54 protein-coding genes (2 of these 54 running past the window's edge) are annotated in these 57,671 nt (G+C 60.7%); 30 read left to right on the top strand and 24 right to left on the bottom strand.

Features of this window, described 5'->3' with window-relative positions; genetic code table 11:
- A protein-coding gene (gene mutS, locus DBR46_RS10400; RefSeq protein WP_124526108.1) for a DNA mismatch repair protein MutS crosses the window boundary here: on the top strand, nt 1–1,711 show its 3' portion. Its footprint begins 881 nt before the window's first position; 1,711 of the gene's 2,592 nt are visible here — the last part of the coding sequence; its start codon lies off the left edge, out of view; it ends in the stop codon at nt 1,709–1,711.
- Nucleotides 1,712–1,854: 143 nt separating this feature from the next.
- Nucleotides 1,855–2,178 carry a ferredoxin FdxA gene (fdxA, locus tag DBR46_RS10405; RefSeq protein ID WP_017738276.1) on the top strand — a complete coding sequence of 108 codons (324 nt, stop codon included), beginning with the start codon at nt 1,855–1,857 and terminating at the stop codon, nt 2,176–2,178.
- 487 nt (nt 2,179–2,665) lie between these two features.
- Here the strand turns inward: fdxA and apbC are convergent, their stop codons facing one another.
- Nucleotides 2,666–3,760, bottom strand: a complete 1,095-nt coding sequence (gene apbC / locus DBR46_RS10410; RefSeq protein ID WP_124526109.1) for an iron-sulfur cluster carrier protein ApbC — start codon at nt 3,758–3,760, stop codon at nt 2,666–2,668.
- Nucleotides 3,761–3,932: 172 nt separating this feature from the next.
- Between apbC and metG the strand changes: the two genes are divergently transcribed.
- The 4 genes from metG (at nt 3,933) to DBR46_RS10430 (ending at nt 8,283) form a co-directional block, all read left to right on the top strand.
- The gene (gene metG / locus DBR46_RS10415) at nt 3,933–5,984 is read left to right on the top strand and encodes a methionine--tRNA ligase (protein ID WP_124526110.1); all 2,052 of its coding nucleotides are present in this window, start codon (nt 3,933–3,935) and stop codon (nt 5,982–5,984) included.
- 71 nt (nt 5,985–6,055) lie between these two features.
- Nucleotides 6,056–7,261, top strand: a complete 1,206-nt coding sequence (rsxB, locus tag DBR46_RS10420) for an electron transport complex subunit RsxB (protein ID WP_256659266.1) — start codon at nt 6,056–6,058, stop codon at nt 7,259–7,261.
- Nucleotides 7,262–7,354: 93 nt separating this feature from the next.
- Nucleotides 7,355–7,993 carry an endonuclease III gene (gene nth, locus DBR46_RS10425; RefSeq protein WP_124526112.1) on the top strand — a complete coding sequence of 213 codons (639 nt, stop codon included), beginning with the start codon at nt 7,355–7,357 and terminating at the stop codon, nt 7,991–7,993.
- Between the two features lie 107 nt (nt 7,994–8,100).
- The gene (locus tag DBR46_RS10430) at nt 8,101–8,283 is read left to right on the top strand and encodes a PA3496 family putative envelope integrity protein (protein ID WP_124526113.1); all 183 of its coding nucleotides are present in this window, start codon (nt 8,101–8,103) and stop codon (nt 8,281–8,283) included.
- Between the two features lie 91 nt (nt 8,284–8,374).
- On the opposite strand, the gene DBR46_RS10435 is transcribed toward DBR46_RS10430, so the two are convergent.
- From DBR46_RS10435 to DBR46_RS10445, 3 genes are all read right to left on the bottom strand, one after another.
- Nucleotides 8,375–9,007, bottom strand: coding sequence for a response regulator transcription factor (locus DBR46_RS10435; protein ID WP_122719714.1), 633 nt, complete (start codon nt 9,005–9,007; stop codon nt 8,375–8,377).
- A gap of 636 nt (nt 9,008–9,643) precedes the next feature.
- Nucleotides 9,644–10,861, bottom strand: coding sequence for an argininosuccinate synthase (locus tag DBR46_RS10440; RefSeq protein ID WP_017738284.1), 1,218 nt, complete (start codon nt 10,859–10,861; stop codon nt 9,644–9,646).
- A 129-nt stretch (nt 10,862–10,990) separates the two neighbouring features.
- Nucleotides 10,991–11,899 (bottom strand): OmpA family protein, encoded by a 909-nt coding sequence (locus DBR46_RS10445; protein ID WP_124526114.1) that lies wholly within the window; start codon nt 11,897–11,899, stop codon nt 10,991–10,993.
- A gap of 156 nt (nt 11,900–12,055) precedes the next feature.
- On the opposite strand from DBR46_RS10445, the gene pyrC reads away from it, so the two are divergent.
- Nucleotides 12,056–13,102, top strand: coding sequence for a dihydroorotase (gene pyrC / locus DBR46_RS10450; RefSeq protein WP_032891786.1), 1,047 nt, complete (start codon nt 12,056–12,058; stop codon nt 13,100–13,102).
- Nucleotides 13,099–13,770, top strand: a complete 672-nt coding sequence (gene rnt / locus DBR46_RS10455; protein WP_017738287.1) for a ribonuclease T — start codon at nt 13,099–13,101, stop codon at nt 13,768–13,770. Before pyrC ends, rnt begins: the two co-directional genes overlap by 4 nt.
- A gap of 64 nt (nt 13,771–13,834) precedes the next feature.
- On the opposite strand, the gene DBR46_RS10460 is transcribed toward rnt, so the two are convergent.
- Nucleotides 13,835–14,437, bottom strand: coding sequence for a peroxiredoxin (locus tag DBR46_RS10460; protein ID WP_003172097.1), 603 nt, complete (start codon nt 14,435–14,437; stop codon nt 13,835–13,837).
- Between the two features lie 241 nt (nt 14,438–14,678).
- Between DBR46_RS10460 and DBR46_RS10465 the strand changes: the two genes are divergently transcribed.
- The gene (locus DBR46_RS10465; RefSeq protein WP_003208706.1) at nt 14,679–14,897 is read left to right on the top strand and encodes a bacterioferritin-associated ferredoxin; all 219 of its coding nucleotides are present in this window, start codon (nt 14,679–14,681) and stop codon (nt 14,895–14,897) included.
- Between the two features lie 201 nt (nt 14,898–15,098).
- Nucleotides 15,099–15,569: a bacterioferritin gene (bfr, locus tag DBR46_RS10470; RefSeq protein WP_017738288.1), complete on the top strand. Its 471-nt coding sequence runs from the start codon at nt 15,099–15,101 to the stop codon at nt 15,567–15,569.
- A 69-nt stretch (nt 15,570–15,638) separates the two neighbouring features.
- On the opposite strand, the gene grxD is transcribed toward bfr, so the two are convergent.
- Together grxD and DBR46_RS10480 are read right to left on the bottom strand one after the other, a co-directional pair.
- Complete coding sequence (gene grxD, locus DBR46_RS10475; protein ID WP_017738289.1) at nt 15,639–15,977, bottom strand: Grx4 family monothiol glutaredoxin; 339 nt, start codon at nt 15,975–15,977, stop codon at nt 15,639–15,641.
- 77 nt (nt 15,978–16,054) lie between these two features.
- On the bottom strand, nt 16,055–18,163 hold the full coding sequence (locus DBR46_RS10480; protein WP_124526115.1) for a molybdopterin oxidoreductase family protein: 2,109 nt from the start codon (nt 18,161–18,163) through the stop codon (nt 16,055–16,057).
- 435 nt (nt 18,164–18,598) lie between these two features.
- Between DBR46_RS10480 and argF the strand changes: the two genes are divergently transcribed.
- Both argF and DBR46_RS10490 read left to right on the top strand, forming a co-directional pair.
- A complete protein-coding gene (gene argF / locus DBR46_RS10485; RefSeq protein ID WP_124526116.1) occupies nt 18,599–19,519 on the top strand; it encodes an ornithine carbamoyltransferase in 921 nt (306 codons plus the stop codon).
- Nucleotides 19,516–20,625 carry an ABC transporter ATP-binding protein gene (locus DBR46_RS10490; protein ID WP_124526117.1) on the top strand — a complete coding sequence of 370 codons (1,110 nt, stop codon included), beginning with the start codon at nt 19,516–19,518 and terminating at the stop codon, nt 20,623–20,625. The genes argF and DBR46_RS10490 overlap by 4 nt, the downstream gene beginning before the upstream one ends.
- Before the next feature lie 83 nt (nt 20,626–20,708).
- On the opposite strand, the gene ybaK is transcribed toward DBR46_RS10490, so the two are convergent.
- Complete coding sequence (gene ybaK / locus DBR46_RS10495; protein ID WP_124526118.1) at nt 20,709–21,179, bottom strand: Cys-tRNA(Pro) deacylase; 471 nt, start codon at nt 21,177–21,179, stop codon at nt 20,709–20,711.
- 326 nt (nt 21,180–21,505) lie between these two features.
- On the opposite strand from ybaK, the gene DBR46_RS10500 reads away from it, so the two are divergent.
- From DBR46_RS10500 to DBR46_RS10550, 11 genes are all read left to right on the top strand, one after another.
- Complete coding sequence (locus DBR46_RS10500; RefSeq protein ID WP_124526119.1) at nt 21,506–22,363, top strand: MIP/aquaporin family protein; 858 nt, start codon at nt 21,506–21,508, stop codon at nt 22,361–22,363.
- A 78-nt stretch (nt 22,364–22,441) separates the two neighbouring features.
- Nucleotides 22,442–23,947: a glycerol kinase GlpK gene (glpK, locus tag DBR46_RS10505; protein WP_017738296.1), complete on the top strand. Its 1,506-nt coding sequence runs from the start codon at nt 22,442–22,444 to the stop codon at nt 23,945–23,947.
- Nucleotides 23,948–24,030: 83 nt separating this feature from the next.
- Nucleotides 24,031–24,786 carry a DeoR/GlpR family transcriptional regulator gene (locus DBR46_RS10510; protein ID WP_034118315.1) on the top strand — a complete coding sequence of 252 codons (756 nt, stop codon included), beginning with the start codon at nt 24,031–24,033 and terminating at the stop codon, nt 24,784–24,786.
- A 286-nt stretch (nt 24,787–25,072) separates the two neighbouring features.
- Complete coding sequence (gene glpD, locus DBR46_RS10515) at nt 25,073–26,611, top strand: glycerol-3-phosphate dehydrogenase (RefSeq protein WP_124526120.1); 1,539 nt, start codon at nt 25,073–25,075, stop codon at nt 26,609–26,611.
- 312 nt (nt 26,612–26,923) lie between these two features.
- A complete protein-coding gene (locus tag DBR46_RS10520; protein ID WP_124526121.1) occupies nt 26,924–27,850 on the top strand; it encodes a glutamate/aspartate ABC transporter substrate-binding protein in 927 nt (308 codons plus the stop codon).
- A gap of 194 nt (nt 27,851–28,044) precedes the next feature.
- The gene (locus DBR46_RS10525) at nt 28,045–28,791 is read left to right on the top strand and encodes an amino acid ABC transporter permease (RefSeq protein ID WP_017738299.1); all 747 of its coding nucleotides are present in this window, start codon (nt 28,045–28,047) and stop codon (nt 28,789–28,791) included.
- Nucleotides 28,791–29,462 (top strand): amino acid ABC transporter permease, encoded by a 672-nt coding sequence (locus tag DBR46_RS10530; RefSeq protein WP_124526122.1) that lies wholly within the window; start codon nt 28,791–28,793, stop codon nt 29,460–29,462. The genes DBR46_RS10525 and DBR46_RS10530 overlap by 1 nt, the downstream gene beginning before the upstream one ends.
- Entirely contained in the window at nt 29,459–30,193 is a 735-nt protein-coding gene (locus tag DBR46_RS10535; RefSeq protein WP_017738301.1) for an amino acid ABC transporter ATP-binding protein, read from the top strand. The genes DBR46_RS10530 and DBR46_RS10535 overlap by 4 nt, the downstream gene beginning before the upstream one ends.
- Nucleotides 30,194–30,396: 203 nt before the next feature.
- The gene (locus DBR46_RS10540) at nt 30,397–32,298 is read left to right on the top strand and encodes a sensor histidine kinase (RefSeq protein ID WP_124526123.1); all 1,902 of its coding nucleotides are present in this window, start codon (nt 30,397–30,399) and stop codon (nt 32,296–32,298) included.
- Entirely contained in the window at nt 32,295–33,632 is a 1,338-nt protein-coding gene (locus DBR46_RS10545) for a sigma-54 dependent transcriptional regulator (RefSeq protein ID WP_124526124.1), read from the top strand. Before DBR46_RS10540 ends, DBR46_RS10545 begins: the two co-directional genes overlap by 4 nt.
- The gene (locus DBR46_RS10550) at nt 33,632–33,970 is read left to right on the top strand and encodes a GlpM family protein (protein ID WP_124526125.1); all 339 of its coding nucleotides are present in this window, start codon (nt 33,632–33,634) and stop codon (nt 33,968–33,970) included. Before DBR46_RS10545 ends, DBR46_RS10550 begins: the two co-directional genes overlap by 1 nt.
- Before the next feature lie 147 nt (nt 33,971–34,117).
- Here DBR46_RS10550 and DBR46_RS10555 read toward each other — a convergent pair whose 3' ends face one another.
- From DBR46_RS10555 to DBR46_RS10580, 6 genes are read right to left on the bottom strand one after another with little or no spacing between them, the layout of a single operon-like run.
- Nucleotides 34,118–35,515 (bottom strand): sigma-54 dependent transcriptional regulator, encoded by a 1,398-nt coding sequence (locus DBR46_RS10555; protein ID WP_017736167.1) that lies wholly within the window; start codon nt 35,513–35,515, stop codon nt 34,118–34,120.
- A complete protein-coding gene (locus DBR46_RS10560) occupies nt 35,505–37,274 on the bottom strand; it encodes a HAMP domain-containing sensor histidine kinase (protein ID WP_124526126.1) in 1,770 nt (589 codons plus the stop codon). The genes DBR46_RS10555 and DBR46_RS10560 overlap by 11 nt, the downstream gene beginning before the upstream one ends.
- On the bottom strand, nt 37,274–38,398 hold the full coding sequence (locus DBR46_RS10565; protein WP_124526127.1) for a GNAT family N-acetyltransferase: 1,125 nt from the start codon (nt 38,396–38,398) through the stop codon (nt 37,274–37,276). Before DBR46_RS10565 ends, DBR46_RS10560 begins: the two co-directional genes overlap by 1 nt.
- Before the next feature lie 31 nt (nt 38,399–38,429).
- Complete coding sequence (locus DBR46_RS10570) at nt 38,430–39,368, bottom strand: carboxylesterase (RefSeq protein WP_124526128.1); 939 nt, start codon at nt 39,366–39,368, stop codon at nt 38,430–38,432.
- Nucleotides 39,365–40,759 (bottom strand): aspartate aminotransferase family protein, encoded by a 1,395-nt coding sequence (locus tag DBR46_RS10575; RefSeq protein WP_124526129.1) that lies wholly within the window; start codon nt 40,757–40,759, stop codon nt 39,365–39,367. The genes DBR46_RS10570 and DBR46_RS10575 overlap by 4 nt, the downstream gene beginning before the upstream one ends.
- Nucleotides 40,752–41,453, bottom strand: a complete 702-nt coding sequence (locus DBR46_RS10580; RefSeq protein WP_124526130.1) for an MtnX-like HAD-IB family phosphatase — start codon at nt 41,451–41,453, stop codon at nt 40,752–40,754. Before DBR46_RS10580 ends, DBR46_RS10575 begins: the two co-directional genes overlap by 8 nt.
- 217 nt (nt 41,454–41,670) lie before the next feature.
- Between DBR46_RS10580 and DBR46_RS10585 the strand changes: the two genes are divergently transcribed.
- Complete coding sequence (locus DBR46_RS10585; protein ID WP_124526131.1) at nt 41,671–42,441, top strand: MipA/OmpV family protein; 771 nt, start codon at nt 41,671–41,673, stop codon at nt 42,439–42,441.
- Nucleotides 42,442–42,586: 145 nt separating this feature from the next.
- On the opposite strand, the gene DBR46_RS10590 is transcribed toward DBR46_RS10585, so the two are convergent.
- The 5 genes from DBR46_RS10590 to DBR46_RS10610 form a co-directional block, all read right to left on the bottom strand.
- Nucleotides 42,587–42,979, bottom strand: a complete 393-nt coding sequence (locus DBR46_RS10590; protein WP_124526132.1) for an EamA family transporter — start codon at nt 42,977–42,979, stop codon at nt 42,587–42,589.
- Nucleotides 42,976–43,356: a transporter gene (locus tag DBR46_RS10595; protein WP_017736270.1), complete on the bottom strand. Its 381-nt coding sequence runs from the start codon at nt 43,354–43,356 to the stop codon at nt 42,976–42,978. The genes DBR46_RS10590 and DBR46_RS10595 overlap by 4 nt, the downstream gene beginning before the upstream one ends.
- Nucleotides 43,353–44,273 (bottom strand): arginase, encoded by a 921-nt coding sequence (locus DBR46_RS10600; RefSeq protein ID WP_124526133.1) that lies wholly within the window; start codon nt 44,271–44,273, stop codon nt 43,353–43,355. The genes DBR46_RS10595 and DBR46_RS10600 overlap by 4 nt, the downstream gene beginning before the upstream one ends.
- A gap of 190 nt (nt 44,274–44,463) precedes the next feature.
- Nucleotides 44,464–45,117, bottom strand: a complete 654-nt coding sequence (locus DBR46_RS10605; protein WP_124526134.1) for a DsbA family oxidoreductase — start codon at nt 45,115–45,117, stop codon at nt 44,464–44,466.
- Between the two features lie 55 nt (nt 45,118–45,172).
- On the bottom strand, nt 45,173–46,192 hold the full coding sequence (locus tag DBR46_RS10610) for an alpha/beta fold hydrolase (protein WP_124526135.1): 1,020 nt from the start codon (nt 46,190–46,192) through the stop codon (nt 45,173–45,175).
- A gap of 182 nt (nt 46,193–46,374) precedes the next feature.
- Here DBR46_RS10610 and metR point away from each other — a divergent pair, with 182 nt between their 5' ends.
- Nucleotides 46,375–47,292 carry a transcriptional regulator MetR gene (metR, locus tag DBR46_RS10615; protein ID WP_017736266.1) on the top strand — a complete coding sequence of 306 codons (918 nt, stop codon included), beginning with the start codon at nt 46,375–46,377 and terminating at the stop codon, nt 47,290–47,292.
- 137 nt (nt 47,293–47,429) lie between these two features.
- Here metR and DBR46_RS10625 read toward each other — a convergent pair whose 3' ends face one another.
- From DBR46_RS10625 to DBR46_RS10645, 5 genes are all read right to left on the bottom strand, one after another.
- A complete protein-coding gene (locus DBR46_RS10625; protein WP_124526137.1) occupies nt 47,430–47,936 on the bottom strand; it encodes a GNAT family N-acetyltransferase in 507 nt (168 codons plus the stop codon).
- Nucleotides 47,933–48,571: a LysE family translocator gene (locus DBR46_RS10630; RefSeq protein WP_124526138.1), complete on the bottom strand. Its 639-nt coding sequence runs from the start codon at nt 48,569–48,571 to the stop codon at nt 47,933–47,935. The genes DBR46_RS10625 and DBR46_RS10630 overlap by 4 nt, the downstream gene beginning before the upstream one ends.
- 24 nt (nt 48,572–48,595) lie before the next feature.
- A complete protein-coding gene (locus DBR46_RS10635) occupies nt 48,596–49,009 on the bottom strand; it encodes an NUDIX domain-containing protein (RefSeq protein ID WP_124526139.1) in 414 nt (137 codons plus the stop codon).
- Between the two features lie 185 nt (nt 49,010–49,194).
- Nucleotides 49,195–50,535: an HD domain-containing phosphohydrolase gene (locus DBR46_RS10640; protein ID WP_124526140.1), complete on the bottom strand. Its 1,341-nt coding sequence runs from the start codon at nt 50,533–50,535 to the stop codon at nt 49,195–49,197.
- Nucleotides 50,536–50,702: 167 nt separating this feature from the next.
- Nucleotides 50,703–50,975: a type B 50S ribosomal protein L31 gene (locus DBR46_RS10645; protein WP_124526141.1), complete on the bottom strand. Its 273-nt coding sequence runs from the start codon at nt 50,973–50,975 to the stop codon at nt 50,703–50,705.
- Nucleotides 50,976–51,156: 181 nt separating this feature from the next.
- On the opposite strand from DBR46_RS10645, the gene DBR46_RS10650 reads away from it, so the two are divergent.
- The 5 genes from DBR46_RS10650 to DBR46_RS10670 all read left to right on the top strand — a co-directional run.
- The gene (locus tag DBR46_RS10650; RefSeq protein WP_124526142.1) at nt 51,157–52,776 is read left to right on the top strand and encodes an FMN-binding glutamate synthase family protein; all 1,620 of its coding nucleotides are present in this window, start codon (nt 51,157–51,159) and stop codon (nt 52,774–52,776) included.
- Between the two features lie 11 nt (nt 52,777–52,787).
- Nucleotides 52,788–53,072 (top strand): putative quinol monooxygenase, encoded by a 285-nt coding sequence (locus DBR46_RS10655; protein WP_124526143.1) that lies wholly within the window; start codon nt 52,788–52,790, stop codon nt 53,070–53,072.
- A 63-nt stretch (nt 53,073–53,135) separates the two neighbouring features.
- The gene (locus DBR46_RS10660) at nt 53,136–53,432 is read left to right on the top strand and encodes a cupin domain-containing protein (protein WP_124526144.1); all 297 of its coding nucleotides are present in this window, start codon (nt 53,136–53,138) and stop codon (nt 53,430–53,432) included.
- Between the two features lie 125 nt (nt 53,433–53,557).
- Nucleotides 53,558–54,673 carry an OpgC family protein gene (locus DBR46_RS10665; RefSeq protein ID WP_124526145.1) on the top strand — a complete coding sequence of 372 codons (1,116 nt, stop codon included), beginning with the start codon at nt 53,558–53,560 and terminating at the stop codon, nt 54,671–54,673.
- Nucleotides 54,674–54,742: 69 nt separating this feature from the next.
- Nucleotides 54,743–57,671, top strand: partial view of an NEL-type E3 ubiquitin ligase domain-containing protein gene (locus tag DBR46_RS10670; RefSeq protein ID WP_124526146.1) — the start only. It continues 3,590 nt past the right edge of the window; the window shows 2,929 of its 6,519 coding nt (coding positions 1–2,929); it begins with the start codon at nt 54,743–54,745; the stop codon falls past the right edge of the window.

Below are 57,671 nucleotides of genomic sequence, written 5' to 3' on the forward strand. Positions count from 1 at the left end.
GGTCGTCGACCGGTGCCAGACCGCCATGGGCAGCCGCCTGCTGACCCGTTGGCTGAACCGTCCGCTGCGGGATTTGAGCGTGTTGCAAGCACGTCAGTCTTCTATTACCTGCCTGCTGGACGGTTACCGCTTTGAGAAGCTGCAACCGCAGTTGAAGGAAATCGGTGATATCGAGCGCATCCTCGCGCGGATTGGCCTGCGCAATGCGCGCCCCCGCGATCTGGCGCGCCTGCGCGATGCCCTCGGCGCCCTGCCCCAACTGCAAGCGGCGATGACCGAACTGGACACACCGCACCTGCAACAGTTGGCCGTGACCACCAGCACCTACCCGGAACTGGCGGCACTCCTGGAAAAAGCCATCATCGACAACCCGCCAGCGATTATCCGTGACGGCGGCGTGTTGAAGACCGGTTACGACAGCGAGCTGGACGAGTTGCAATCCCTCAGCGAAAACGCCGGGCAGTTCCTGATTGACCTGGAAGCCCGCGAAAAAGCCCGTACCGGCCTGGCCAACCTGAAAGTCGGCTACAACCGCGTGCACGGCTACTTCATCGAGTTGCCGAGCAAGCAGGCCGAGTCGGCGCCTATCGACTATCAACGTCGCCAGACCCTCAAAGGTGCCGAGCGCTTTATCACCCCGGAGCTCAAGGAGTTCGAAGACAAGGCGCTGTCGGCCAAAAGCCGTGCGCTGGCGCGGGAAAAGATGCTGTATGAAGCCCTGCTCGAAGACCTCATCGGCCAACTGGCGCCGTTGCAAGACACCGCTGCCGCCCTGGCCGAACTGGATGTGCTGAGCAACCTCGCCGAACGCGCACTGAACCTTGACCTGAACTGCCCGCGTTTTGTCAGCGAGCCGTGCATGCGCATCGTGCAGGGGCGCCACCCGGTGGTGGAGCAAGTGCTGACGACGCCGTTCGTCGCCAACGACCTTTCGCTGGACGACGACACTCGCATGCTGGTGATCACCGGTCCGAACATGGGTGGTAAATCCACCTACATGCGTCAGACCGCATTGATCGTGCTGTTGGCGCATATCGGCAGCTTTGTGCCGGCGGCCAGTTGCGAGTTGTCCCTGGTGGACCGGATTTTCACCCGGATCGGTTCCAGCGATGACCTGGCCGGTGGCCGTTCGACCTTTATGGTGGAAATGAGCGAAACTGCCAACATCCTGCACAACGCCACCGAGCGCAGCCTGGTGCTGATGGACGAAGTCGGTCGCGGCACGAGCACCTTCGATGGCCTGTCCCTGGCGTGGGCCGCAGCCGAGCGTTTGGCGCACCTGCGGGCCTACACGCTGTTTGCCACCCACTATTTCGAACTGACCGTATTGCCAGAAAGCGAACCGCTGGTGGCCAACGTGCATCTCAATGCCACCGAGCACAACGAGCGCATCGTGTTCCTGCACCACGTGTTGCCCGGGCCGGCCAGCCAGAGCTACGGCCTGGCGGTGGCGCAGTTGGCCGGCGTGCCAAACATCGTGATCAGCCGCGCCCGCGAGCACCTCAGCCGCCTGGAAACCACGGCATTGCCCCATGAAACCGTGGTCGCCAGCCCTGCCAAGGCAGCGAGCAAAAACGCTGCACCGCACCAGAGCGATATGTTCGCCACCCTGCCCCATCCGGTGCTGGAAGAGTTGGCAAAGCTTGACCTGGATGACTTGACGCCGCGTAAAGCGCTCGAAATGTTATATGCACTGAAGGTTCGGATATAACGCTGACGCTTGCAAGCTGGTAGACTCTCGCGCGGTTTGGGATGCTGCGGGCTTTTTAGCCTGGCCTGCAGACTATCGCTCCCGAACCTCGCGAGCCCTGCCACAAAGGGTTTCGCTGCCGCCGCCTGAGGAGAGAATTAGAAATGACCTTCGTCGTCACCGACAACTGCATCAAGTGCAAGTACACCGACTGCGTGGAAGTATGTCCGGTGGACTGCTTCTACGAAGGCCCGAACTTCCTGGTCATCCACCCGGATGAGTGCATCGACTGCGCCCTGTGTGAACCAGAATGCCCGGCCGTCGCTATTTTCTCCGAGGACGAAGTCCCGGCAGAGATGCAGGAATTTATTCAGTTGAACGTCGAGCTGGCGGAAATCTGGCCAAACATCACTGAGAAGAAAGACTCGCTGCCGGATGCAGCTGAGTGGGATGGCGTCAAAGGCAAGATCAAAGACCTCGAGCGCTAACAGCGCCGCCGCCAAACAAAAAAAGGCCCTACGGGGCCTTTTTTGCGTCCGGGGACTTTTCTACGGGCAAAAAAAAGGGGCGGTATGACCCGCCCACATTTTTTCCCTAGTCCCTGTATTCCTTTTCATCATCCTGATGAATCGCATCCTGCGACGTTCCTTCAAACCATCGTTCCTTGATGGCTGTGCCAATCCGTGGACACAGGGCTGATCTTAGAGACTTCCAAGGGAAGTTCAACGGGATCCAACCCGTGGCGTGACACGCCTGCGCGCTCTACGAAATACATTTAATTGTTAATTTTCAACAAGTTAGAAAACTCCCTCAAGAATTCGGGACATACGTGTCTGGTAAAAAAACCAAACACTTACGAAAAAGTAAGCAAATGCTTACACGAGCAATTGGGCAAAAGCGTAACGGCCACGTCCGGGCCATCTTCCGGGCATGAAAAAGCCCCGACACTGTCGGGGCTTTTTCCTTTCACGCCTCTTAGTCGTCGCTGACAGTAATCGTCGGCATTGCCGGCGCCGCCGCTTCCTGCAAGACGATCCGTGCGCCCACATGACGGGCCAGCTCCTGATAGATCATGGCGATCTGGCTGTCAGGCTCGGCTACAACAGTGGGCTTGCCACCGTCAGCCTGCTCGCGAATCAGCATCGACAGCGGCAGCGACGCCAGCAGTTCAACACCGTATTGCGTGGCCAGTTTCTCACCGCCGCCCTCACCGAACAGATGCTCGGCGTGGCCGCAGTTGGAGCAGATGTGCACCGCCATGTTCTCGACAACACCCAGCACCGGGATATTGACCTTGCGGAACATCTCCACGCCTTTCTTGGCATCGAGCAGGGCCAGGTCCTGCGGCGTCGTGACGATCACCGAACCGGCCACCGGGACTTTCTGTGCCAGGGTCAACTGGATATCACCGGTGCCTGGCGGCATGTCGATCACCAGGTAGTCCAAATCGCCCCAGGCCGTCTGGGTAACCAGCTGCAGCAGTGCCCCGGAGACCATCGGCCCGCGCCAGACCATCGGCGTGTTGTCGTCGGTGAGGAAGGCCATGGACATGACTTCCACCCCGTGGGACTCAATCGGTACAAACCACTTCTGATCCTTGACCTTGGGCCGCGTGCCCTCGGCGATGCCGAACATCACGCCCTGGCTCGGGCCGTAGATGTCGGCGTCGAGGATGCCCACGCGTGCGCCTTCACGGGCCAGAGCCAGGGCCAGGTTGGCGGCGGTGGTGGATTTGCCCACGCCACCCTTGCCGGAGGCGACGGCGACGACGTTCTTGACATTGGCCAGACCCGGGATCTGGGCCTGGGCCTTGTGCGGCGCAATCACGCACTGGATATCGACCTTGGCAGAGCGCACGCCGTCCAGGCCTTCGATGGCCATTTGCAGCATCTGCGCCCAGCCGTTCTTGAACAGGCCTGCGGCATAGCCCAACTCCAGCTGGACCGACACGTGGTCGCCCTGCACCTCGATGGCACGTACACAGCCGGCACTGACCGGGTCCTGGTTCAAATAAGGGTCGGTGTACTGGCGAAGAACGGCTTCCACCGCTGCGCGATTGACGGCGCTCATGGGCTACTCCCGAAAAAAGACTGACTGAAACAGGCGGCTATCCTAACCGTTCCCGCCCGTCAGCGGCATGCTTTCGCAGGTAAGGAAGATGCTGAAACAGCTCCACGGGGTGAAATATATTTCCCGGCGCTTTATAGTGGCCGACCTCCGTTTCATCAAGTAGCCGAGCCCCATGTCCGAGCCACGCAAGATCCTCGTCACCAGCGCCCTGCCCTATGCCAATGGTTCCATCCATCTTGGCCATATGCTTGAGTACATCCAGACCGATATGTGGGTGCGCTTCCAGAAGCATCGCGGCAACCAATGCATTTATGTCTGCGCGGACGACGCCCACGGTTCGGCCATCATGTTGCGCGCCGAAAAGGAAGGCATCACCCCGGAACAACTGATCGCCAACGTGCAGGCTGAACACAGCGCCGACTTTGCCGAGTTCCTGGTGGACTTCGACAACTTCCACTCGACCCACTCCGAAGAAAACCGCGAGCTGTCGAGCCAGATCTACCTGCGGTTGAAAGAAGCAGGGCATATCGACCAGCGGTCGGTCACCCAGTACTTCGACCCGGAAAAGAAAATGTTCCTGGCCGACCGCTTCATCAAGGGCACCTGCCCGAAATGCGGCACCGAAGACCAGTACGGCGACAACTGCGAAAAATGCGGTGCAACCTACGCGCCGACTGAATTGAAGGATCCGAAGTCGGCTATCTCCGGTGCCACCCCGGTGCTCAAGGATTCCCAGCACTTCTTCTTCAAACTCCCGGATTTCCAGCAAATGCTGCAAACCTGGACCCGCAGCGGCACCCTGCAAGACGCCGTGGCCAACAAACTCGCCGAATGGCTCGACAGCGGCCTGCAACAGTGGGACATCTCCCGCGATGCGCCGTACTTCGGCTTCGAGATCCCAGGCGAGCCGGGCAAGTACTTCTATGTGTGGCTGGATGCGCCAATCGGCTACATGGCCAGCTTCAAGAACCTGTGCGATCGCACACCGGAGCTGGACTTCGACGCGTTCTGGAACAAAGACTCCACGGCCGAGTTGTACCACTTCATCGGCAAGGACATCGTCAACTTCCACGCCCTGTTCTGGCCAGCCATGCTTGAAGGCTCGGGCTACCGCAAGCCGACCGCCATTGCCGTGCACGGCTACCTGACGGTCAACGGCCAGAAGATGTCCAAGTCCCGTGGCACCTTTATCAAGGCGCGCACCTATCTGGACCACCTGTCACCAGAATACCTGCGCTACTACTACGCCTCCAAGCTGGGCCGTGGCGTCGATGACCTGGACCTGAACCTGGAAGACTTCGTACAGAAGGTCAACTCGGACCTCGTGGGCAAGGTCGTCAACATCGCCAGCCGTTGCGCCGGGTTTATCCACAAGGGCAACGCCGGTGTGCTGGTGGCCGAGAACGCTGCGCCAGAGCTGACCGACGCGTTCCTGGCCGCCGCGCCAAGCATCGCCGACGCCTATGAAGCCCGCGACTTTGCCCGCGCCATGCGCGAGATCATGGGCCTGGCCGACCGCGCCAACGCCTGGATCGCCGACAAGGCACCGTGGTCGTTGAATAAACAGGAAGGCAAGCAGGCTGAAGTCCAGGCGATCTGCGCCACGGGCGTCAACCTGTTCCGCCAGTTGGTGATCTTCCTCAAGCCGGTGCTGCCACTGCTGGCCGCCGACGCCGAGGCGTTCCTCAACGTCGCGCCGCTGACCTGGAACGACCACGCCAGCCTGCTCGGTAACCATCAGTTGAACGAGTTCAAGCCGCTGATGACCCGCATCGACCCGGTAAAAGTCCAGGCCATGACCGACGCGTCGAAAGAAGACCTGGTCGCCAGCCAGACCGACACCGGTTCGGCTGCACCCGCTGGCAATGGTGAATTGGCCAAAGACCCGATCTCTGCGGAAATCGACTTTGACGCTTTCGCCGCCGTGGACCTGCGTGTGGCGCTGATCATCAAGGCCGAAGCCGTGGAAGGTGCCGACAAGCTGCTGCGCCTGACATTGGATATCGGTGACGAGCAACGCAACGTGTTCTCCGGGATCAAGAGCGCCTACCCGGACCCGTCCAAGCTGGATGGTCGCCTGACCATGATGATTGCCAACCTCAAGCCACGGAAGATGAAGTTCGGTATCTCCGAAGGCATGGTGATGGCGGCGGGCCCTGGCGGTGAAGAAATCTACCTGCTGAGCCCTGACAGCGGCGCCAAGCCAGGCCAACGCATCAAGTAAGCCTGCAAAACAGCCCTGTCGTTTCGGCGACAGGGCTTTTGCGCTAGTCCCCTCTTCTCGCTTGCCGGATAATCAGGCTCTGTTCGTCTAACCGGCATGCCAATGATCCCAGCATGAACCTCATTCAACGTATCGACGCGCTGCTGCCGCAGACCCAATGCGGCAAATGCGGGCACCCAGGCTGCAAGCCATACGCCGAAGGCATCGCTAAAGGCGAGGCGATCAACAAGTGCCCGCCGGGTGGGCAGGAAACGATCATCGGCCTCGCACACCTGCTGAGCGTCCCCGTGCTGATGCTGGACACCAGCCGTGGCGAAGCTCCAGCGCAGGTTGCGTACATCCGCGAAGCCGAGTGCATCGGCTGCACCAAATGCATCCAGGCGTGCCCGGTGGACGCCATCGTGGGTGCCGCCAAACTGATGCACACGGTGATCAGCGACGAGTGCACGGGCTGCGACCTCTGCGTGGCACCTTGCCCGGTTGACTGCATCGATATGCGGCCGCTGGTTAACCTGGTGCCAATGGTGGGTGGATTGGCGGCCAACGAACACGAGCAGCATGAACGCGGCCTCAAGCGTGACCGTGCGCGGCGGCGTTATGAACAGCGCAACGCGCGCTTGCAGCTGGAGGAACAACGCCAGCTAGCAGAACGCCTGGCACGGGCCAAGCGCACGGTGCCGACGCACACTGCACCCGCAGATACAGGGCAAGCTGCCTCGGATGCAGCGATCAAGAAAGCCAAGATCGGCGTCGCCATGAGCCGTGCGCAGTTGCATAAATCCTTGAAAGCCTTCGGCCATCCGCCAACGTTTGAGCAACAATCGCAACTGATCATCCTGCAACAACAGTTCGAAGCCGCGGAGCAAGCATTGGCGGCGCTAGAAGCGAGCAGCCCGCCTCCGCTCCCTGCCAACAAAGACCCCGAGCTCAAGCGCGCGAAAATCCAGTTGGCCATGCGGCGCGCTGAGTTGAAAAAGGCTCAAGAGCAGTGCGCCGACGAGCAACAGCTGGCAACGCTCAGCGCGGCATTGACCGCTGCCGAGCACGCCCTGCATGACGTCGAGGCGATCTCCGAGCAACCCCGCCCAGACTTACAGCGCGTGGAAAAACGCCCCATTGATGCCCAACTGCGCCAGCTGAAAACCGCCCTGGCCTACGCCCGCGCGGATGTCAGCAAATTACAGCGCCAACCGGGCATCGACGCAGAAGCGCTGGCTGCGGCGCAACACAAACTGGAAGAGGTGCAGCGCCAGGTCGATACCCATGTCGGCGCCTGACCTCTATCCTATTGAGGTTGTTGCTTATAGGGCTCCGTGCCTGGAACCGCTTTTCACCATTACGCCGACCGTCTGCAAGGAATTGCCTGCCCCATGAACGCCGTAAAACGCCTGGAAATTTTCCGCAGGTTTCACGAAGACAATCCAGAACCGAAAACCGAACTGGCCTACTCTTCGCCATTCGAATTGTTGATTGCGGTGATTCTGTCGGCACAATCCACTGATGTGGGCGTGAATAAGGCCACGGCCAAACTGTACCCGGTGGCGAATACACCAGAGGCGATCCATGCCTTGGGCGTCGATGGCTTATCCGAATACATCAAGACGATTGGCCTTTACAACAGCAAGGCCAAAAATGTCATCGAGACCTGTCGGATGCTGGTGGAGTTGCACGGCGGTGAAGTGCCGCAAACACGCGAAGCCCTGGAGGCGCTGCCGGGTGTAGGCCGCAAAACCGCGAACGTTGTGCTCAATACGGCATTCCGACAGTTGACCATGGCGGTGGACACCCACATTTTCCGGGTCAGTAACCGGACGGGGATCGCTCGCGGCAAGAATGTGGTGGAGGTGGAAACCCAGCTGATGAAGTTCGTGCCCAAGCCCTATCTGCTCGACTCCCACCACTGGTTGATCCTGCACGGACGCTATGTTTGCCAGGCACGCAAGCCCCGCTGCGGCAGCTGTCGCATCGAAGACCTGTGTGAATACAAGGACAAGACGTCCGACGATTGAGTAATCATTGTTTTTTTCGATCAGTCGATTGAAAAAATCTTTTTTACCCATTCATGGATTATCGTTATAAGGAGCGCCAACGGCAGTCTTAGCCCGGAGTGAACCTTATGAGCACTGGCAAAGAACAACTGGATGTAGAAGACGACCTCGTCGCAGAATCGGATGACGATGGCGAAGCCCCCGTTGCGGAGGTAGCCAAGACCAATCTAAGCAAACGTCGCACTATCGACAATCTTCTGGAAGAGCGACGCTTGCAAAAACAACTGGCCGATTACGACTTCGACCTCTGACCTGCCCGTTTACGACCAGAAGCCTCCCTGACGGAGGCTTTTTGCTAGCTGGCTCACTGGCCGGATATCACGTGAGTTGTTGCACCCTCCCCTATACGAGCCCGTTGCGTTGGGCCAACTCAATCAGGTCTACCAGCGAGCGTGCATTGAGCTTGAGCAGCAAACGCGTCTTGTAGGTACTGACAGTCTTGTTGCTCAGGAACATGCCGTCGGCGATCTCCTTGTTGGTTTTACCGCGCGCCAACTGCTGCAGCACCATCATCTCCCGGCCCGAAAGGCGCTCGACCATATCGGCCTCACTCGCGTTGCCCATGGTTGAGCGCACCGAGTTCAACGCCTGGTTCGGGAAATAGCTGTAGCCGGAGAGCACCGCCTTGATGGCGCTCAACAACTCAGTCAAATCCTGCTGCTTGCAGACGTAACCCGCAGCGCCAGCCTGCATGCAACGCATGGAGAAATGACCAGGCGCCTGGGACGTCAGCACCAGCACCTTGAATGGAGCTGGCTGTTTGACGGAGGAAAGCCGGCAAATAACTTCCAGCCCATCGAGCTTGGGAATTCCAATATCCAGTATGACGATGTCCGGCATATGCTCCCGTGCAAGTTGCAACGCATCGACACCGTTATCGGTCTCGGCAACGACCTCATAACCATGACGCTCCATTAGCATACGCACAGCAAGACGAATGACGGGATGATCATCCACGATCAGCACTTTATTCATAAGGAAAGTCCAATTTCGCTGTTCGAATTATTCAGAGCAAGCACAATAGCCTAGTCGTTTCCTAGTTGGCATAGCGCTCCCCCCTGAGTAACAGCAAGCAGAGACCCAAGCCACAACGATATAGGAATAAGCCTACAAAAAAACACTGATTCAGATGTATCGAGTTTTACGGGGGCTTTCAGACTTTTCTGGGCCCACACATAATTTGAATGAAATATCCAACGGGTACGAGGCAAGCGGTAAAGGTAGCGCACATGACTTTCAGCAAATGCCCCTTGCTTGTTGCCTTCGCGCAGATAAGTCGACAAGAAAAACCCTATCATTTCAGTTCCCTTAAAAATATTCACTTACACCATTATTTCCTACAGACATTTCCCCAAGAAACACCCTTATCACACTTATATGAGTGAATATTCTGTAAGACATGGTTCCTATTTCGGTGTAAATAATTCATTTTCCTTTTAATACGCCACCCCAGAACATTTTCCTACACCCACAACACTTCAGAAGCGCTAACTACTCAACACTCTTTAAACATTGATAAACATTCCCCAACACACGGTATCGCCTTGCTTTTTTAACAGGCAAAAAAAAGGCCCCTTTAACAAGGGGCCTTTCTTAAAGCGTCACGGGCACTCAGAACAACTTGCGACCTTTGTTGGCCGCAATGCGCATGCGCAATGCGTTCAACTTGATAAAGCCCGCTGCGTCCGCCTGGTTGTAGGCACCGCCGTCTTCTTCGAAGGTGGCGATGTTGGCATCGAACAGCGACTCATCGGACTTGCGACCGGTGACGATCACGTTGCCCTTGTACAGCTTCAGGCGCACAACGCCGTTCACGTGGGCCTGGGAGGCATCGATCATCTGTTGCAGCATCAGGCGCTCAGGGCTCCACCAGTAGCCGGTGTAGATCAGGCTGGCGTACTTGGGCATCAACTCGTCTTTGAGGTGAGCCACTTCGCGGTCCAGGGTGATGGACTCGATAGCACGGTGAGCGCGCAGCATGATGGTGCCGCCTGGGGTTTCGTAGCAGCCACGGGACTTCATGCCCACGTAACGGTTCTCGACGATGTCGAGGCGGCCGATGCCGTGTTCGCCACCGATACGGTTCAGGGTCGCCAGCACGGTGGCCGGGGTCATTTCGACGCCGTCCAGCGCGACGATGTCGCCGTTGCGGTAGGTCAGCTCCAGGTACTGCGGCTTGTCTGGAGCGTTCTCCGGGGAGACGGTCCATTTCCACATGTCTTCTTCGTGCTCGGTCCAGGTGTCTTCCAGCACGCCACCTTCATAGGAGATGTGCAGCAAGTTGGCATCCATCGAGTACGGGGACTTCTTCTTGCCATGACGCTCGATCGGGATTGCGTGCTTTTCAGCGTAATCCATCAGCTTTTCACGGGACAGCAGGTCCCATTCACGCCAAGGGGCAATCACTTTCACGCCTGGCTTGAGGGCGTAGGCGCCCAGCTCGAAACGCACCTGGTCGTTGCCCTTGCCGGTGGCGCCATGGGAAATGGCGTCAGCGCCGGTTTCGTTGGCGATTTCGATCAGGCGCTTGGCGATCAGCGGACGTGCGATGGAGGTACCCAGCAGGTACTCGCCTTCGTAGACGGTATTGGCGCGAAACATCGGGAAAACGAAATCGCGGACGAATTCTTCGCGCAGGTCGTCAATGTAGATCTCTTTCACGCCCATGGCTTGCGCCTTGGCACGTGCAGGTTCGACCTCTTCGCCCTGACCCAGGTCAGCGGTGAAGGTCACCACTTCACAGTTATAAGTATCCTGCAGCCACTTGAGGATCACCGAAGTGTCCAGGCCGCCGGAATACGCGAGAACGACCTTGTTTACGTCGGCCATGCCATCACTCCACGGGGTTGTACGGAAAGGCGACGATTCTACCGATCAAAACCGTGAAATTACAGGGGCGCGACAGCAAATGAAGATAAAGCGACAGATTATGTCGAACGAGCGACCGATGGTCGCACGTCAGGAGGTAGCGGCTGGGTTGCTCGGCCCGGTGGCCGTGGGCGCCGGTTTCTCGGGGGCTGCCACCCGCTCCAGTTGAATATTGACGCGGCGGTTGCGCGCGCGGTTGGCGGCATTGGTGTTGGGCGCCAGGGGGTAGCTTTCGCCGTGGAACCGCAGGGTGACCTGCGACTCCTCAATGCCGTTGGCCTTGAAGTACTCCATGACTGCCAAGGCGCGCCGGCGCGAAACATCGCGATTGGTCAACCGATTGCCGCTGTTGTCCGAATGGCCATTGAGCTCGATGTGGTTGACGGTGGGGTCAGCCTTCATGAATTCAACAATCACCGCCAGCTTCTGCTTGGCTGCGGCGTCCAATTCGATGCCGCCACCTGGAAAGCCGACTTCCGTCTGCTTGACCTGGTCGTAGTTCATCGGCAGCAATTTGGCGGTACACAGTTGGTAGTCGCTGTAGGCCTTGTTGAAGCGCACCGGCAACAGGCGGATTTCCGAGTAGCCACCTTCGCGCCCGTAATGCCGAACCGTCGGCGAGCGCCCCTCAAGCAAGCCGTTGAAAAGCCGCCCCGCCTGGGCCTGGGAACTGTTGAACAACACATCGCCACTGCCGGCACGCACTGCACCCAGGTTGATATCACCCCGGCCAGGCTGCCAGGGTGCCGCAGCGGCCAACAAGGTCGCAGAACCTGCCCCCAGCGATCCGCCATAGGCTTTCAGACGAAACGTCGCCTGCTCGCCCGCCCGGCGCACGAACTCACCCGAACCGAAGTCGGTGATCGGCTGGGTCAGACGGCACTCAAACTTGTCGCCCTCCACCTTCCACTCAATATTCTCCAGACGTGTCTGGAACGTGAGGGCCATCGCAGGCAGGCTGGCGAACACACTGAGCAGGGCTAGATATTGCTGGCGCACGGGAGGCTCCACTGGTTTCTACAACACTTCAAAGCGTCATACATCGATAAGGCATACGAAAGGCTATCGGATGCATCCTGCAAAACTTGATAGCGAGTGCCTGCAAGAGTCTTTTCCGGTAGCATTCCCACCAGATTGACCCGCCTGGAATCCCCAATGTCCGACCGCCTGACCCTGCTGCGTCCCGACGACTGGCATATTCATCTTCGCGATGGTGCTGCGTTGCCCCAAACCGTGGCCGATGTTGCGCGCACGTTTGGCCGCGCCATCATCATGCCTAACCTGGTACCTCCGGTGCGTAATGCCGCTGAAGCCGACGCCTATCGCCAGCGTATCCTCGCTGCGCGGCCGGCCGGCAGCCGCTTCGAACCGCTGATGGTGCTCTACCTCACCGACCGCACCCAGCCCGAAGAGATTCGTGAAGCCAAGGCCAGCGGTTACGTGCACGCCGCCAAGCTGTACCCGGCTGGCGCGACCACCAACTCCGATTCCGGCGTGACCAGTATCGACAAGATCCTGCCGGCCATCGAAGCCATGGCCGAAGTCGGCATGCCGCTGCTGATTCACGGTGAAGTCACCCGTGGCGATGTAGACGTGTTCGACCGCGAGAAGATCTTCATCGACGAGCATATGCGCCGTGTGGTCGAGCTGTTCCCGACCCTCAAGGTGGTGTTCGAACACATCACCACCGCCGATGCCGTGCAGTTCGTCACCGAGGCTTCGGCCAACGTGGGCGCAACCATTACTGCCCATCACCTGCTGTACAACCGCAACCACATGCTGGTGGGCGGGATTCGGCCGCATTTCTATTGCCTGCCGATCCTCAAGCGCAACACCCACCAGGTGGCGTTGCTGGATGCCGCGACCAGCGGTAACCCGAAGTTCTTCCTCGGTACCGACTCGGCGCCCCACGCCCAGCATGCCAAGGAAGCCGCGTGCGGCTGTGCCGGTTGCTACACCGCTTATGCGGCGATCGAGCTGTACGCCGAAGCGTTCGAACAGCGCAACGCCCTGGACAAGCTTGAAGGTTTTGCCAGCCTCAACGGCCCGCGTTTCTACGGCCTGCCGGCAAATACCGACCGTATCACCCTGGTCCGTGAAGACTGGACCGCCCCTGCCAGCCTGCCGTTTGGCGAGCTGACCGTTATCCCGCTGCGCGCCGGTGAAACACTGCGCTGGCGCCTGCTGGAGGAAAGCAAGTGAGTGAAGACCATTACGACGACGAACACGAGCACAGTGGTGGCGGCTCCCGTCACCCGATGGCCGAGCGGTTTCGCGGCTATCTGCCGGTTGTCATCGACGTAGAAACCGGTGGTTTCAACTGCGCCACCGACGCGTTGCTGGAAATCGCCGCAACGACCATTGGCATGGATGAACAGGGTTTTGTGTTCCCGGAACACACCCACTTCTTCCGCGTCGAGCCGTTTGAAGGCGCGAATATCGAAGCAGCCGCTTTGGAGTTCACCGGCATCAAGCTCGATCACCCACTGCGCATGGCCGTGAGTGAAGAAGCCGCGCTGACCGATATCTTCCGTGGCGTGCGCAAAGCGTTGAAGGCCAATGGCTGCAAACGCGCGATCCTGGTCGGGCACAACAGCAGCTTCGACCTCGGCTTCCTGAACGCCGCCGTGGCGCGGTTGGACATGAAGCGCAACCCGTTCCACCCGTTCTCCAGCTTCGACACCGCCACCCTCGCAGGCCTGGCTTACGGCCAGACCGTACTGGCCAAAGCCTGCCAGGCAGCCGGTATCGACTTTGACGGTCGCGAAGCCCACTCGGCGCGCTACGACACCGAGAAGACGGCTGATCTGTTCTGCGGCATCGTCAATCGCTGGAAGCAGATGGGCGGCTGGGAAGATTTCGGCGACTGAGCCATTTCCCGCCCATAAAAAAACCGGCCTTCTCAGGCCGGTTTTTTTGTACCTCGACGCAGGCTTACAGCTTGCCAGCGTTCTCGGTCAGGTAAGCCGCAACGCCTTCTGGCGAAGCGTTCATGCCTTTGTCGCCTTTTTTCCAGTTGGCTGGGCAGACTTCGCCGTGCTCTTCGTGGAATTGCAGAGCGTCGACCAGGCGGATCAGCTCTTCCATGTTACGGCCCAGTGGCAGGTCGTTGATGATCTGGGAGCGTACAACGCCCTTGTCATCGATCAGGAACGCGCCACGGAAAGCTACGCCGCCTTCGGATTCAACGTCGTAAGCCTTGGCAATGTCGTGCTTCATGTCGGCAGCCATGGTGTATTTGACTTTGCCGATGCCGCCATCATTGATGGCGGTGTTGCGCCAGGCGTTGTGGGTGAAATGGGAGTCGATGGAAACGGCTACCACTTCAACGTTGCGCGCCTTGAAATCGTCCATGCGGTGGTCCAGAGCGATCAGCTCCGAAGGGCAGACGAAGGTGAAGTCCAGCGGGTAGAAGAACACCAGGCCGTATTTGCCTTTGATGGCTTCAGACAGCTTGAAGCTGTCAACGATTTCGCCATTGCCGAGGACGGCGGGTACGTCGAAATCCGGGGCTTGTTTGCCGACGAGTACGCTCATTGGGTATCTCCTGATGTGAGGGTGACGATTGAAGTAAAAGGACCGGCCCAGTCTGGCGCGCATAAGCGACAGCCCTGTGACGCAGTCACGCTTCGTGAAGATCGATCATCATACACTGAAAAAACCGTTCGTCAGTGCGGGCACGCTGCCAGCGAAGACCCTACGAATCCACTTTGACAATCATTCTCGTTAACATTAAGATCCACCGCACTTAAGCCTAAACCCGCGACGGTTCTCCCTTATGTATGTCTGCCTCTGTACTGGCGTCACCGACGGACAAATCCGCGAAGCAATCTACGAAGGTTGCTGCAGCTACAAGGAAGTGCGTGAAACCACCGGCGTTGCCAGCCAGTGCGGTAAATGTGCCTGCCTCGCCAAGCAAGTGGTACGGGAAACCCTGACGCAGCTGCAAACAGCCCAGGCCGCGATCCCTTATTCAGCAGAATTTACACACGCTTAAATCGGCGTGTTTTAAAGAACCGGACTCAGTGTCCGGTTTTTTTATGCCCGCAATTCAATTAGTTAGCGCCAAGACGCGGAACAGAAACATTCTTACTCCGATTAATTTTCATTTATTATTCAATAACTTAGGTTTGACACTAAGGTTTTCGCCGCTCAAACTCCGCCTTATACACAGCGATTACAGGGCAGGACCCCAGTCATGAAAGGCGACATCTCAGTCATCCAGCAACTCAACAAAATCCTTGCCAATGAACTGGTCGCGATCAATCAGTACTTCCTGCATGCACGCATGTATGACGATTGGGGCCTGGAAAAGCTCGGCAAGCGTGAATACAAAGAATCCATCAAGGCCATGAAGGACGCCGACGCGCTGATCAAGCGCATCCTGTTCCTGGAAGGCCTGCCGAACGTGCAGGACCTGGGCAAGCTGAACATCGGCGAGCACACCCAGGAAATGATCAGCAGCGACCTCAAGTTCGAGCAGAAGAGCCACAGCGACCTCAAGGCCGCCATCGCGCACTGCGAAACCAAAGGCGACTTCGGCAGCCGCGAACTGCTGGAAGATATCCTGGAAGACCAGGAAGAACACATCGACTGGCTGGAAACCCAACTGGGCCTGATCGACAAAGTCAGCCTGGAAAACTACCTGCAATCGCAGATGGGCGAATAAGCCCTCAGCATGCAGGTATAAAAAAGCCCCGCTCTCTCACGAGAAGCGGGGCTTTTTATTGCAGGCGCATCAAGCGTCGGTCTTGGCCGCCGCGTTTGCCGCTGCTTCTTTGATCAGCGCTTGCAGCGAACCATCAGCCGCCATCTCGACGATGATGTCGCTACCGCCGACCAGCTCACCGGCCACCCACAATTGTGGGAACGTAGGCCAGTTGGCGTACTTCGGCAGGTTGGCGCGGATTTCAGGGTTTTGCAGGATATCCACGTAAGCGAATTTCTCGCCGCACGCCATGATGGCCTGGGACGCCTTCGCGGAGAAACCGCACTGAGGAGCGTTAGGTGCGCCCTTCATGTAAAGCAGAATGGTGTTGGCAGCAATCTGCTCTTTGATCGTTTCGATGATATCCATGGAACACCTCGGCTGGAACTTTGCGACTCACAGGTCGGCACGGTGGCGCATTGTAACGCAAAATTCCAGCCGGGTGCTCAGGCAGCTGCTACCTGCACCGGAACGCCATTAAGCGCAGCGTTGCCCGACAACTCGTCCAATTGCCGTTCGTCCGTCAAGTCGTTCGCACTCGCCCCCGGCTGCCCGCTGGCGATGCTCATCTGCACGCCCGGGCGGCCATGGCCCCAGCCGTGGGGCAGGCTGACCACGCCGGGCATCATGTCCAGGCTGGCCAGTACTTCCACCTCGATCATACCAATGCGTGAACTCACACGCACCCGCTGGCCATCGCTCAACTGCCGGCTGGACAGGTCATCGGGATGCATCAGCAACTGATGCCGCGGCTTGCCCTTCACCAATCGGTGATAGTTATGCATCCAGGAATTATTGCTGCGCACATGCCGGCGCCCGATCAACAACAGCTCGTCAGCCACCGGCAGCGGCTGCGCGGCAAACCGCGCCAGGTCGGCCAGGATCACCGCTGGCGCCGCCTGCACCTTGCCATCTACGGTTTTCAGACGCTGGGCCAGGTTGGCCCTGAGCGGTCCCAGATCCACGCCATGGGGGTGATCGGCCAGCATCGCGACGGACAGCTTATGCTCGGACGCATCTCCGTACGCCCCGGCCCGTAGCCCGAAGTCGATCATCTGCGCCGGCGCCATGGTCGGCTTGAGCGCTGCCCCCGTCTGCGCGGCGAACGCCTGGGCCAAACCGACAAAGATCTCCCAGTCATGCAACGCGCCTTGTGGCTTGGGCAAGATCGCACGATTGAAACGGGTGACATTGCGCACGGCGAACATATTGAAGGTGGTGTCGTAGTGATCGTTTTCCAGGGCCGAGGTGGACGGCAGGATCAAGTCCGCGTAACGCGTGGTCTCGTTGATATAGAGGTCGATGCTGACCATGAACTCCAAGCCATCCAAAGCCTGTTCCAACTGACGACCGTTCGGCGTGGACAACACGGGGTTTCCGGCAACGGTCACCAGCGCGCGGATTTGCCCTTCGCCTTGCGTCAGCATTTCTTCAGCCAAGGCTGACACCGGCAACTCGCCGCCATACTCCGGGCGCCCGGAAACCCGGCTCTGCCAGCGGTTGAAATGCCCGCCGCCGGTGGACGCCACCAGGTCCACCGCCGGCGACGTGCACAACGCACCGCCGACCCGATCCAGGTTGCCGGTGACCAGGTTGATCAACTGCACCAGCCAATGGCACAACGTGCCGAACGCCTGGGTGGAAACTCCCATGCGCCCGTAACACACGGCCTTGTCCGCCGCCGCAAAGTCCCGCGCCAACTGGCGGATCTGCTCGGCCGGCACCGCACACAGGCGGCTCATGGCCTCAGCGGTAAACCCGGCAACGGCGCGTCGCACATCCTCCAGGCCTTCGACGGGCAAGTGACTGGCACGGGTGAGGTTTTCGCTAAACAACGTGTTGAGCACTGCGAACAACAACGCCGCATCCCCACCGGGGCGCACGAACACATGCTGGTCGGCCATCGCCGCCGTCTCACTGCGCCGTGGATCGACCACCACCACCTTGCCACCCCGTGCCTGGATGGCTTTCAGGCGTTTCTCCACATCGGGCACGGTCATGATGCTGCCGTTGGACGCCAGCGGGTTGCCGCCCAGGATCAGCATGAAGTCGGTGTGGTCGATGTCCGGGATCGGCAATAACAAGCCATGGCCGTACATCAGGTAGCTGGTGAGGTGATGGGGCAACTGGTCCACCGAGGTCGCGGAGAACCGGTTGCGCGTCTTGAGCTGGCCAAGGAAGTAGTTGCTGTGGGTCATCAGCCCATAGTTGTGCACGCTGGGGTTGCCCTGATAAACCGCCACCGCATTCTGCCCATGCCGGGCCTGGATGCCTGCCAGCCGTTCGGCTACCAGCGCAAACGCTTCTTCCCACGGGATGGGCCGCCATTCGCTGCCCACGCGCAACATCGGTTGGTGCAGGCGATCCGGGTCATTCTGGATGTCTTGCAATGCCACGGCCTTGGGGCAGATATGGCCACGGCTGAACGTGTCCAGCGGGTCACCCTTGATCGAGGTGATCGCCAGGCTGCCGTCGTCGGCGCACGTGGTTTCCAGGGTCAGGCCGCAGATGGCTTCACACAGATGGCAGGCACGGTGATGGAGAGTCTTGGTCATGGCCAGTCTCTTTATTAGGGCTTTGATTCAACTATGGGCCGCGACCGGCTGGGGCGCCACCAAGGTTCGTCCTGTGAATCGACGGACATCAGGCCAAGCCATGGGTAAGCATGAGTAAATGTTTCAGAAATTTCCCATATCGCCGCTGAAACCGACACAACCCGGCCCAGGCCCGCCCCAGCGGATTGCAAAAGGTTGCGGGGCCAGTGTACAAATGGCTCGCTGCTGTCAGGAATTCGTCTTCAAAAGCGCTCAGGCGCCCTTCTTGAACACCCCTAAAAACGTAGCCCCTATTGGTAAGACGCGACATTTAATGTCAATATCGCGCCTTCCCCTATTTCGTCGCCCCGTGCGGCTTTCGCCGCAGGTCTCGCCCGTTGTCACAATAAACAAGGCTTTGAGTATCTGCGGTCTGTTGCAAAAAGGTAGTTAATGATGAGCGCAAGGCACTTTCTCTCCCTGATGGATTGCACGCCCGAAGAGCTGGTCAGCGTGATCCGTCGAGGCATTGAGCTTAAAGACCTGCGTAACCGCGGCGTACTGTTCGAGCCTTTGAAAAACCGCGTGCTCGGGATGATTTTCGAGAAATCCTCGACCCGCACCCGCGTGTCTTTTGAAGCCGGCATGATCCAACTGGGTGGCCAAGCGATCTTCCTGTCATCGCGCGACACCCAACTGGGCCGTGGCGAGACCGTTGCCGACAGCGCCATCGTGATGTCGAGCATGCTCGATGCGGTGATGATCCGCACCTTTGCCCACAGTACTGTGACCGAATTTGCCGCCCACTCCCGCGTACCAGTGATCAACGGCCTGTCCGACGACCTGCACCCGTGCCAACTGCTGGCCGATATGCAAACCTTCCTTGAGCATCGCGGTTCGATCCAAGGCAAGACCGTGGCCTGGATCGGCGACGGCAACAACATGTGCAACAGCTATATAGAAGCGGCGATCCAGTTCGACTTCCAATTGCGCGTTGCCTGCCCGGAAGGCTACGAGCCTGACGCACGTTTCCTGGCACAAGCCGGCGACCGCGTCACCGTCGTACGTGACCCGCGCGAAGCGGTACTGGGCGCGCACCTGGTGAGCACCGACGTCTGGACCTCCATGGGCCAGGAAGAAGAAACCGCCAAGCGCCTGGCCCTGTTCGCACCGTTCCAGGTGACCCGCGCCCTGCTCGACCTGGCCGCACCGGATGTGCTGTTTATGCACTGCCTGCCGGCCCACCGCGGCGAAGAAATCAGCCTGGACCTGTTGGACGACACCCGTTCGGTCGCCTGGGACCAAGCCGAAAACCGCCTGCATGCGCAAAAGGCCCTGCTCGAATTCCTTGTGCCGCCGTCGTACCACCACGCATGAGCCAGCCATTCCTGCTGAACCTGCGCAATCTGGCATGCGGCTATCAAGATCAACGGGTGGTGCAGAACCTCAATCTGCACCTCAACGCCGGTGACATCGGCTGTCTGCTGGGCTCTTCGGGCTGCGGCAAGACCACCACCCTGCGGGCAATTGCCGGGTTTGAGCCGGTACACGAAGGGGAAATCAGCCTGGCGGGCGAAGTGATCTCCAGCGCCGGTTTCACCCTGGCACCGGAGAAGCGTCGCATCGGCATGGTGTTCCAGGACTACGCGCTGTTTCCCCACCTCAGCGTGGCGGACAACATCGCCTTCGGCATTCGCAAGCACCCGCAAAAAGACCGCGTGGTCGCCGAGCTGCTGGAACTGGTCAACCTGAAGAACCTGGGCAAGCGCTTCCCCCACGAGCTTTCCGGCGGCCAGCAACAACGCGTTGCCCTCGCCCGCGCCCTGGCGCCGGAACCGCAACTGCTGTTGCTGGATGAGCCGTTCTCCAACCTCGACGGCGAACTGCGGCGCAAGCTCAGCCACGAAGTGCGCGACATCCTCAAGGCGCGCGGCACCAGTGCGATCCTGGTGACCCATGACCAGGAAGAAGCGTTCGCCGTGAGTGATCAGGTCGGCGTCTTCAAGGAAGGCCGCCTGGAGCAATGGGACACGCCCTACAACCTCTATCACGAACCGCAGACAACCTATGTCGCGAGCTTTATCGGCCAGGGCTATTTCATCCGTGGCCAATTGAGTTCGCCGGAGTCGGTCAGCACCGAACTGGGCGACCTGCGCGGGAACCGCGCCTACCCTTGGCCAACCGGTGGTGCCGTGGATGTATTGCTGCGCCCCGACGACATCGTCTACGCGCCAGACAGCGCGTTGAAAGCGCGGATCGTGGGCAAGACCTTCCTCGGCGCATCGACCCTGTACCGCCTGCAACTGCCGACGGGCGCGCAGCTGGAGTCGATTTTTCCAAGCCACGCGGACCATCAGGTGGGGGCGGATGTGGGGATTCGGGTGGCGGCTGAACACTTGGTGTTGTTCCAGGCGTTCGGCAGTGTGGCGGCGCATATTCCTCAATCCGATTCAGGCGTGCGGCGCTACAGCCAAGCCCACTGACAAAACCGGATCAAAAATGTGGGAGCCCGCTCCCACACAAGCCCGCTCCCACATTGGTTTTGCATTGGCTTCAAAAGCAGGTTTCAGGCCCGGCCAATCGGCGCAAATGTGGCCTGGGTATGCTCCGCCAACACCGTCGCCGGCAGCTCAACCTCCAACCCCCTTCTCCCCGCACTCACAAAAATCGTCGCGAACGGCTGCGCCGTCTCATCGATAAATGTACGCAAGCGCTTCTTCTGCCCCAGCGGGCTGATCCCGCCCAGCAAGTAACCGGTAGAACGCTGCGCCGCTGCCGGGTCAGCCATTTCAACTTTTTTGACCCCCGCCGCGTGAGCCAGGGCTTTCAGGTCCAGACTTCCGACGACCGGCACCACCGCCACCAATAATTCGCCCTTCTCACTGCTGGCCAGCAAGGTCTTGAACACCTGCGCCGGATCCAGCGCCAATTTTTCCGCGGCCTCCAGGCCATACGAAGCAGCCTTGGGATCATGTTCATAACTGTGGATACGATGTTCGGCGCGAACTTTTTTCAACAGGTCCAATGCAGGGGTCATGCTGGCTCCAGGCGTGGCAAACAGATGGCCAATTCTAGGCCAACCCCGCGCAAAACGCTCTACTGCGCACGCTTCGACGTACACACACAATGTTACAAGCGTGATCATTCACAAGGTCAATAGTTTGAAAGTGACCAATGGTTCACTTTCGACCTTTGACAGCCGTCATTCTTGTCTATATTTTTTCGTTTCCGAATACTGTAGGAATGCACCTACAGCACTCGAGCAGTAAGCCGTGTCCGGGATGGGGATCCTTGCCACGGTGAAAATCGCGCAACGCTCCGTTGAGAGCGTGCGCCAGACAAGAACAACAACTGAGGTTTTCCATGACAACTGCTCTTCAACAGCCTTCACTTTCGAGCCAATGCATGGCCGAATTCCTGGGGACTGCGCTTCTGATCTTCTTCGGTACAGGATGCGTCGCCGCGCTCAAGGTCGCGGGTGCCAGCTTTGGTTTGTGGGAAATCAGCATTATCTGGGGGGTGGGCGTCAGCATGGCGATCTACCTGAGCGCCGGCATTTCCGGGGCTCACCTCAACCCGGCGGTAAGTATCGCCCTGTGCATTTTCGCCGACTTCGAAAAGCGCAAACTGCCCTTCTACATTCTCGCCCAGGTCGCTGGCGCCTTCTGCTCGGCCGCCCTGGTGTACACCCTCTACAGCAATCTGTTTTTCGATTACGAACAAACCCATCATATGGTGCGCGGCTCCCAGGCCAGCCTGGAATTGGCGTCGGTGTTCTCCACCTACCCCCATGCGCTGCTGAGCACCGCCCAGGCTTTCCTGGTGGAAATGGTCATCACCGCGATCCTGATGGGCGTGATCATGGCCCTCACCGATGACAACAACGGCCTGCCGCGCGGCCCGTTGGCCCCACTGCTGATCGGCCTGCTGATCGCCGTGATCGGTAGCGCCATGGGCCCGCTGACCGGCTTTGCGATGAACCCGGCACGGGATTTCGGGCCCAAGCTGATGACCTTTTTCGCTGGCTGGGGTGAAATAGCCTTTACTGGCGGCCGCGATATTCCTTACTTCCTGATTCCGGTTTTCGCGCCAATTGTCGGCGCATGCCTGGGTGCTGCGGCCTATCGCGGGCTGATCGCCCGTCATCTGCCGAGCGCCGCACCTGCTGCAGCAGAAGAAACACCTGACACGGCTGTCAACGGCAAGACCCGTATTTCCTGATAGCGCCAGCCTGGACGCACCTGCCCTTTTTGCGGCCCAGGCTGATTACCGACTTTCTTATTTCCCAAGGCATTCGACATGACCGACATTCAGAATAAGAACTACATCATCGCCCTCGACCAAGGCACCACCAGCTCGCGAGCGATCATCTTTGATCGTGACGCCAACGTGGTGTGCACCGCCCAGCGCGAGTTCGCCCAGCATTACCCGCAAGCCGGCTGGGTCGAGCATGACCCGATGGAAATCTTCGCCACCCAGAGCGCGGTGATGGTCGAGGCCCTGGCCCAGGCCGGCCTGCACCATGACCAGGTCGCCGCCATCGGTATCACCAACCAGCGTGAAACCACCGTAGTGTGGGACAAAATCACCGGCCGCCCGATCTACAACGCCATCGTCTGGCAGTGCCGCCGCAGCACCGAGATCTGCCAGCAGCTCAAGCGCGACGGCCACGAACAGTACATCAGCGACACCACGGGCCTGGTCACTGATCCGTACTTCTCCGGCACCAAGCTCAAGTGGATCCTCGACAACGTCGAAGGCAGCCGCGAGCGTGCGCGCAACGGCGAACTGCTGTTCGGCACCGTCGACAGCTGGCTGATCTGGAAATTTACCGGCGGCAAGACCCACGTCACCGACTACACCAACGCCTCGCGCACCATGCTCTTCAACATCCACACCCTGGAGTGGGATGCGAAGATGCTGGAGATCCTCGACATTCCGCGCGAGATGCTGCCGGAAGTGAAGTCGTCGTCGGAAATCTACGGCCGCACCAAAAGCGGCATCGCCATCGGCGGTATCGCCGGCGACCAACAGGCCGCACTGTTCGGCCAGATGTGCGTCGAAGCCGGCCAGGCCAAGAACACCTACGGCACCGGCTGCTTCCTGCTGATGAACACCGGCGACAAGGCGGTGAAATCCAAGCATGGCATGCTCACCACCATCGCGTGCGGCCCGCGTGGCGAAGTGGCCTACGCCCTGGAAGGCGCCGTGTTCAACGGCGGCTCCACCGTGCAGTGGCTGCGTGATGAGCTGAAAATCATCAACGACGCCCACGACACCGAATACTTCGCCGGCAAGGTCAAGGACAGCAACGGCGTGTACCTGGTGCCAGCCTTCACCGGACTGGGCGCTCCGTACTGGGACCCGTATGCCCGTGGCGCGCTGTTCGGCCTGACCCGTGGCGTACGTGTGGATCACATTATTCGTGCAGCCCTGGAGTCGATTGCCTACCAGACCCGTGACGTACTCGACGCCATGCAACAGGACTCCGGCGAACGCCTCAAAGCCCTGCGTGTGGACGGCGGCGCCGTGGCCAACAACTTCCTGATGCAATTCCAGGCCGACATCCTCGGCACCCAGGTCGAGCGCCCGCAAATGCGCGAAACCACTGCACTGGGCGCGGCCTACCTGGCTGGCCTGGCGTGCGGTTTCTGGGGCAGCCTGGACGAGTTGCGCGGCAAGGCGGTGATCGAGCGCGAATTCGAACCACAACTGGACGAAGCGGCGAAAGAGAAGCTCTACGCCGGCTGGCAAAAAGCCGTTAGCCGCACCCGTGACTGGGAGCCCCACGAAGGCGCCGAATAAGCCAACGTCAGGTTGTAACTGGCCGGGAGCCGATTCCTGCGTCATCATGGGCCACTTTTGTATGGCAGCCCAAAGGACGCCCAATGAATCTGCCTCCCCGCCAACAACAAATCCTCGAACTGGTCCGCGAACGCGGCTACGTCAGTATCGAGGAAATGGCGCAGCTGTTCGTCGTCACCCCGCAAACCATCCGCCGCGATATCAACCAGCTGGCGGACGCCAATCTGCTGCGCCGCTACCACGGCGGCGCGGCCTATGACTCCAGTGTCGAAAACACCGCGTACGCCATGCGTGCCGACCAGATGCGCGACGAGAAACAGCGCATCGGCGAAGCCATTGCCGCACAGATCCCCGACCACGCCTCGTTGTTCATCAATATCGGCACCACCACCGAATCCATCGCCCGTGCGTTGCTCAACCACAACCACCTGAAAATCATCACCAACAACCTCAACGTCGCCACCATGCTCAGTGCCAAGGACGACTTCGACGTGCTGCTGACCGGCGGCAACGTGCGCCGCGATGGCGGTGTGGTGGGCCAGGCCAGCGTGGATTTCATCAACCAGTTCAAGGTGGATTTTGCCTTGGTCGGGATCAGCGGCATTGATGAAGATGGCAGCCTGCTGGACTTTGATTACCAGGAAGTGCGGGTGTCCCAGGCGATCATCGCCAACGCGCGCCAGGTGATCCTGGCGGCGGACTCGAGCAAATTTGGGCGCAATGCCATGATTCGCCTGGGGCCGATCAGCCTGGTGGATTGTCTGGTTACGGACCAACAGCCGGTGCCGGCGTTGGTGCAGTTGTTGAATGATCATAAGGTGCGGCTGGAAGTCGTTTAGCGCCTGTACCGCCGCCTTCGCGGGCAAGCCCGCTCCCACATTCAACCGCATTCCCATGCTGGAACTCGGTCCACTGTGGGAGCGGGCTTGCTCGCGAAGGCGATCTATCTAGCACCGACCTCCCCAAGCCTGCATCTGGCTCATGTTCACAAATTTTCCTTCTACAGCCCTTCGATGAATTTTTTCAATCAAAGTCGGGTGGCTGCGCGCGCGTTTATCAGCTACCATTTTCGCAAATGAACATTAATGTTCGAATTCCAAGACGAAAAAATCGCGAGGCCAGCCGATGAACCCTTCCACCTTGCCTGCTCCACCGCTTGCCGAAGTCTATGACGTCGCCGTAATCGGCGGTGGGATCAATGGCGTCGGCATTGCAGCAGACGCAGCCGGGCGCGGTTTGTCGGTGTTCCTTTGCGAAAAGGACGACCTGGCCAGCCACACCTCTTCCGCCAGCAGCAAGCTGATCCACGGCGGCCTGCGCTACCTCGAACATTACGAATTCCGCCTGGTGCGCGAAGCCCTCGCCGAACGTGAAGTGCTGCTGGCCAAGGCCCCGCACATCGTCAAGCAGATGCGTTTCGTGTTGCCGCACCGCCCGCACCTGCGCCCGGCGTGGATGATCCGTGCCGGTCTGTTCCTGTACGACCACCTCGGCAAGCGCGAAAAACTCGCGGGTTCGAAAAGCCTCAAGTTTGGCGCCGACAGCCCGCTGAAAAGCGAAATCACCAAAGGCTTCGAATACTCCGACTGCTGGGTCGATGACGCCCGCCTCGTGGTGCTGAACGCCATGGCCGCCCGTGAAAAAGGCGCACATATCCACACCCAGACCCGTTGCATCAGCGCGCACCGCAGCAAGGGCCTGTGGGAAATGAACATGGAACGCGCCGACGGCAGCCTGTTCTCGATCCGCGCCCGCGCACTGGTAAACGCCGCAGGCCCGTGGGTCGCCAAGTTCATCAAGGATGACCTCAAGCTGGATTCGCCCTACGGCATCCGCTTGATCCAGGGCAGCCACCTGATCGTGCCGAAACTCTACGAAGGCGCTCACGCCCACATCCTGCAGAACGAAGACCAGCGCATCGTCTTCACCATTCCGTACCTGAACCACTTGACTATCATCGGCACCACCGACCGCGAATACACCGGTGACCCGGCGAAAGTGGCAATCACCGAGGGTGAAACCGACTACATGCTCAAGGTGGTCAACGCGCACTTCAAGAAGCAACTGAGCCGCGACGACATCGTGCACACCTACTCTGGCGTGCGCCCGCTGTGCAACGACGAGTCGGACAACCCGTCGGCCATCACCCGCGACTACACCCTGGCGCTGTCCGGCGGCACGGGCGAGGCGCCGATCCTGTCGGTGTTCGGCGGCAAGCTGACCACCTACCGCAAGCTCGCCGAGTCGGCGATGGCGCAACTGGCGCCGTACTTCACGCAGATGCGCCCAAGCTGGACCGCCAAGGCCAGCCTGCCCGGCGGCGAAGACATGACCACGCCCGAAGCCCTGGCCGAAGCGATTCGCCAGAAGTTCGACTGGGTGCCGAGCGAAATCGCGCGCCGCTGGTCCACCACCTATGGCAGCCGCACCTGGCGCTTGCTGGAAGGCGTGCAGTCGCTGGCAGACCTGGGCGAGCACCTCGGTGGCGGCCTGTACACCCGCGAAGTCGATTACCTGTGCACCGAAGAATGGGCGACCCAGCCCCAGGACGTACTGTGGCGCCGCACCAAGCTCGGCCTGTTCACCACGCCGGAAGAACGGGACAACGTGCAGCGTTATCTGTCCAAGGTTGAGCGCAATCGCGGCAAGATCGAAGCGGCCTGACAGACCGTTCGTACAAAAGCCCCTGCACCGGAAGGTCCAGGGGCTTTTTTATGACTTCGGCCATTCGGTTTTCCGAACACAACCCCCGCACCCATTCGGTTTGCCGGATCAAATCCAGGAAAATCCGTCGTCACACAAAGTTAATCTCCATATAAATCATAGAGTTAACCTTTTATTTAAGGTCTGGCACGACTCATGCTCTACACTCCATGACGATTGCCTGAGACGCCTCAGGAGCCGTCACGGGCATTCGCTGTACAAGAGAGCCGTCTAGCCGGCTTCATAAAAAAAACAAATGTCGAGGAAGTATTGATGCGCATCGTTCCCCATATCCTGGGCGCAGCTATCGCTGCTGCTCTGATCAGCACTCCAGTTTTCGCCGCCGAACTCACCGGCACACTGAAGAAAATCAACGACTCCGGCACCATCACCCTCGCGCACCGCGACAGCTCCATTCCGTTTTCCTACATCGCGGATGGTTCGGGCAAGCCAGTGGGCTACTCCCACGACATTCAGTTGGCCGTCGTTGAACAACTGAAAAAAGACCTGAACAAACCCGACCTGAAGGCCAAGTACAACCTGGTGACTTCGCAAACCCGTATTCCGCTGATCCAGAACGGCACCGCGGACCTCGAGTGCGGCTCCACCACCAACAACGCCGAACGCGCCCAGCAAGTTGATTTCACCGTCAACATCTTCGAAATCGGCACCCGCCTGCTGGTCAAGAAAGACAAGGATGGCAAGCCGTCCTACGCTGACTTCGCCGACCTCAAAGGCAAGAACGTCGTGACCACCGCTGGCACCACGTCCGAGCGCATCATCAAGGCGATGAACGCCGACAAGCAGATGGGCATGAACGTCATCTCCGCCAAAGACCACGGCGAATCCTTCCAGATGCTGGAAAGCGGCCGCGCCGTAGCCTTCATGATGGACGACGCCCTGCTGGCCGGTGAAGAAGCCAAGGCCAAGAAGCCGGACGACTGGGTCATCACCGGTACTCCACAGTCCTTCGAAGCGTACGCGTGCATGGTGCGTAAAGACGACCCAGCCTTCAAAAAAGCTGTCGATGACGCCATCGTCGCCCTGTACCAATCCGGCGAGATCAACAAGATCTACAGCAAGTGGTTCGAGAGCCCGATCCCACCAAAAGGCCTGAACCTGAACTTCCCGATGAGCGACAAGGTGAAGGAGCTGATCGCCAACCCAAGCGACAAACCAGCGCCTGACGTAAAAATCTGATACCTGACTAAGCTTATCTCCTGAGGGAGCCAACCCTCCCTCAGGCGTCTGTTACTACCTGCTGGCTTTTATTTGGAACACTCGACCTGGCGGTTTTCGAGCCGATCTTGTGTGCCTGGCGTTCACCGCCGGGCGGGAATGGATTTTCCCCAAGCGGGTGCTTGTACATTGATCGACTTCGAGGGGAGACCCTAATGAATTACAACTGGGACTGGGGCGTGTTCTTCAAGTCCACCGGCGTGGGCAGCGAGACTTATCTCGACTGGTACATCGCCGGCTTGGGCTGGACCATCGCCATCGCTGTCGTGGCATGGATTATCGCCTTGCTGCTGGGCTCCATTCTGGGGGTCATGCGCACCGTGCCAAACCGCCTCGTATCGGGCATCGCGACCTGCTACGTGGAACTGTTTCGTAACGTGCCGCTGCTGGTGCAGCTGTTCATCTGGTACTTCCTGATCCCTGACCTGCTGCCGCAAAACCTGCAGGACTGGTACAAACAAGACCTCAACCCGACCACCTCGGCCTACCTGAGCGTTGTCGTGTGCCTGGGCCTGTTCACCGCCGCCCGTGTGTGCGAGCAAGTACGCACCGGCATCCAGGCGCTGCCACGGGGCCAGGAATCCGCCGCGCGGGCCATGGGCTTCAAGCTGCCGCAGATCTACTGGAACGTGCTGCTGCCCCAGGCCTACCGGATCATCATTCCGCCGCTTACCTCGGAATTCCTCAACGTGTTCAAGAACTCCTCCGTGGCGTCCTTGATCGGCCTGATGGAATTGCTGGCGCAAACCAAGCAGACCGCCGAGTTCTCGGCCAACCTGTTTGAAGCCTTCACCCTGGCCACGCTGATCTACTTCACCCTGAACATGAGCCTGATGCTGCTCATGCGCCTGGTCGAGAAGAAAGTCGCAGTGCCCGGCCTGATCTCCGTGGGGGGTAAATAATGGAACTCGATTTCAGCGGTATCATCCCCGCCATCCCGGGCCTGTGGAACGGCATGGTCATGACCCTGCAGTTGATGGTCATGGGCGTAGTCGGCGGCATCGCGTTGGGCACCGTGCTCGCGCTGATGCGCCTGTCATCCAGCAAACTGCTGTCGCGCCTGGCCGGCGCCTACGTGAACTACTTCCGCTCGATCCCATTGCTGCTGGTGATCACCTGGTTCTACCTGGCGGTGCCGTTCGTGTTGCGCTGGATCACTGGCGAAGACACCCCGATCGGCGCGTTCACGTCCTGCGTCGTGGCGTTCATGATGTTCGAAGCCGCGTACTTCTGTGAAATCGTACGGGCCGGCGTGCAGTCGATCCCCAAGGGCCAGATGGGCGCAGCGCAAGCGATGGGCATGACCTATGGCCAGACCATGCGCCTGATCATCCTGCCCCAGGCGTTCCGCAAGATGACCCCGTTGCTGCTGCAACAGTCGATCATCCTGTTCCAGGACACCTCGCTGGTCTACACCGTGGGCCTGGTGGACTTCCTCAACTCCGCCCGCTCCAACGGCGACATCATCGGCCGCTCCAATGAGTTCCTGATCTTTGCCGGTGTCGTCTACTTCATCATCAGCTTTTCCGCCTCGCTGCTGGTCAAGCGTCTGCAAAAAAGGTTTGCCGTATGATCTCTATCAAGAACATCAACAAGTGGTATGGCGACTTCCAGGTGCTGACCGATTGCAGCACTGATGTCAAAAAAGGCGAAGTGATCGTGGTGTGCGGGCCGTCCGGCTCGGGCAAGTCCACCCTGATCAAGTGCGTCAACGCACTGGAACCGTTCCAGAAGGGCGACATCATCGTGGACGGCACCTCCATCGCCGACCCGAAGACCAACCTGCCGAAACTGCGCTCGCGCGTAGGCATGGTGTTCCAGCACTTCGAACTGTTCCCGCACCTGACCATCACCGAAAACCTGACCATCGCGCAGATCAAGGTGCTGGGCCGCAGCAAGGAAGAAGCCACCAAGAAAGGCCTGCAACTGCTTGAGCGCGTGGGCCTGTCGGCGCATGCCCACAAGCACCCCGGCCAACTCTCCGGCGGCCAGCAGCAACGTGTGGCGATTGCCCGCGCGCTGGCCATGGACCCGATCGTCATGCTGTTCGACGAACCGACCTCGGCCCTCGACCCGGAAATGGTCAACGAAGTGCTCGACGTGATGGTGCAACTGGCCCAGGAAGGCATGACCATGATGTGCGTGACCCACGAAATGGGCTTCGCCCGCAAAGTGGCCGACCGCGTGATCTTCATGGACGCCGGCAAGATCATCGAAGACTGCCCGAAAGAAGAGTTCTTCGGCGACATCAGCGCCCGCTCCGAACGCGCGCAGCACTTCCTTGAGAAAATCCTGCAACACTAAGTCCTACACAGCTTCCACTGTAGAAACCGGGCCCATGTGACAGTGGGCTTGTGTGGGAGCGGGCTTGCTCGCGAAGGCGTAGTGTCAGTCGATAGGTTGTTCATTGACCCACCGCATTCGCGAGCAAGCCCGCTCCCACACAAGCCTGCTCCCACATTGGTCCGCGCAGGATGGCTAGCTCTGGTTGACCCAAGGCATCTGTGATGAAATGCGACCCCAACCAATTTCGCGCCGCACCGCCATCACTTGCCGTGAAACCACGCCTGATTCGCCAGCTGTTCCTGCCGCCGTTGATCATCGCCCTGATGATCGGCCTGGGTTATGTCGGCTTCTGGATCAGTGAGTACTATGGCATCCGCACCCTCAGCGACACTGGCGAACGCCAGTTGGAGCTGCATGCCCGCACCGTCGAAAGCGAACTGAGCAAATACACCTACCTGCCGAGCCTGCTGGAGCTGGAAGCCAGCGTCTCCAAGCTACTGGCCGAGCCGAGTCAGGAAACCCGCAAATCGGTCAACGACTACCTTGAAGGCCTGAACCGACGCAGTCGCAGCCGGGCCATCTACGTGATGGACACCACCGGCCGCGTGCTGGCCACCAGTAACTGGCGCGATGCCGACAGTTACCAGGGTGAAGACCTGTCCTTTCGCGCCTATTTCCAGAACGCCGTACGCGGCCAGCCCGGGCGTTTCTACGGCATCGGCAGCACCAATGGCGAGCCCGGCTACTACCTGGCCCACGGCCTGGAAGAACACGGCAAGATCATCGGCGTGGCCGTGGTCAAAGTGCGCCTCGAAGCTCTGGAAGAGCGCTGGCAGCGCGCGCGCCTCGAAGCATTTGTCAGCGACGAGAACGGCATCATCATCCTCTCCAGCGACCCGGCCCGCCGCCTCAAGGCCGTGCGCCCGTTGAGCGACGACACCAAGGACCGCCTGGCCCACAGCCTGCAATATTACTGGGCGACGCTCAACGAGCTGGAACCCCTGGCCCGCGAACGCCTCAACGAGGGCACCGAGAAGCTCACCTTCCCGGCCAACAGCGAAGTGGTCAACGACGAGCACGAAGTCAGCTACCTGGCGCAAACCCGCCCGCTCAACGACACGCCGTGGAACTTCACCCTGCTCACCCCGCTCAACGACCTGCGCCGCGCCGCGATCAATCAGGGCATTCTGGTGGCCGTGGCCTTTGGCCTGGTGGCCTTCCTGCTGATCGCCTGGAACGAGCGGCGCAAGGTCATCGCCACCCGCCTCGCTGCGCGGGAAGCCTTGCAGGAAGCCAACAGCCAGCTGGAGCGTCGTATTGCCGAACGCACCACCGACCTGCGCGCCAGCAACGAACGGCTCAAGGGCCAGATCCGCGAACGGCGCCAGGCCGAAGAAACCCTGCGGCGCGCCCAGGATGAGCTGGTGCAAGCCGGCAAACTGGCGGCCATCGGCCAGATGTCCACCAGCATCGCCCACGAATTGAACCAGCCGCTGGCCGCACTGCGCACCTTGTCCGGCAATACCGTGCGCTTCCTTGAACGCGGCGCCCTGGACACCGCCAGCGCCAACCTCAAGACCATCAACGAACTGATCGACCGCATGGGCCGCATCACCGCCAGCCTGCGCTCGTTTGCCCGACGCGGTGACGACCAGGGCGAAGCCAACCTGGGCAAGGCGGTGGATGCCGCGTTCCAGGTCCTCGGCGCACGCCTGGACAGCCTGCCACTGACCGTACACAGGGACTTTTCCCACGCCCAATTGCAGATTGATCAGACGCGCCTGGAGCAGATCCTGGTTAACCTGATCGGCAACGCCCTTGACGCCATGCAAGCTCAGCCGGCCCCCGAACTGTGGCTGGACGGCAGCAGCGCCGAGGGCAAATACCGCCTGCACGTGCGCGACAATGGCCACGGCATCGACCCCGAGGCGCGCAAGCATTTGTTCGAACCGTTTTTCACCACCAAACCCGGCGAGCAAGGCCTGGGCCTGGGCCTGACCCTGTCCGCCAGCCTCGCCGCGGCCACCGGCGGCAACCTTGCCGTGGAGCATCCGGTCGGTGGTGGTACCGCCTTTGTCCTGTGCCTGCCGTTGGCAGGCGCTCAAAAAGCTGAGCCGACATGACTACTGATCCCAAAGACCTCACCGTCCTGATTGTCGAGGACGACCCCCACGTACTGCTGGGCTGCCAGCAAGCCCTGGCCCTGGAAGATATTCCCAGCGTCGGCGTGGCCAGTGCCGAAGAGGCGCTCAAGCGCATCGGCGAGAACTTCGCGGGCATTGTCATCAGCGATATCCGCCTGCCGGGCATCGACGGCCTGGAGTTGCTGACCCGCCTCAAGGCCCTGGATAAGAGCCTGCCAGTGGTGCTGATCACCGGGCATGGCGATATCTCCATGGCCGTCGGCGCGATGCGCAACGGCGCCTATGACTTCATGGAAAAACCCTTCTCTCCCGAGCGCCTGGTAGACGTCGCCCGCCGCGCCCTGGAACAACGCGGGCTGGCGCGGGAAGTGTGGGCGCTGCGCCGTCAGCTGGCCGAGCGTGATTCCCTGGAAGGCCGCATCATCGGCCGCTCGCCAGCCATGCAGAACCTGCGCGAGCTGATCGCCAACGTCGCCGACACCTCGGCCAACGTGCTGATCGAAGGCGAGACCGGCACCGGCAAGGAACTGGTCGCCCGTTGCCTGCATGATTTCAGCCGCCGCCACGCGCACCAATTCGTCGCCCTGAACTGCGGCGGCCTGCCCGAGAACCTGTTCGAAAGCGAGATTTTCGGCCACGAAGCCAACGCTTTCACCGGCGCAGGCAAACGCCGCATCGGCAAGATCGAACACGCCCACGAAGGCACGCTGTTCCTCGACGAAGTGGAAAGCATGCCGATCAACCTGCAGATCAAATTGCTGCGGGTGTTGCAGGAACGCACCCTCGAACGCCTGGGCTCGAACCAGAGCGTGGCCGTGGATTGCCGGGTGATCGCCGCCACCAAGTCCGACCTCGACGAACTGAGCCGCGCCAGCCAGTTCCGCAGCGACCTGTATTACCGCCTCAACGTGGTGACCCTGGAACTGCCGCCCCTGCGCGAACGCCGCGAAGACATCCTGCAACTGTTCGAACACTTCCTGCAGCAGTCGTCCCTGCGCTTTGACCGCGCCACGCCGGAGCTGGACAATCAGACCGTGTCGAGCCTGATGAGCCACGACTGGCCGGGCAACGTGCGCGAACTGCGCAACGTCGCCGAACGCTTCGCCCTCGGCCTGCCCGCCTTCAAGAAAAGTGGCGCCGCCGGCAGCGGCCAAGGCCTGGCCTTCACCGAAGCGGTGGAAGCCTTCGAACGCAACCTGCTGGGCGACGCCCTGCAACGCAGCGGCGGCAACCTGACCCAGGCCAGCCTGGAGCTGGGCATGGCCAAGACCACCTTGTTCGACAAGGTCAAGAAATACGGGCTGAGCCACTGATGGATCTATTCTTGAAAGCCGCCCTGGGCGCGGCCGTCGTGTTGATCCTGGCCGCACTGGCCAAGACCAAAAACTACTACATTGCGGGGCTGGTGCCGCTGTTTCCGACCTTCGCGCTGATCGCCCACTACATCGTCGGCAAGGGCCGTTCGGTGGAGGATTTGAAGACCACGATCCTGTTCGGGATGTGGTCGATCATTCCGTATTTTGTGTATTTGGCGACGTTGTATGTGGTGGTGGATCGGTTGCGGCTTGAAGCCTCGCTGGCCGTCGCCGCAGTGGCCTGGCTGATGGCCGCGACTGTGCTGGTAAGCATCTGGGTCCGCGTCCACACCTGACCCAACTCGGTCAAAAACTGTGGGAGCTAAAAATGTGGGAGCGGGCTTGCCCGCGAATGCGGTGGTTCAGTTGGAACATCTTTGACTGACACACCGCCATCGCAGGCAAGCCAGCTCCCACATTTAGATCACTGCCTGACAGAAAGATCAGCGGACTATTTTGTCGACCTGGATGCCGAGCTTTTTCAGGCGATACCAGAAGCTCCTCTCCGAAATCCCGATCTTCGCCGCAGCCGCTGCCTGCACCCCATTGCTCTCCTGCAACGCCGCCAGAATATAAGCCTTCTCCACCTCAGCCAGCGCCGCATCCAGATCCTGCGGCACCCCCGGCCCATCACTGAGGATCGCCGCAACACCGCCCTCACTCGGCCGCGACGCAAACAGATACCCCGGCAAATCGATATCTTCGATCACCGGCGTAGCCGCCACAATCGTCGCCCGCTCCACGCAGTTTTGCAGCTCACGGATATTGCCCGGCCAGTGATACGCCGCCATCGCCTGCAACGCCTCGGCGCTGAACCCGGTGATGCGCTTGCCGGCCGTGGCACTCAGGGTGTGGGCGAAATGGCGGGCCAGCGGCGCGATGTCTTCCACGCGCTCGCGCAACGCCGGCAGGGGAATCGGGAACACGTTGAGGCGGTAATACAGGTCTTCACGAAACTCCTTGTTGGCCACCGCCTCCAGCAGGTTCTTGTTGGTGGCCGCAATCACCCGCACATCCACTTTGCGCTCGCGAGGGTCGCCCACCGGTTCGATCACCCGCTCCTGCAACGCCCGCAGGATCTTGGCCTGCAACGCCAGCGGCATGTCGCCCACTTCATCAAGAAACAGCGTGCCCTTGTCGGCCTGCTGAAAACGCCCTACCCGGTCCGACACCGCGCCGGTAAAGGCGCCTTTGCGATGGCCGAACATTTCGCTTTCCAGTAAACCCTCGGGGATCGCCGCACAATTGACCGCCACGAACGGTTTGTCGGCGCGGCTGCCGTGCTTGTGGATGGCCCGCGCGACCATTTCCTTGCCGGTGCCGCTTTCGCCGGTGAGCAGGATGGTGGCGGCGCTGTCACGCACGGCGTCCACCGCCTGCAACACGCTACGGAATGCCGGGCTGTCGCCCACCAGGCTGTCGAACTGGGCGTGCTCATCCAGCTCGGCGCGCAGGCGCGCGTTGTCGCGCAGGATGTCGCGAAACTGCAAGGCCTTGGCCACCGTGATGTCCAACTCGTCGATGTCGAACGGTTTGGCGATGTAGTCATAGGCGCCGTTGCGCATCGATTGCACGGCGTTCTTCACCGTGCTGTAGGCGGTCATCACGATCACCGGCACCTGGGGATAGCGCACCTTGATCTCGGCCAACAGCGCCGGGCCGTCCATGCCGGGCATGCGCCAGTCGCTGATGACCAGGTCGATGTCTTCCTGCTCCAGCACCTTGAGTGCGTGCAAGCCGTTGCCGGCCACAAACACCTGCACCTCGCTCTGGCCCAGGGCCGATGCGAGCAAGTCGCAGAGCTTGGGCTCGTCATCGACTACCAGAATGTTATGCGTCATGACTGTCCTCGTCGTCTTCGCCGATAGCCGGAATGTACAGGCTGAACGTGGCGCCGGCATCTTTCTCGCTGACGCATTCGATGCTGCCGTCGTGACTTTCCATGATCGAATAGACCTTGGCCAGCCCCAGGCCGGTGCCAGAGGCCTTGGTGGTGACGAACGGGGTGAAGATGCGCTCGATCATTTCCACCGCAATGCCCTGGCCGCTGTCGGCGATGCTGATCAGGGTGTTGTCGCCGACGCTGCGAATCCCCAGGGTCAGGCGCCCGCCGTCGGGCATGGCGTCGATGGCATTGAGGATCAGGTTGAGGCACGCCTGCTTGAGTTGCTTGGCGTCCGCGTAGATCGTCGCACCCGGCGCCTGGTCATCAACCTGCACATCGACGTTGTGCGCCGCCAGCTCCGGCGCGCAGAAGCCGAGGATCTCGTCCACCAGCGGCCGTGCTGGCTGCAACACGCGCAACGGCGGGTTGGGCTTGGCGAAGTCGAGAAACTCGGTGATCAGCTCGTTGATGCGGCTGACTTCGCTGACCACATATTCCAGGTGGCGCTTGTCGGTCTCCGCCAGGTCGGCACGCCGGTGCAGCAGTTGGGTGGCGGTCTTGATAATGCCCAGCGGGTTGCGGATTTCGTGGGCCAGGCCCATGGCGACTTCGCCCAGGGCATGCAGGCGATCACGCCGACGCAGTTGGGCTTCGAGGTGATGCAACTCGCCCAGGCGCTCGGTCATGTGGTTGAACGTGCTGCTCAGTTGCGCCAGTTCATCGCCGCCGCTGACCGCCACGCGGTGCTGGTAATTGCCGGAAATCACCGCATCCACGCCTTGGGACAAGTCGCGCAGGGGCCGGGTCAAGCGCCGTGACACCAATACCCCTGCGCCCAGGGACAGCGCCGAGCTGACCAGGAAGATCAGCACAAACAGATTGCTCTGGTTCACCAACCCCACCAGGCTCGAATGGCGCAACAGGCCGCTGAAGATCACGCCCTGCAGATCGCCGGCGTCATTGAAGATCGGCCAGTACAAACCGCTGTAGTTGTTGGTGAACTGCTCGCTCGGCTGCTTGGTATTGCGCATCGCCGCTTCCACGTCCTTGGGGATGCGCGAAGGGTGATCCTGGAAACGCTGGGTGGAGAAAATCTCCGAGAAACCTTTCGGGTTGGCCAGGTACAGGCGCAGGTCGAGTGAATGCACTTCGGCCACGCTGGTGAGGAAACTGCTGTCCAGGTAGGTCGCCACCAGCAGCAGGTAATCCACGCCTTCCTTGCTGGTCTCGAAGGTCGAGACCACGATGCCGGTGTCGACGCCAGACACGCTCACCGTTTGCAGGACCGCGTTGCTGGTCAGGCTGATCTGCTTGACGATGTCATCGGAGGCTGTGCTGAACATGATCTTGTGGTCGCTGACGCGAATCAGCGCGACCACATCGATGTCCGTCGCATCGGCAATGTCGGCGGTCAAGCGGTCGTGCTTGGCGGCCAGGCGGTCCGAGGGCGGGCTGGCGTAGCGCAGGAACAACTTGGCCATGCGTGCGTTGTCGTGAACGATGTCGCCAATCTCGTCCTTGACGATACGGGTGGACTCTTGCAGCCAGATCCGCACGTTGCTGTCGAAGATCTGCGACAGGGTGGTCGCGGCCAGCTCGGCGGCGATCATCGTCGGGATCACGCTGACCAGCCAGAACGCCAGCACCAGCTTGCGCTGGACACTCCAGCGTGAAATCGCAAACGGACGGGCTTTCTGGCGGGTCTTGGTGATCATCAGGTTTCGCTTATCGCAGCAGCCATGGCAGGGTCGGAACGATCCGGTCGAATAAACAGTTTTACAAGCTTGAGCAGGCCGTTGACCAGCCGGTTGCGGTGCCGGAAGAACACGCTGTTGCCCTGGAATTCGCAGCCCAGGCGCAGCTTACTGGCATACCCGGCCTGCCCGCACTCGTACAACGCAATATTGTGTTCAATACAGTAGTCCACATTGGTCAGCCAGCTGCGAAAGTACAGGTTGTAGTCGCGGGTGAATTCGACGTCATGCCCGAAGAACTTGTCCACCAGGCGGTGCGCGTCCACCAGGATCAGGTTGAACGCCACCAGGTTGTCATCCACCCAGTAGAGAACACACACCGCCCGCCCTCCAAGGCGTTCCAGCACACCGGTGAAGTAGCCGGCGGGCAAGCGCTCGAACTGCAAGTCGGCGCGGGTGAGCGTGGCCTCGTACAGGCGCATGATCTCGGGCAGCACATCGTCGATATTGCGCCGCCACTCCACCCGTGGCCCCGGCGCGCGCAGCTTGCGGCGCAGGTCCTTGCGCGTGGATTTACCCAGGGAGCCGAGGTAGGCGTCCACCGAGCCGTAGGGCAGCGGCAACACGCCCGTGGGCAAGCTCGGCATGCTTTGGAAGCCGGCGGCGCGGCAGCTGTCGGACCAGTGTGGATCGTTGCTTGGCGCGTCCTTGACCGCTACGAGGCCGATGCCAAACTCATCGGCGTCCTCGCGTGCGGCGGCGAGCAGGTGCTTGAGCAACAGCGGGCGGCGCGATTCAGGCACGCTGCTGGCGAAGCCGACGTCGCAGCGTTCGGCTACCGGGGAACCGAGGGCGTACAAGCCCAGCTGCAAAAGCCCCGGCCACAGTCGGTCCAGGCGTTCGGTCAAACGCTTGCCGGCGCCCGACACCGTGGTGTCGAGGCGGTAATGGGTGATGAACGCGGCGGCCACGGCCACCAGCGTTCCATTGTCGTACACCGCGAGGTATCGCCATTGGAAATCCGCGATGGCGGCGCTTTCCACGGCGACGTAATAGTCCCAGTCCTCCAGGGCACCGGGGAAGCAGTCATTCCAGGCACTGCGCTGGAGGGCCCGGATGCTGGGGAAGGCTTGGGCGGTAATCACATTTTTCCCTTATCGCTATGGCCAACACCATTCAATTGTGTGCAGCTTTTTGTGGGAGCGGGCTTGCCCGCGATAGCAGTGGATCAGTCAACACCGCCATCGCAGGCAAGCCAGCTCCCACATTGACCGGTGCTGGCTTGAAGGTGGTGTGTTGCTCGACGAATTGCGCACTCAACTCGATCACCCGGCGGTATTGCAGGTCCACGGTGATCATGTGATAGCAGTTGTCCAACAGGATCTTGGTCACCGGCCCGCCCAGGTGGCGCTCGACGTAATCGGCGTTCCAGCGGCTGGTGATGTCGTCCTCGATGGAGTGCAACACCAGCGCTGGCACCTGGACCTCGGGCATGCGCTTCTTGACCACGGCGTTCATCCGATGCAACTCGCGCACGGTGATGCCTTCCATGGTCAACAAGCCCGCCTCGCTGCTCTCGCCCTCCTTCATCTGCCGCTCGACGATGGCCCGCAGGCGTTCGTTCTTGATGCCATACGGCGGTTGCTCTTCGAAGCGGCACAAATGCACGCCGAACGGAATCTTCATCAGCAAGGGCGTGAGGAACGCCAGTTTGTTGATGCTCCAACCGTCGTACTTCAAGGTGGTGGAATACATCAGCAGCCCGGCGACTTGCCCCGGGTGCTCGGCGGCCACGTACATCGACATCACCGCGCCCATGGACAAGCCGCCGACAAACACCTGCGCGTGGCGCTGCTTGACCTGGGCGAAGGTGTTGCGCACACCCGCGTACCAGTCCAGCCAGCCGGTGGCCTGCAAGTCACTGTTATCGCCGCAATGCCCGGCCAGGGTGGGCACGTACACCGTGCAATTGCCCGCCTTGGCCAGGCCCTTGGCGACCTGGCGCAATTCCGTCGGCGTGCCGGTCAGGCCGTGGATCAGCAGGATCCCGACCGGACCTTCACCGAGAACGAAACCGGCATCACCTTCACCGAGGTCGATCTCACACGTGTTCACCGTTTGGTCGCCCGCACCAGCAGTTGCTCCAGGAGTTTCAGACCCAGGTCGATTTCCGGGTAGCTGATTTCCAGGGACGGCGCCAGGGTGATCACGTTCTTGTAGTAACCGCCCACGTCGAGGATCAGGCCGAGTTTCTGGCCGTCCACGATCATGTCGCCTTTCATGCCTTCTTCGACCATGTAGTCCAGGGTCGCCTTGTCCGGGGTGAAGCCGTCCGGGCCGCAGATCTCGCAGCGCAGCGCCAGGCCCAGGCCGTCGACATCGCCGATGATCGGGAAGCGTTTTTGCAGGTCTTGCAGGCCTTCCAGGAAGTATTTGCCCTTGGCCATGACCATCGCGCCGTAGTCGACTTCGCTGGTCATCTTGAACATCTCCAGGCCCACCGCCGTGCCCAATGGGTTGGAGGCGAAGGTGGAGTGGGTCGAACCTGGCGGGAAGATCTTCGGGTTGATCAGCTCTTCACGGGCCCAGATGCCGCCCAGTGGGTTGAGGCCGTTGGTCAGCGCCTTGCCGAACACGATCACGTCTGGTTGCACGTCGAAGTGCTCGATCGACCACAGCTTGCCGGTGCGGTAGAAGCCCATCTGGATTTCATCGCTGACCATCAGGATGCCGTGCTGGTCCAGCACATGCTTGAGCTCGCGGTAGAAGTTCATCGGCGGGATCACGTAGCCGCCGGTGCCCTGGATCGGCTCGACGTAGAACGCGGCGTATTCGCTGGAGCCGACTTTCGGGTCCCACACGCCGTTGTATTCAGTCTCGAACAGTCGGGCGAATTGCTGCACGCAGTGGCTGCCGTATTCTTCCTTGGTCATACCTTTAGGGCCACGGAAGTGGTACGGGAACGGGATGAACTGCGCGCGCTCGCCGAAGTGGCCGTAGCGGCGACGGTAGCGGTAGCTCGAGGTGATCGACGAGGCGCCGAGGGTACGGCCGTGGTAGCCGCCTTCGAAGGCAAACATCAGGCTCTTGCCATTGGTGGCGTTACGCACCACCTTCAAGGAGTCTTCGATGGACTGCGAACCGCCGACGTTGAAGTGCACGCGACCGTCGAGGCCGAACTTGTTCTTCGCGTCGACCGCGATCATTTCCGACAGCTCGATCTTGCCCTTGTGCAGGTACTGGCTGGCGATTTGCGGCAGAGTGTCGATCTGCTGTTTCAGCGCATTGTTCAGGCGCGGGTTGGCGTAGCCGAAGTTGACGGCCGAGTACCACATTTGCAGGTCGAGGTAGGCCTGGTCTTCGGTGTCCCACACGTAGGAGCCTTCGCAACGGCTGAAAATGCGCGGCGGCTCGATGTAGTGGACGGTGTCGCCGTAGGAGCAGTACTTGGCTTCTTTATCCAGAAGGATCTGGTCTTCGGCGGTAGCGATACGGATATCAGACATGGTGGAAGAGTTCCTGGTTGTCGGCAGCAGTAAAGGAGGTGGCGTTGGCGGCGTTGCCCTGTGGGAGCTGCGCCAGCAATGCAGGCACTTCGGCAAAGGTGTCGAAGCGCGCGTGGGGAATCTGGTGGGTGACGCAGTAATCGGCGAGGCTGCCCTTGGCGAACACGAAGTCGGCGGTGGAGGCCACGCACATGTCGGACTTGCCGTCGCCGATCACCAGCACGCGCTTGTTGCGCGGCGTGGATTTGCACTTGCAGTTGCCGGACGCGGCACGGCAGGCATCGCTGGCATACGGGAAGTCGATGCGCCAGCTGTTCTGATCAACCTGGCGCAGGCGGTTGGCGAGGATCGGCAGCAAGGTCACGTAGTTGCGCGACAGGATGCGCGCGATGCCCTGCTCGATGCCGTCACTGACCACTTCGATGGACGCGCCGAGGCCGATGACCTGATCAACGAAATCGGGGAAGTCCGGGTCGATCTCGACGCTGTCGAAGTACGCCAGCAGTTCGGTGGGCGTGGCCTTGATCAGCGCCAGTTGGCGGCTCAGGCATTCGCGCGAACCGATATGCCCATCCAGCCATTGCTGCTCGATGGTTTCCCACTCGGGGCCGGCGAAGCGTTGGAGGACGTTGTCGATGACATCGGTGGGAGTGATGGTCCCGTCGAAGTCGCACACGATATGCCAGTCAATCATTGCGGTTACCTTGAAAAGGAGCGCGCTGTCTGCGCTTTCACAAGGGGTAGAGCAGGGACTGTGCCAACTGGCCAGCACCCAGCGGGGCTGGGCTTGCGGGCGCTAATGTGTCGTGGGAGCTACAATTTTTGTAGCTTGCTACAAACAAGATCAGTGCTTGCGCGAAGACCGCCCTTCGCGCGTTCATGCGCGCATGTTCAGAGAAGGAAGCCGTTCCATGCACAAGGTCAGTTCTGCTGTATTCGCCGGTTTACTGGGGCTGTGGGGCGTTGCCAGCGCGGCCCAGGCCGAAGGCATCAGCGGTGAAGTGGGCGCGGGCCTCAGCTACCAACCCCACGACCCTACCGGCAGCCGCTACGAAACCCGCCCCGTGCCCTATGTGGATCTGGACTGGGGCAACGTCAGCCTGAGCACCGATGACGGCCTGAGCTGGAGCGCGCTGAATACCCAGGGGTTTACCGCCGGGCCCTATATCAATTACTTGCAGGGGCGTACGTCGAACGGCTCGCTGCAAGGCCTGCGCAATGTCTCGGACATGGCTGAAGTGGGCGGTTTCATCCAATACGCACCGGCCGAGTTCTGGCGCGTGTACGCCCAGGTGGGCCAGGCCGTTGGCGGCGGGCGCGACCAAAGCGGCGTGCTCGGCAAGGTCGGCGGCGAGCTGGGCTACCCGCTGGGCGGCGGGATCATCGGCAGCAGCGGCCTGATGGCGCACTTTGCCGACGCGCGCCAGACCCAGACTTATTTTGGGGTGGACGCCAATGAGTCAGCGGCGTCGGGCTTTCGGCCCTATAACGCCAGTGCGGGGTTCCAGAACCTGACGCTGACGCAAAGCTTCGAGTTTCCGATGGCGCCCAATTGGTCGTTGTTGACCAGTGCCAGCTGGGTACACCTGGTGGGTTCGGCGGCCAACAGCAGCATCGTAAAGGACACTGGGGATGTGAACCAAGGCCAGGTGCAGACGGCCATCAGCTACAAATTCAACTGATTCAACTGGATCAAAATGTGGGAGCTGGCTTGCTCGCGAAAGCGGAGTGTCAGTCAATACATCTTTGACTGAACCACCGCATTCGCGAGCAAGCCCGCTCCCACACAAGCCCGCTCCCATATTGGTCCGTATTCCAGGGCCATTATCAGTTTTCTTCGCCTTCGGCCAGCAAGGCAATCCCGCCGATAATCACCGCCACCCCCACCCAGTGCAGCGGGCTGATATGTTCCCCCAGCCCCAGCCACGAACCGAGCAATACCACCACAAACACCAATGAACTCAGGGGAAACGCCAGGGACAGACTGCTGCGCCGCAAGATCAGCATCCACACGAAAAACGCGCCGATATAGCAGGCAATCGCCGCGAGAATCCCCGGGTTGCGTGCCACAGCGGCCAGCCACTGCCAATTGAAATCCATCTGCCCTAATTGATCGCCGGCCACTTTGGTAAACAACTGCCCGGCGCTTTCGGTGCAGATCAACAAGGCCCACAGCACCACCGTGCCAAAGCGCCCATGCAACCACGCGTGCGTATTCATGCCTGCCCTCCTGCAATCGCCACCAACATCACGCCCAAGGTAATCACCCAGGTACCCGCCCAACGGCGGCGGCTGACGGTTTCACCCAGCACCACTTTGCCCACCAGCACCACCCCGCAATACGCCAACGCCGCCGCCGGAAACAACAGGCTCAACGGCGCGCGGGACAAGGCTTCCAGCCAGACAAAAAACTCGATGACGTAAGCCCCGATCCCCGCCCACAACAGCGGCGCATTGAACACCTGGCCCCAGAATGCATTCAGGCGAAAGCCGCCCTCCAGCTCCGGCAAGCGGTCCAGGCCGAGCTTGAAACACAATTGGCCGATCACATCGAGCACGATGGAAAACGCCACCAGCAACACCACGGTCAACGTCACGGGAACAGCTCCTCAAACAGGTCGATCAGGGCTTCATTGGTCGCGGCATTGCGCTGCAAATCCTCCGGGCTCCAGCGCTCGGCCGGCGGCTGATCGGACTTGGCCTCCCAACGTTTGAACGCGTTGCTGAACGCGGGCTTGGCAAACTCGCCGCACACGTCGATACCGATGATCCGCTTGCCCGCCGCCAAGGCGCGCAGGGCTTGCAGCAGATGGCTCAGGCGCATGCCGCCCTGGTCCCAGTTGGTGGCGGCGTCTTCACTGGCCAGCACGTCTTTGTCGATGGTGATCCAGACCGCGTCGGTGGGCAGGCTGGCGATCATCTGCTCGAGAAACACGCCCCAGTCCAACTCCGCGAGGTTGCGCCAATGCAGGTGATTCTCCTGCTGTTGGTGACCGGCGCCGTCCCCTACCCGGCCCCAGACTTTCGACGGCGGATGCTGCCAGGGAAACAGCTGCAAATGCCCGCGCTTGAGCGCCCCCAGATTGCCTCCGCGCAGTTGCGGGTTGTGCAGGTCATCGCTGCACGGGCCGAGGGTGACGATGCGTTTGATCGCCGGCATTTTCAGCGCGCGGTTGACCCACGAGCCACAGTGACGCTTGGGCGCAAAGCGCACCCAGTCAGGGTGGTTGTCGAAGTGGATCAGGCTGACGGGTTCTTTGAGGTCGGCGAGAAACGCCGGCGTGAGGTGGTGATAGTCGCCGGAGCCGACAAACAGGATTTCCGGCCGCGCATCCACCGGCCGAGGGCGCTGGGCCAGGCGCGCGGCGAAGGATTTCCAGGTTTTTTCGGTGGACCACAGGCGCAGCTTCGGGCCCAGGTCCAGCAAGTCGAGGCGTGTGGCCTGACCGCTGGCCAGACGCCGGGCAATCGGTGCCTGGCTGGTAAGGCTATGGTCGAGATCAAGAATATTCAAGGCAGAGGTGCCCCCTTTATGGCTTCAGGGGGTCAATGCAAGGGCCGGGCCAGCCACTATTTTGAGAACAGTGAATAACCAATGTGGGAGCGGGCTTGCTCGCGAATGCGGTGGGTCAGTCAACATTTTCGTCACTGATACACCGCATTCGCGAGCAAGCCCGCTCCCACATTTAAAGCTGTGTTCGGCTTTAGTTTTTGGCGTCGTTGATGATCTGCCGAATCGCCCCCACAAACGCTTCAGCCGGCTGTCCACCGCTCACCGCATACTGGTCGTTGAACACAATGGTCGGCACCGACGTCACACCACGGGACACCCACAGTTCCTCCTGCTCGCGCACCTCGGCAGCGTATTCATCAGACGCGAGAATCTCAGCCGCGCGCTTCAAGTCCAACCCAACGCTTTCGGCGATGATCGCCAGGGTCGCGTGGTCGGAAGGGTCCTGGCCGTCGCTGAAATACGCCTTGAACAGCGCTTCCTTGAGGTTGTACTGCAAGCCTTCCAGCCCGGCCCAATGCAGCAGGCGGTGAGCATCGAAGGTGTTGTAGATGCGGCTCTGGCCGTCGGTACGGAAGGCGAAGCCCAGTGCAGCACCCATGTCGCGGATGCGCTCGCGGTTGGCCTGGGATTGCTCGGCGGTGGAGCCGTATTTTTCGGTGATGTGCTCGACGATGTTCTGCCCTTCGGCGGGCATGTTCGGGTTCAGTTCGAACGGCTGGAAGTGGATCTCGGCCTGCACCTCGGCACCCAGTTGGTCGAGGGCTTCGGTCAGGCCGCGCAGGCCGATGATGCACCACGGGCAGGACACGTCGCTGACGAAATCGATTTTCAGGGGAGTACTCATGGCTAACCACCTCGTAGGCAAAAACGCGCCGCAAAGGTTGCACGATACACCAATGTCACAGCACCTTCGAAGGCTCGCCCAGGTCAATCTGCGCCCAGTGCGCCGCATCTTCGCGATGGGCTTGCAGGTACGGCAACACCGCCGTCAGCAACGGCGCCTTGAACGCTTCCTGGAAACGGTGGGCCATGCCGGGAATCAGCTTCAATTCACTGCCCTGGATATGCGCGGCCAAATGCACGCCGTGCATCACCGGCAACAGCGGGTCGGCGGTGCCATGCACCACCAGGGTCGGCACGCGCAGTTGGTTGAGCAGCGGCACGCGGCTCGGCTCGGCAAGGATCGCCATGATCTGGCGCTTGACGCCGTCCGGGTTGAACGCGCGGTCGTAGGACAGCGCCGCCTGGTGCAGCAGGGCCTGGCGATCATCCTTCACATTCGGGCTGCCCAGCGCCGCCAGCAGATCGGCCTGCTGCTCCAGCGCCACCTCGCGGTTGGGCGCGCTGCGCCGTGACAGCAATTGCACCAGCGCCGCATTCGGTGCCGGCAAGCCTTCGGCGCCGGAGCTGGTCATGATCAACGTGAGGCTTTCCACGCGCTGCGGGGCCATGGCCGCCAGGTGCTGGGCGATCATGCCGCCCATGCTCGCCCCCAGGACGTGGAATTGCCGGACCTGCAACGCGTCCATCAAGCCCAGCGCGTCGTCGGCCATATCGGTCAGGGTATACGGCGCCGACACCGGCAGGCCGAGCTTGTAGCGCAGCACTTCAAAGGTCAGGTTGGCGCTGGCCGGCGCCTGGCGCCAGGTGGATAGGCCGACGTCACGGTTGTCGTAGCGGATCACCCGGAAACCCTGTTGGCATAGGGCGACGACCACTTCATCCGGCCAGTGGATCAACTGCCCGCCCAGGCCCATCACCAGCAGCAACGCCGGATCGGACGCACGGCCGATGCTCTGGTAGGCGATGCTCACCTGAGCCAGATCGACCGTTTGGGTCGGGACATTGACATCACATCGAGAAGCCGCAAAAGACGGCAGGCCGAACAAGAGAGCGGCCAGTAAAAGCAACACGCGCATGAAAAACACCGAAACGCAGAACCCCAGTAGAGCGCGAGTCTGATGAAGTTTGTTCAAGCGCGCTGCCACAGTTCCATGACAGTTTGATGAAGAGTGCCCAGCGGTCAAGGTCGACACAACCTGCAACATGAGACAAACTCACGCGATTCCGATTCGTCACAAATTGCCTTCATGGAGAGCCCGTGCTCGAGATCCGTCACCTCAAGACCCTGCACGCCCTGCGCGAAGCCGACAGCCTGGTGGAAGCCGCCGAGCGTCTGCACCTGACGCAATCGGCGTTGTCCCACCAGTTCAAGGAGCTGGAGGAACGCCTGGGCATGCAGCTGTTCGTGCGCAAGACCAAGCCGCTGCGTTTCACCAGCGCCGGCCTGCGCCTGCTGCAACTGGCCGATGCGGCCCTGCCGCTGCTGCGCGGCGCCGAGCGTGACATCGCGCGGCTGGCCGGCGGCACCGCCGGGCGCCTGCACATGGCCATCGAATGCCACAGCTGCTTCCAGTGGCTGATGCCAACCATCGACCAGTTCCGCGATGCCTGGCCGGAAGTCGAACTCGACCTGGCCTCCGGGTTCGCCTTCGCGCCTCTGCCGGCCCTGGCCCGTGGTGACCTCGACCTGGTGGTGACCTCCGACCCGCTGGAACTGCCGGGCATTACCTATGTGCCGCTGTTCACTTACGAAGCCATGCTTGCGGTGGCCAACCAGCATGCGCTCGCGGGCAAATCCTACATCGTGCCGGAAGATCTGCTGACAGAAACCCTGATCACCTACCCGGTGGAACGCGACCGCCTGGACATCTTCACGCGTTTCCTCGAACCGGCCGACGTGGAACCGGCCCAGGTGCGTACGTCGGAGTTGACGGTGATGATGATGCAACTGGTGGCCAGCGGCCGCGGCGTGTGCGGCATGCCCCATTGGGCGCTGCATGAATACAGCTCGCGCGGGTATGTGAAGGCCAAGCGCCTGGGCGAGAAAGGCTTGTTTGCAACGCTGTATGCGGGGATTCGTGCGGACATGCTGGATGCGCCGTATATGCGCGATTTCTTGCTGACGGCCAAGGACACGTCGTTTTCGACATTGGATGGCGTCAGCGCCGTTCGCTGATCAAAATGTGGGAGCGGGCTTGTGTGGGAGCGGGCTTGCTCGCGAATGCGGTGGATCAGTTAGAACATCTTTTACTGACACACCGCTTTCGCGAGCAAGCCCGCTCCCACATTGGATAGGGTTTCCACAGTTGGATTTCAGTCGGTCTTCAGTTCGCGCCACATGTGGATCTTGTCGAAGTATTCGACGCCCACCCGTACCGCCAGCGGTTCCAGGCCGTATTGGATGAAACCGCAGCGCTGGTACAGCGCAAAGGCGGCGGCGTTGCCGGCGGTGACAGTCAGTTGAATGACCTTGAGGCGCGGCTGTTTGCGCGCCTCGTCCAAAGCTGCCTCAACCAACTGACGGCCCAGGCCTTGTTGCTGATGAGCGGCATTCACATACATGCCAAACAACGTCACCTTGTGCTGGGCCTTCTCCCGAGGCTCGTACGCCAGGCCGACAATGCCCGCCAGTTCATCCCCGTCAAAAGCACCGAGCAAGCAATCCAACGGGCTGTCCAGGCGCTTCTCCCACCAGCTCAACGGCATCCGCGCCCGCTCGGCCACGCTGGAGGTGAACGCCTGGGGATAAACGCCATACGCCTCCAGCATCAACGCTCGATAAGCCTCGGCATCCTGAGGCCCGAGCGTGCGGATGATCATGCGCTGCGGCGCTGCTCAAGCATCAGCCGCACCGCCAGCGCCGCCAAGACAAAGCCCATGAAATAACGCTGCACCGCCAACCAGGTCGGGTTGTTGATAAACCAGCTGGCGATACTCGCGGCGAACATCGCGATCAGCGCGTTGACCATAAAGCTCACGCTGATCTGGGTGAAGCCCAGCAGCACGCTCTGGGTGAACACCGAACCGTGCTCCGGGGTGATGAATTGCGGGAATACCGAGAGGTAGAACACCGCGATCTTCGGGTTCAGCGCGCTGGTGAGAAAGCCCATGGTCACCAGCTTGCGCGTGGAGTCAGGCGGCAGTTGCTGGGCTTCGAAAGGCGAGCGTGCGCCGGGCTTCACCGCCTGCCAGGCCAACCACAGCAGGTACAGCGCACCGGCCCATTTCAGTACCTCGTAGGCCATCGGCACGGCGAGAAAAACCGCCGTCAACCCCGCCGCAGCGGCGAACAGGTGCACAAAGAACCCCGCCACCACGCCCAACAACGACACCAACCCCGCCTTGCGCCCCTGGCAGATCGAACGGGAGATCAGGTAGATCATGTTCGGGCCGGGGGTCAACACCATCAGCAGGCACGCGGCGGCGAAAATCAGCAACTCGTTGAGTGGGATCACGGTTCAGTCCTTTGCGCCTGCACGTCAGGCGGTGGTGGTCAGCAATGCGCGATAAAACGGCAGGATCAGGTCACGTGTCAAGGGCGCCAACACCAGGCCGCCATCGCCGGCCGGGTCGATCCAGCGCACTTCTTCGATTTCAGCAGCGGGGTGAACCGGCACGTCGATATGCACCTGGAACAGTTGCGCGTCCACGGTGAAACCCGGCTCGTTGGCGGCGGGTGCCGAGAAGTGGCCGAGGTAGACGGCGGCGCTCGGGTCGATGTGCAGGTTGAGTTCTTCGTGCAGCTCGCGCGCCAGGGCTTCGGCCGGTTGTTCGCCGGCATCGATCTTGCCGCCCGGTTGCATGAACGCCTGGGTACCGCGCTTGCGCACCAGCAGGGTTTGGCCGTCGCTGCCGATCAGGAGGGCGGCGGCGATGCGGATGGTGGTTGGCATGGGAGGGCTTCCTTGGCTGCGAAAAAGGGCGCAAGGATCACATGATCGTTGGGAACGCCGCAATCCAATGTGGGAGCTGGCTTGTGTGGGAGCTGGCTTGCCTGCGATACAGGCACCTCGGTTCATCAGATAGACCCAGGTGATCCTATCGCAGGCAAGCCAGCTCCCACATTTTTGACTGCGTTTCAACTGGGAGTAACGGTTTGGTCTTTGATGAACACGCTGTAGCGCGCGCCCTCCATGGTTTCAAAGGCAATCAACTTATCCACCAACGGCAAGTTCAACACCTTGCCCGCATTGAGCAGCAACATGCCGTTATCTGCATTCAAACTGCGCGCCAGCACCATGCCCTCCGCAAGCTCCCGGGTGCCGAGCACTTTGACATTGGGGTCCCCCAAGGTCACGTCGTTGAGGTAAGTGGCACACACCTGCACAAAATCCTCGACCATCACCGGGTCGTACAGGCGCCCGGCGTATTTGCGGATGTACAGCAACGCCTCATCGCTGTTCATCTGCCGCTCCAGGATCAGGCCCTTTTGCAGCTCGATAAAATCCACCGCCAGTTTCAGCAGGCGTGAGCCAGCGGGAATCGCCTCGCCCTTGAGGTGATCCGGGAAACCGCTGCCGTCCCAGCGCTCCTGGTGATGGCGGATCAGCCGCGCGGCATCTTTCATCGGGTCCAGGGTCATCAGCAGCGATTCGCTCTGGGTGGCATAGGCGCGATACCGCTCGCGGTCACTGCTGTGCAGCAGGTCCGAGGGCGAGGCCATCATGCTGTCGCTCCAGCTCAACTTGCCGATGTTGTAGAGCGCGGCGGCCATGGTCAGGTCGCGGTTGCTGGCGTCATCCACACCGTGGGCCACGCACCAGGTACGCACCAGTTCAATGATCTGCCGATTGGTCTGCTTGGCGCGTGGCAGGCGCAGGTTGGCCAGCAGCGAGAACACTTCGGTGCCGGTCGCGTAGCTGTGTTTGAGTTCTTCGTAGGCCAGGTCGAGCATGTCGGCAGTTTGCTGCAACTCGCTGGTGCGCGCGGCCACGTGTTTTTCCAGCGACGCGTTGAGCTGCTTGAGCTCCTCGTTCTGTTGCAGGGTCAACCGCTCCAGGCGCAGGCGTTCGCGCTCGGAATGCTGGTGGGCCAGGGATTGGCGCAGGGCCAGCAGCAACTCTTCGTCGTTCCAGGGCTTGCTGAGGTAGCGGTAGATCTCGCCTTCGTTGATGGCTTTGACGATCAGGGTCAGGTCGGTTTCGCCCGTCAGCAGGATGCGCACGGTGTGCGGGTAGTGCTGGTGGATATGCGCCAGCAGCGAAGCTCCGTCCATGTCCGGCAAACGCGCGGCGCTCATCACCAGGTCGATCGGTTGGTCGGCGAGAATCGCCAAGGCATCGGCAGCGCAGGTGGCGCTGTACAGGTCGAACGGCTCCAGCCGCAGCAGTTGGGTGAGGCTGTGGAGGACGTCCGGGTGGGCATCGATCAACAGCACCACGGCACGGTCGGCATCGGTAAAGGTAACTGACTCTCCCATGGGACACCTCGGATCGTCGGTGTGCGTTCCTTAGGGTATGGGCCTGCCTTCCTGGCGATTACTGAGTAGTTTAGTAGGTTTTGCTGAAAATGATGGCCTTACGATATCAATGCACAAAAAAGCCGCTCCAGAAACCAGAACGGCTTTCGAAGTGAAACCTGTGTGCCTCACGCGTCGGCTTTTTTCGGACTCGAGCCAAACGACGCAAAACGTTTGTTGAACCCGGCAATCCGGCCTTCGACCTGGGTCTTGCGCTGTTGGCCGGTGTAGATCGGGTGCGAGGCGCTGGACACGTCCAGCGGGATGTACGGGTAGGTGTTGCCATCACTGTGTTGATGGGTGCGGTCACTGTCGGCGGTGGAGCCGATCAGGAAGAACACATCGGCGGCGGTGTCGTGAAACAGCACGGTGCGGTAGTCGGGATGGATTCCAGCTTTCATAGGGCCTCCGGGGCATAGTTAATGTTATACAGTAACGCAAATAATGCACCCAAACGAGAACCGATTGCAATAAGAATAGACCCGCCGATTCTATGCAGAACAATCCCTTAGGTTGTCTGTGGTTTCCTTACTGGCGCAGAATGGCGGATCGACCTCAAGAGTCCGAACCCAAGGAAACCGTATGAGCCTGTCTTTGCTAAGCCGTTACGCCTTCTTTGCCGTGTGCGTCATTTTCACCCTCGCCAGCCTTCCGTTTATCCAGCATGAATGGCTGTGGCCGATCACCGTGGTCACCGGCATTCTCAGCCTGATCGGCATTTTCGACCTGCTGCAAAGCCCCCACGCGGTGCGCCGCAACTACCCGATCCTGGGCAATATCCGTTATCTGGTGGAAGCCATCCGCCCGGAAATCCGCCAGTACCTGCTGGAGTCCGACAGCGACGCCCTGCCCTTCTCCCGCGCCCAGCGTTCGCTGGTGTATTCGCGCGCCAAGAACGAATCCGCCGACAAGCCGTTCGGCACCCTGATCGACGTGTATCAGTCGGGCTTCGAATTTATCGGCCACTCCATGCGCCCGGCGCCGCTGAGTGACCCCAGCGCATTTCGCGTGATGGTTGGCGGCCCGCAATGCACGCAGCCGTACTCGGCGTCGGTGTTCAATATCTCGGCGATGAGTTTTGGTTCGTTGAGCGCCAACGCAATCCGCGCGCTGAATCAAGGCGCCAAGCTCGGCAACTTCGCCCACGACACCGGCGAAGGCAGCATCAGCCCTTATCACCGTGAACACGGCGGCGACCTGACCTGGGAGCTGGGCAGCGGCTACTTCGGCTGCCGTAGCAGCGACGGCCGCTTCGACCCGGAACGCTTCGCCGCGCAAGCGCAGAACCCGCAAGTGCGCATGATCGAAATCAAGATGAGCCAGGGTGCCAAGCCCGGCCATGGCGGGATCCTGCCCAAGCACAAGGTCACCCAGGAAATCGCCGAGACACGCGGCATCCTGATGGGCGAAGACTGCATCTCGCCGTCGCGCCACAGCGCGTTCTCCACACCGATCGAGCTGATGCAGTTCATCGCCCAGTTGCGCGAGCTGTCCGGCGGCAAACCGGTGGGGTTCAAGTTCTGCCTGGGCCACCCGTGGGAATTCATGGGCATCGCCAAGGCCATGCTCGAAACCGGCATCCTCCCGGACTTTATCGTGGTCGACGGCAAGGAAGGCGGCACCGGCGCCGCACCGGTGGAGTTCACCGACCATATCGGTGTGCCGCTGCGTGAAGGCCTGCTGTTTGTGCACAACACCCTGGTGGGCCTGAACCTGCGCGACAAGATCAAGCTCGGTGCCAGCGGCAAGATTGTCAGCGCATTCGATATCGCCAGCGTCTTGGCCATCGGCGCCGACTGGGCCAACTCGGCGCGCGGCTTTATGTTCGCCATCGGCTGCATTCAGTCGCAGTCATGCCACACCAACAAATGCCCGACCGGTGTCGCCACCCAGGACCCACTGCGCCAGCGCGCCCTGGTGGTGCCGGACAAGGCCCAGCGCGTGTTCAACTTCCACCGCAATACACTCAAGGCCCTCGCCGAAATGCTCGCCGCCGCTGGCCTGGATCATCCGTCACAACTGTCAGCCAAGCACTTGGTACGCCGGATGTCGGCGACCGAGATCAAGTTGTTCTCGCAGTTGCATGTGTTCCTCAAGCCCGGCGAATTGCTGACCGGTGAAGTGAACGGCGAATTTTATTCGCGCATGTGGCAGATGGCGCGGGCCGACAGTTTTGAACCCCACGACGTTGTTGCCGCTTAAGGAGCCGCACCGTGTTGAAAGTTATCGCCGAAGATTTCATCAAGCCCGAACACGTGGAAACCGTGCGCGGGTGGTACGCCGAGTTGGTGGAAAAAACCCGCCAGGAACCGCTGTGCATCGCCTACGATCTGTTCATCGATCAAAAAGACCCCGGGCACTTTATCTTCATCGAGTTATGGCCCGACCAGGCAGCCCTCGACACCCATTGCCAAACCGAACACTTCACCCGCCTGGTGCCGCAGATCAACGCGTATCAAGCCAAGCCGTGCCGAGTGCTGCTGATGAATGCGTTCTGAGCCAACCACCTAATCCCTGCTGAACCGGACCACCGACGGCATCGTTGAAACAAGGAGATTCACATGCCGTTGCTGGACTTCGCTGCCATTGCCGAACAGTTGCCCGGCACCTGGAAATCCACGCGCCTGGGCCAGGTCGGCCCGGCGCACATCAAGGTGTTGCGCATGGATGCGCAGGCCTATGAGGAAGAGACCCACGACTACAACGAGGGGCTGCTGGTAATTAGCGGCCATCTGCTGTTGAGCATCGCCGATCAGGCCATCCGCGTGGAGGCCGGCCAGATGTACCTCGTCGAAGCCGGCATTGCCCATGGGGTCCTCGCCGGCAGCCAAGGTACCCTGGTGATCATTGATGTCTAGAGACATTCAGTAATACCCAACCTTTGCATTTGCTTACAAATACCGCCAACCTGCGCCCGCCCGACGTGAGGCGCACTCGCGCCTGCCCGTCATTACTCACATTTTTTGTACAAGAGCCCGCTGCCATGCTGAACGGACGCGACCCACGCATCGACTTTTTTCGGGGCTTGGCGTTGATCTTCATTTTCTGGGATCACGTCCCCCACAACCCTCTCGGCCAGATCACCCTGCGTAACCTCGGTTTCAGCGACGCGGCGGAAGTCTTTGTGTTCCTCGCCGGCTTCGCCTCGGTGATGGCCTACGGCAAGGTCCTGCAACGCGAAGGCTACTGGATGGCCTGCCTGAAAATCCTGCGGCGCACCTGGGTGCTCTACGTGGTGCACATCTTTTTGCTGGCGATGCTGATGGGCATCGTGTTTTTCGCCAACAGCCATGTGGAAACCCGCGACCTCGTACAAGAGATGGGCATGACCCATTTCATCACCCACCCGCAGCAGGCGTTGCTGGATGAGTTGCTGCTGCGCTTCAAGCCCAACCTGATGGACCCACTGCCGCTGTACATCGTATTGCTGGCTAGCCTGGCGCTGGTGTTGCCGCTGATGTTGCGCTGGCCGCTGGTCGTGGTGGCGGTGTCGCTGACGGTGTACCTGCTGGCGCCCTGGATGGGTTGGAACCTGCGGGCCATCGAGGATGGCGTGTGGTATTTCAACCCTGTGACCTGGCAGTTGCTGTTTGTACTGGGCGGTGCGGCGGCTATTCGCAGCGAGCAGCCCAAGCCTGCCCAGAGCCCGCCCCTGCAGCGCCAGCCGCTGTTTGTCGCGGCGGCTGTCTACGTGGTGGTCACCGGCGTGATCACTGTAGCGTGGCGCTGGCCCGAGATCCACGACGCGCTGATGCCGGCGTGGCTCAGCGACTTGATCTATCCCATCAGCAAGACCGACCTGTCGCCCGTGCGCCTGTTGCACTTCCTTGCCCTGGCCTACGTCACCGCCAAGCTGTTGCCCACCGCAGCCTGGACGCAAAACCCGGTGGCCGCCGAAGTCTGTCGCATGGGGCGCTTCTCCCTTGAAGTGTTCTGCCTGGGCGTGCTGCTCGCGCCATTGGCCGACATGCTCAACGCCATGGCTGGCGATGCGCTGGCGATGCAGTTGTTGACCGCATTGGTCGGTGTACTGCTGATGGCTGCACTGGGCGCCTGGCTGGACTTGAATAAGCGCTTGAGCCAACGTCGCGCTATATAGGTAGCGCCCGCCTGGGTTGGGCGAGTGTTCCCATTTCCTTCCACATCTCACTGTGAAAGGAAACGGCCCATGCCCAACCACCACCTTCTCAACGGCCTGTCCGGCCACTTGCAGTCCAGCGAATCCTGGGGCCGGCAACAGGCCCTGGAACTGCTGCGCCAAACCCTGACGCAATCGATGAGCCCCCTGAGCCTCGCCCAGCAGCGCGATTACGTGCGCCTGCAACGCGAGGCCGTCGCCGCGTTCAAGGCGGTAGAAACGGAAAACGCCGCCCATATTGAACAGTTCAAGACTCGCGGCCTGGCCCAGTTGCGGACCAAGCTCAACGGCCTCGATCCGGAAAAAATCTTCATCAATACCCGCTACCTGGAAAAACTCGATACGCCCCTGCCCTGGGAACCGCGCAGCAGTGCAATCGACGGCTTGGCCCAATCCCCGCGTTTTCGTCGCGCCGTGGACGCATGGAAATACCGCACGCATGTCTCCAGGCTGACGCTGTGGGAAGCGGCGTGCCTGAACTTCGACTTCGGCACCGGCAACCCGCAAGCCTCGGGGCACAGTTACGTCGACGCGTCCTACCTCACCGGGGTCGATGAAAAACAACTGACCGTCAGCCAATTTATCGCCATCAGCCGCGAGTTGGACCTGGGCGGAGCACTCCAGGCAGAACTGACCAACACCCTCGGCGCTGGTGGCAAGCTGCATGATTTGATCGAAACCAGCGCCCGCGCCCACCTGCTGTTTGAAGCGCTGGAGGCCTATCGCAACCGCGCCAGCAGCGGCGTGACGCAGGCGATGTACGACGCGCTGGTCGCGGCCATCAACACCAGCGGCAAAGCGCTACCGTTCGACACCCTGAGCATGGACCTCGACAAAACCCTCATCCAGGCCGTGCCTTTCGTGCCATCGGGTGCAAGCATTCCCGTACCGCTGCTGCTGATTCATGTGGGCAGCCTGGGCGTGGTCTCCTACTTTCCGTTCCGCCCTGGTGGCGCGATGCGTTATCACCGCGACGCCTTAAGCGCCGGGGCGCAGTTCAACGACGACCTCAAGCGCAGCCATCAGGACGGCGACCTCGGTTGGTTCTCGCGACAACTGCCTGTCACGCAAATCAATCTGTTCAAAGACCTGCTGCGCGAAGAACCTCGTCCAGAAGGCCTCAGCCTGGTGGCGGGCTTTCTCTACGATGGGTTCCACAGTTTGTTTCCGGAGAAAACCCTGGAGCACCTGCGCTTCGTCAACGACCCCAAGCCGGCACGTGCAGTGAGCCTGGTGCAGGCCCTGAGCGCGCGCCATATCCAGCATTACCAGGCCAACCTCGGCATGCTCGCCACACGGCGTTCGGAGCGTGACCTGCAAGGCGTGATCGACGGCGCCGCAGCGATTGCCAGCGAGATCATGGAGTTGTTGATCACGCCCGTGCCCGGCGGTGTCACCGGTTTGAACCGGCTGATGCAAGTCGTGGTATTCGCCAACCTGGCCTACAGCCTGATCGTGGGTATCGACAAAGCGGCCCAGGGCGAAGCCAGCGACTTTGCCGCCGCCATGGCCGACGTCGCGGACCTGGCGATCAATGGCCTGCTGATCTCCACCGCCGGGCGCGTGCATCGCCAGCGTATCGAGGGCCTGCTGCAACGCCTGGGCAACCCACGCAAGGTGCCACGCAGCGATGGCACACACACGTTGTGGAAGCCCGACATCAGCCCCTACGCCATCGCCGACCAACGCATGCTCGACGGCCAGGTGCCGAACGCCCAGGGCCTGTACCTAATCAATGGCAGCCACTACGTGTGTCTACAGCAAGGCGAGTTGCAGGTCGTGGCGCAAGTCAGCCCCGACCCCAAGACCCAGGGTTTCGTGCTCAAACGCAAGAATGGCAATGGCTTCGCCGCACCGATTGTGTTCGACCCCAAGCGCCAAGCCTGGGTACTGGACCTGCACGGCGCCGGCCAGCTCTCGGACAGCCAACTGATCGGGCAGATGCTGCCCAATGGCGAAGCGCCGGTGCCCGCCGTGCAAATCCGCAACTTCATGCGCAGCACCGCCGTGTCCCGCGTCACCCTGGATAACGTCTGGGCCGGCGAAACGCCGCCGGTCAACTTGATCGAAGCGAGCAGGCGGGTGCAAGTCGACCGGGTGATCGAGCAACTGGGCAAAGACTTCCACCGGCACGGCTACATGCCCGACCACGCAGGCAGTGCCGTGTTTAGCCTGCTCACGCAACTGCCCGAATGGCCCAGGGAAGCGGTCATCCATGTACACGACGCACTAGGCGCCCTGCTCGAAAGCCATGCCGCCAGCGACAGCGCCACACTGGCGATCAACCTCAAGCGCAGGGACGACGGCACCTATGTCGCCCTGGATGCACCGGATACCCATGTTCCCACCCAAGAGTCTCTCTTCGAGCTGATCATCCGCCAGCAGCCCACCACCTCCAAACTGGGCAAGGAGGGCAGCCCGCATCTCACCGAAGCCCAACGCATTGCGCGCCTGCGTGTGCAAATCAGCGCGTTGGCCAGCAAGGCGCGTATCGCCCTGTTCACAGCCCTGACGCGCTATGCCGGCCAGGCGCGAGACCAGGTGCCGGCGGGCGAGGCGGCACGGGTATTTGTACCGATCAAGGCCGCCACCAACGGTGTGCAGGTGACCCCGCTGTTGAGCAAACTACAGGCGCAGTTCCCACCGTTGAGCGCTGCCAATCTCGCGCAACTGCTGCAACACACCCCGCTCAACCCGGCACAGCAAAGCACCTACCTCAAGGACGGCAAGTTGCCGCAGAGCGTACGCGAATACCTTGAACAACAGCGTACGGCCCTGCGCATCGATGCGGTGATCGACAGCCTGTACCACCCGCGCGCGTTCAGCGACGACGTGGATCAATGGGCACGGGAGTTCTCCAGCAGCCTGTTGCTCAAGCGCCTTGATCGTCACTTCGTGGTCACCGAAATGGCCAGCGGCAAGGCGCAAATGCGCTACCAAAACACCGGCCCCGACGACA

Source organism: Pseudomonas sp. KBW05 (genome assembly GCF_003852405.1).
In the GTDB taxonomy this organism is placed as follows: Bacteria; Pseudomonadota; Gammaproteobacteria; order Pseudomonadales; family Pseudomonadaceae; genus Aquipseudomonas.

Coding starts and splice junctions, on each gene's coding strand:
- DBR46_RS10500 (WP_124526119.1), top strand. CDS start 21,506: ATGACAACTGCTCTTCAACAGCCTTCACTTTCGAGCCAATGCATGGCC.
- fdxA (WP_017738276.1), top strand. CDS start 1,855: ATGACCTTCGTCGTCACCGACAACTGCATCAAGTGCAAGTACACCGAC.
- DBR46_RS10555 (WP_017736167.1), bottom strand. CDS start 35,515: ATGACGCATAACATTCTGGTAGTCGATGACGAGCCCAAGCTCTGCGAC.
- DBR46_RS10480 (WP_124526115.1), bottom strand. CDS start 18,163: ATGACCAAGACTCTCCATCACCGTGCCTGCCATCTGTGTGAAGCCATC.
- apbC (WP_124526109.1), bottom strand. CDS start 3,760: ATGAGCGCCGTCAATCGCGCAGCGGTGGAAGCCGTTCTTCGCCAGTAC.
- ybaK (WP_124526118.1), bottom strand. CDS start 21,179: ATGACCCCTGCATTGGACCTGTTGAAAAAAGTTCGCGCCGAACATCGT.
- glpK (WP_017738296.1), top strand. CDS start 22,442: ATGACCGACATTCAGAATAAGAACTACATCATCGCCCTCGACCAAGGC.
- DBR46_RS10605 (WP_124526134.1), bottom strand. CDS start 45,117: ATGAGTACTCCCCTGAAAATCGATTTCGTCAGCGACGTGTCCTGCCCG.
- DBR46_RS10580 (WP_124526130.1), bottom strand. CDS start 41,453: ATGATTGACTGGCATATCGTGTGCGACTTCGACGGGACCATCACTCCC.
- DBR46_RS10525 (WP_017738299.1), top strand. CDS start 28,045: ATGAATTACAACTGGGACTGGGGCGTGTTCTTCAAGTCCACCGGCGTG.
- DBR46_RS10665 (WP_124526145.1), top strand. CDS start 53,558: ATGCTGAACGGACGCGACCCACGCATCGACTTTTTTCGGGGCTTGGCG.
- DBR46_RS10540 (WP_124526123.1), top strand. CDS start 30,397: ATGAAATGCGACCCCAACCAATTTCGCGCCGCACCGCCATCACTTGCC.
- glpD (WP_124526120.1), top strand. CDS start 25,073: ATGAACCCTTCCACCTTGCCTGCTCCACCGCTTGCCGAAGTCTATGAC.
- DBR46_RS10650 (WP_124526142.1), top strand. CDS start 51,157: ATGAGCCTGTCTTTGCTAAGCCGTTACGCCTTCTTTGCCGTGTGCGTC.
- DBR46_RS10440 (WP_017738284.1), bottom strand. CDS start 10,861: ATGGCCGACGTAAACAAGGTCGTTCTCGCGTATTCCGGCGGCCTGGAC.
- DBR46_RS10550 (WP_124526125.1), top strand. CDS start 33,632: ATGGATCTATTCTTGAAAGCCGCCCTGGGCGCGGCCGTCGTGTTGATC.
- DBR46_RS10660 (WP_124526144.1), top strand. CDS start 53,136: ATGCCGTTGCTGGACTTCGCTGCCATTGCCGAACAGTTGCCCGGCACC.
- metG (WP_124526110.1), top strand. CDS start 3,933: ATGTCCGAGCCACGCAAGATCCTCGTCACCAGCGCCCTGCCCTATGCC.
- grxD (WP_017738289.1), bottom strand. CDS start 15,977: ATGGATATCATCGAAACGATCAAAGAGCAGATTGCTGCCAACACCATT.
- argF (WP_124526116.1), top strand. CDS start 18,599: ATGAGCGCAAGGCACTTTCTCTCCCTGATGGATTGCACGCCCGAAGAG.
- DBR46_RS10645 (WP_124526141.1), bottom strand. CDS start 50,975: ATGAAAGCTGGAATCCATCCCGACTACCGCACCGTGCTGTTTCACGAC.
- DBR46_RS10430 (WP_124526113.1), top strand. CDS start 8,101: ATGAGCACTGGCAAAGAACAACTGGATGTAGAAGACGACCTCGTCGCA.
- DBR46_RS10435 (WP_122719714.1), bottom strand. CDS start 9,007: ATGAATAAAGTGCTGATCGTGGATGATCATCCCGTCATTCGTCTTGCT.
- nth (WP_124526112.1), top strand. CDS start 7,355: ATGAACGCCGTAAAACGCCTGGAAATTTTCCGCAGGTTTCACGAAGAC.
- DBR46_RS10530 (WP_124526122.1), top strand. CDS start 28,791: ATGGAACTCGATTTCAGCGGTATCATCCCCGCCATCCCGGGCCTGTGG.
- DBR46_RS10585 (WP_124526131.1), top strand. CDS start 41,671: ATGCACAAGGTCAGTTCTGCTGTATTCGCCGGTTTACTGGGGCTGTGG.
- pyrC (WP_032891786.1), top strand. CDS start 12,056: ATGTCCGACCGCCTGACCCTGCTGCGTCCCGACGACTGGCATATTCAT.
- DBR46_RS10635 (WP_124526139.1), bottom strand. CDS start 49,009: ATGCCAACCACCATCCGCATCGCCGCCGCCCTCCTGATCGGCAGCGAC.
- DBR46_RS10545 (WP_124526124.1), top strand. CDS start 32,295: ATGACTACTGATCCCAAAGACCTCACCGTCCTGATTGTCGAGGACGAC.
- DBR46_RS10510 (WP_034118315.1), top strand. CDS start 24,031: ATGAATCTGCCTCCCCGCCAACAACAAATCCTCGAACTGGTCCGCGAA.
- DBR46_RS10520 (WP_124526121.1), top strand. CDS start 26,924: ATGCGCATCGTTCCCCATATCCTGGGCGCAGCTATCGCTGCTGCTCTG.
- DBR46_RS10640 (WP_124526140.1), bottom strand. CDS start 50,535: ATGGGAGAGTCAGTTACCTTTACCGATGCCGACCGTGCCGTGGTGCTG.
- DBR46_RS10610 (WP_124526135.1), bottom strand. CDS start 46,192: ATGCGCGTGTTGCTTTTACTGGCCGCTCTCTTGTTCGGCCTGCCGTCT.
- DBR46_RS10535 (WP_017738301.1), top strand. CDS start 29,459: ATGATCTCTATCAAGAACATCAACAAGTGGTATGGCGACTTCCAGGTG.
- DBR46_RS10590 (WP_124526132.1), bottom strand. CDS start 42,979: ATGAATACGCACGCGTGGTTGCATGGGCGCTTTGGCACGGTGGTGCTG.
- DBR46_RS10490 (WP_124526117.1), top strand. CDS start 19,516: ATGAGCCAGCCATTCCTGCTGAACCTGCGCAATCTGGCATGCGGCTAT.
- DBR46_RS10575 (WP_124526129.1), bottom strand. CDS start 40,759: ATGTCTGATATCCGTATCGCTACCGCCGAAGACCAGATCCTTCTGGAT.
- DBR46_RS10560 (WP_124526126.1), bottom strand. CDS start 37,274: ATGATCACCAAGACCCGCCAGAAAGCCCGTCCGTTTGCGATTTCACGC.
- DBR46_RS10625 (WP_124526137.1), bottom strand. CDS start 47,936: ATGATCATCCGCACGCTCGGGCCTCAGGATGCCGAGGCTTATCGAGCG.
- DBR46_RS10465 (WP_003208706.1), top strand. CDS start 14,679: ATGTATGTCTGCCTCTGTACTGGCGTCACCGACGGACAAATCCGCGAA.
- DBR46_RS10460 (WP_003172097.1), bottom strand. CDS start 14,437: ATGAGCGTACTCGTCGGCAAACAAGCCCCGGATTTCGACGTACCCGCC.
- bfr (WP_017738288.1), top strand. CDS start 15,099: ATGAAAGGCGACATCTCAGTCATCCAGCAACTCAACAAAATCCTTGCC.